The 57671-nt window shown below is 33.9% G+C and carries 56 protein-coding genes (1 of these 56 running past the window's edge); 18 read left to right on the forward strand and 38 right to left on the reverse strand.

Annotated features, from left to right (window positions below; translation table 11 throughout):
- Positions 1 to 509: 509 nt before the first annotated feature.
- The 4 genes from BZARG_RS10660 to BZARG_RS10675 all read left to right on the forward strand — a co-directional run bounded on the left by BZARG_RS10660 (position 510) and on the right by BZARG_RS10675 (position 7500).
- A complete protein-coding gene (locus tag BZARG_RS10660) occupies positions 510 to 1361 on the forward strand; it encodes a coiled-coil domain-containing protein (protein ID WP_008638232.1) in 852 nt (283 codons plus the stop codon).
- 1858 nt (positions 1362 to 3219) lie between these two features.
- Positions 3220 to 4695: an ankyrin repeat domain-containing protein gene (locus BZARG_RS10665; protein ID WP_008638343.1), complete on the forward strand. Its 1476-nt coding sequence runs from the start codon at positions 3220 to 3222 to the stop codon at positions 4693 to 4695.
- 59 nt (positions 4696 to 4754) lie between these two features.
- On the forward strand, positions 4755 to 5237 hold the full coding sequence (locus tag BZARG_RS10670) for a DUF2271 domain-containing protein (RefSeq protein ID WP_040288525.1): 483 nt from the start codon (positions 4755 to 4757) through the stop codon (positions 5235 to 5237).
- 70 nt (positions 5238 to 5307) lie between these two features.
- Positions 5308 to 7500, forward strand: coding sequence for a PepSY domain-containing protein (locus tag BZARG_RS10675; protein WP_008638225.1), 2193 nt, complete (start codon positions 5308 to 5310; stop codon positions 7498 to 7500).
- On the opposite strand, the gene BZARG_RS10680 is transcribed toward BZARG_RS10675, so the two are convergent.
- Positions 7497 to 8066, reverse strand: a complete 570-nt coding sequence (locus BZARG_RS10680; protein WP_008638249.1) for a CvpA family protein — start codon at positions 8064 to 8066, stop codon at positions 7497 to 7499. The genes BZARG_RS10675 and BZARG_RS10680 overlap by 4 nt on opposite strands.
- A 95-nt stretch (positions 8067 to 8161) precedes the next feature.
- On the opposite strand from BZARG_RS10680, the gene BZARG_RS10685 reads away from it, so the two are divergent.
- The 11 genes from BZARG_RS10685 to BZARG_RS10735 all read left to right on the forward strand — a co-directional run bounded on the left by BZARG_RS10685 (position 8162) and on the right by BZARG_RS10735 (position 20275).
- The gene (locus BZARG_RS10685) at positions 8162 to 8518 is read left to right on the forward strand and encodes a hypothetical protein (RefSeq protein ID WP_008638276.1); all 357 of its coding nucleotides are present in this window, start codon (positions 8162 to 8164) and stop codon (positions 8516 to 8518) included.
- Between the two features lie 35 nt (positions 8519 to 8553).
- Positions 8554 to 9570, forward strand: a complete 1017-nt coding sequence (pheS, locus tag BZARG_RS10690; RefSeq protein WP_008638320.1) for a phenylalanine--tRNA ligase subunit alpha — start codon at positions 8554 to 8556, stop codon at positions 9568 to 9570.
- A gap of 124 nt (positions 9571 to 9694) precedes the next feature.
- Positions 9695 to 10192, forward strand: coding sequence for a GbsR/MarR family transcriptional regulator (locus BZARG_RS10695; protein WP_008638246.1), 498 nt, complete (start codon positions 9695 to 9697; stop codon positions 10190 to 10192).
- 13 nt (positions 10193 to 10205) lie between these two features.
- A complete protein-coding gene (locus BZARG_RS10700) occupies positions 10206 to 11327 on the forward strand; it encodes an efflux RND transporter periplasmic adaptor subunit (RefSeq protein ID WP_008638289.1) in 1122 nt (373 codons plus the stop codon).
- Between the two features lie 9 nt (positions 11328 to 11336).
- On the forward strand, positions 11337 to 14486 hold the full coding sequence (locus BZARG_RS10705) for an efflux RND transporter permease subunit (RefSeq protein WP_008638254.1): 3150 nt from the start codon (positions 11337 to 11339) through the stop codon (positions 14484 to 14486).
- A gap of 5 nt (positions 14487 to 14491) precedes the next feature.
- The gene (locus BZARG_RS10710; RefSeq protein WP_008638237.1) at positions 14492 to 15904 is read left to right on the forward strand and encodes an efflux transporter outer membrane subunit; all 1413 of its coding nucleotides are present in this window, start codon (positions 14492 to 14494) and stop codon (positions 15902 to 15904) included.
- Between the two features lie 18 nt (positions 15905 to 15922).
- A complete protein-coding gene (locus BZARG_RS10715; protein WP_008638296.1) occupies positions 15923 to 16516 on the forward strand; it encodes a TetR/AcrR family transcriptional regulator in 594 nt (197 codons plus the stop codon).
- A gap of 82 nt (positions 16517 to 16598) precedes the next feature.
- Entirely contained in the window at positions 16599 to 16994 is a 396-nt protein-coding gene (locus BZARG_RS10720; RefSeq protein ID WP_008638283.1) for a hypothetical protein, read from the forward strand.
- Positions 16995 to 17193: 199 nt separating this feature from the next.
- Entirely contained in the window at positions 17194 to 17760 is a 567-nt protein-coding gene (locus BZARG_RS10725; protein WP_008638323.1) for a PAS domain-containing protein, read from the forward strand.
- Between the two features lie 104 nt (positions 17761 to 17864).
- Complete coding sequence (locus BZARG_RS10730) at positions 17865 to 18320, forward strand: GNAT family N-acetyltransferase (RefSeq protein ID WP_008638247.1); 456 nt, start codon at positions 17865 to 17867, stop codon at positions 18318 to 18320.
- A 473-nt stretch (positions 18321 to 18793) separates the two neighbouring features.
- Positions 18794 to 20275 (forward strand): potassium/proton antiporter, encoded by a 1482-nt coding sequence (locus tag BZARG_RS10735; RefSeq protein ID WP_008638262.1) that lies wholly within the window; start codon positions 18794 to 18796, stop codon positions 20273 to 20275.
- Positions 20276 to 20510: 235 nt separating this feature from the next.
- On the opposite strand, the gene BZARG_RS10740 is transcribed toward BZARG_RS10735, so the two are convergent.
- On the reverse strand, positions 20511 to 21506 hold the full coding sequence (locus BZARG_RS10740; RefSeq protein ID WP_008638226.1) for an NAD(P)H-dependent glycerol-3-phosphate dehydrogenase: 996 nt from the start codon (positions 21504 to 21506) through the stop codon (positions 20511 to 20513).
- 241 nt (positions 21507 to 21747) lie between these two features.
- Between BZARG_RS10740 and BZARG_RS10745 the strand changes: the two genes are divergently transcribed.
- Positions 21748 to 22695 carry a hypothetical protein gene (locus BZARG_RS10745; RefSeq protein WP_008638265.1) on the forward strand — a complete coding sequence of 316 codons (948 nt, stop codon included), beginning with the start codon at positions 21748 to 21750 and terminating at the stop codon, positions 22693 to 22695.
- Positions 22696 to 22854: 159 nt separating this feature from the next.
- Positions 22855 to 23358: a peptidoglycan-binding protein LysM gene (lysM, locus tag BZARG_RS10750; protein ID WP_008638239.1), complete on the forward strand. Its 504-nt coding sequence runs from the start codon at positions 22855 to 22857 to the stop codon at positions 23356 to 23358.
- 61 nt (positions 23359 to 23419) lie between these two features.
- On the opposite strand, the gene BZARG_RS10755 is transcribed toward lysM, so the two are convergent.
- The 35 genes from BZARG_RS10755 to BZARG_RS10925 all read right to left on the reverse strand — a co-directional run bounded on the left by BZARG_RS10755 (position 23420) and on the right by BZARG_RS10925 (position 55731).
- Positions 23420 to 23839, reverse strand: coding sequence for a hypothetical protein (locus BZARG_RS10755; protein WP_040288529.1), 420 nt, complete (start codon positions 23837 to 23839; stop codon positions 23420 to 23422).
- A gap of 16 nt (positions 23840 to 23855) precedes the next feature.
- The gene (locus BZARG_RS10760; protein WP_050807305.1) at positions 23856 to 24263 is read right to left on the reverse strand and encodes a hypothetical protein; all 408 of its coding nucleotides are present in this window, start codon (positions 24261 to 24263) and stop codon (positions 23856 to 23858) included.
- Positions 24264 to 24280: 17 nt separating this feature from the next.
- Positions 24281 to 24688: a hypothetical protein gene (locus BZARG_RS10765; RefSeq protein ID WP_050807306.1), complete on the reverse strand. Its 408-nt coding sequence runs from the start codon at positions 24686 to 24688 to the stop codon at positions 24281 to 24283.
- 22 nt (positions 24689 to 24710) lie between these two features.
- Positions 24711 to 26006 carry a phenylacetate--CoA ligase family protein gene (locus BZARG_RS10770; protein ID WP_008638340.1) on the reverse strand — a complete coding sequence of 432 codons (1296 nt, stop codon included), beginning with the start codon at positions 26004 to 26006 and terminating at the stop codon, positions 24711 to 24713.
- Positions 26007 to 26110: 104 nt separating this feature from the next.
- The gene (locus BZARG_RS10775; RefSeq protein WP_008638305.1) at positions 26111 to 27775 is read right to left on the reverse strand and encodes an acyl-CoA--6-aminopenicillanic acid acyl-transferase; all 1665 of its coding nucleotides are present in this window, start codon (positions 27773 to 27775) and stop codon (positions 26111 to 26113) included.
- Positions 27775 to 29316 (reverse strand): phytoene desaturase family protein, encoded by a 1542-nt coding sequence (locus BZARG_RS10780; RefSeq protein ID WP_008638351.1) that lies wholly within the window; start codon positions 29314 to 29316, stop codon positions 27775 to 27777. The genes BZARG_RS10775 and BZARG_RS10780 overlap by 1 nt, the downstream gene beginning before the upstream one ends.
- Position 29317: 1 nt before the next feature.
- Complete coding sequence (locus tag BZARG_RS10785; RefSeq protein WP_040288546.1) at positions 29318 to 33001, reverse strand: MMPL family transporter; 3684 nt, start codon at positions 32999 to 33001, stop codon at positions 29318 to 29320.
- Complete coding sequence (locus BZARG_RS10790; RefSeq protein WP_040288532.1) at positions 32994 to 34190, reverse strand: DUF2062 domain-containing protein; 1197 nt, start codon at positions 34188 to 34190, stop codon at positions 32994 to 32996. The genes BZARG_RS10785 and BZARG_RS10790 overlap by 8 nt, the downstream gene beginning before the upstream one ends.
- A gap of 18 nt (positions 34191 to 34208) precedes the next feature.
- Positions 34209 to 34706 (reverse strand): hypothetical protein, encoded by a 498-nt coding sequence (locus BZARG_RS10795; protein WP_040288534.1) that lies wholly within the window; start codon positions 34704 to 34706, stop codon positions 34209 to 34211.
- Between the two features lie 5 nt (positions 34707 to 34711).
- A complete protein-coding gene (locus tag BZARG_RS10800; protein WP_008638314.1) occupies positions 34712 to 35077 on the reverse strand; it encodes a hotdog family protein in 366 nt (121 codons plus the stop codon).
- 6 nt (positions 35078 to 35083) lie between these two features.
- A complete protein-coding gene (locus tag BZARG_RS10805) occupies positions 35084 to 35689 on the reverse strand; it encodes an outer membrane beta-barrel protein (protein ID WP_008638303.1) in 606 nt (201 codons plus the stop codon).
- A 6-nt stretch (positions 35690 to 35695) separates the two neighbouring features.
- Positions 35696 to 36301, reverse strand: a complete 606-nt coding sequence (locus BZARG_RS10810) for a hypothetical protein (RefSeq protein ID WP_008638326.1) — start codon at positions 36299 to 36301, stop codon at positions 35696 to 35698.
- Complete coding sequence (locus BZARG_RS10815; RefSeq protein ID WP_040288547.1) at positions 36282 to 36899, reverse strand: outer membrane lipoprotein carrier protein LolA; 618 nt, start codon at positions 36897 to 36899, stop codon at positions 36282 to 36284. Before BZARG_RS10815 ends, BZARG_RS10810 begins: the two co-directional genes overlap by 20 nt.
- Positions 36892 to 37668 carry a polysaccharide deacetylase family protein gene (locus BZARG_RS10820; RefSeq protein WP_008638292.1) on the reverse strand — a complete coding sequence of 259 codons (777 nt, stop codon included), beginning with the start codon at positions 37666 to 37668 and terminating at the stop codon, positions 36892 to 36894. Before BZARG_RS10820 ends, BZARG_RS10815 begins: the two co-directional genes overlap by 8 nt.
- A complete protein-coding gene (locus tag BZARG_RS10825; RefSeq protein ID WP_008638307.1) occupies positions 37662 to 38726 on the reverse strand; it encodes a beta-ketoacyl synthase chain length factor in 1065 nt (354 codons plus the stop codon). The genes BZARG_RS10820 and BZARG_RS10825 overlap by 7 nt, the downstream gene beginning before the upstream one ends.
- On the reverse strand, positions 38726 to 39928 hold the full coding sequence (locus BZARG_RS10830) for a beta-ketoacyl-[acyl-carrier-protein] synthase family protein (RefSeq protein ID WP_008638353.1): 1203 nt from the start codon (positions 39926 to 39928) through the stop codon (positions 38726 to 38728). The genes BZARG_RS10825 and BZARG_RS10830 overlap by 1 nt, the downstream gene beginning before the upstream one ends.
- A 94-nt stretch (positions 39929 to 40022) precedes the next feature.
- A complete protein-coding gene (locus BZARG_RS10835) occupies positions 40023 to 40280 on the reverse strand; it encodes a phosphopantetheine-binding protein (RefSeq protein ID WP_008638274.1) in 258 nt (85 codons plus the stop codon).
- Position 40281: 1 nt separating this feature from the next.
- Positions 40282 to 40899, reverse strand: coding sequence for a hypothetical protein (locus BZARG_RS10840; RefSeq protein ID WP_008638304.1), 618 nt, complete (start codon positions 40897 to 40899; stop codon positions 40282 to 40284).
- 2 nt (positions 40900 to 40901) lie between these two features.
- Positions 40902 to 41963: a methyltransferase gene (locus BZARG_RS10845; RefSeq protein ID WP_008638366.1), complete on the reverse strand. Its 1062-nt coding sequence runs from the start codon at positions 41961 to 41963 to the stop codon at positions 40902 to 40904.
- A 3-nt stretch (positions 41964 to 41966) separates the two neighbouring features.
- Entirely contained in the window at positions 41967 to 43118 is a 1152-nt protein-coding gene (locus BZARG_RS10850; RefSeq protein ID WP_008638244.1) for a beta-ketoacyl-[acyl-carrier-protein] synthase family protein, read from the reverse strand.
- On the reverse strand, positions 43111 to 43563 hold the full coding sequence (locus BZARG_RS10855; protein ID WP_008638372.1) for an acyl-CoA thioesterase: 453 nt from the start codon (positions 43561 to 43563) through the stop codon (positions 43111 to 43113). Before BZARG_RS10855 ends, BZARG_RS10850 begins: the two co-directional genes overlap by 8 nt.
- Complete coding sequence (locus BZARG_RS10860; RefSeq protein ID WP_008638236.1) at positions 43541 to 44809, reverse strand: ABC transporter permease; 1269 nt, start codon at positions 44807 to 44809, stop codon at positions 43541 to 43543. Before BZARG_RS10860 ends, BZARG_RS10855 begins: the two co-directional genes overlap by 23 nt.
- Positions 44802 to 45545, reverse strand: a complete 744-nt coding sequence (locus BZARG_RS10865) for an ABC transporter ATP-binding protein (RefSeq protein WP_008638361.1) — start codon at positions 45543 to 45545, stop codon at positions 44802 to 44804. The genes BZARG_RS10860 and BZARG_RS10865 overlap by 8 nt, the downstream gene beginning before the upstream one ends.
- Positions 45546 to 46544 (reverse strand): BtrH N-terminal domain-containing protein, encoded by a 999-nt coding sequence (locus BZARG_RS10870; protein ID WP_008638370.1) that lies wholly within the window; start codon positions 46542 to 46544, stop codon positions 45546 to 45548. It lies immediately after the preceding gene.
- Positions 46534 to 46944, reverse strand: a complete 411-nt coding sequence (locus BZARG_RS10875) for a hypothetical protein (RefSeq protein WP_008638371.1) — start codon at positions 46942 to 46944, stop codon at positions 46534 to 46536. Before BZARG_RS10875 ends, BZARG_RS10870 begins: the two co-directional genes overlap by 11 nt.
- Positions 46945 to 46951: 7 nt before the next feature.
- Positions 46952 to 47404, reverse strand: coding sequence for a fabA-like domain protein (locus BZARG_RS10880; protein ID WP_008638266.1), 453 nt, complete (start codon positions 47402 to 47404; stop codon positions 46952 to 46954).
- Positions 47404 to 47835 (reverse strand): hypothetical protein, encoded by a 432-nt coding sequence (locus BZARG_RS10885; protein WP_040288539.1) that lies wholly within the window; start codon positions 47833 to 47835, stop codon positions 47404 to 47406. The genes BZARG_RS10880 and BZARG_RS10885 overlap by 1 nt, the downstream gene beginning before the upstream one ends.
- Before the next feature lie 4 nt (positions 47836 to 47839).
- The gene (locus BZARG_RS10890) at positions 47840 to 48973 is read right to left on the reverse strand and encodes a beta-ketoacyl-ACP synthase III (protein WP_008638338.1); all 1134 of its coding nucleotides are present in this window, start codon (positions 48971 to 48973) and stop codon (positions 47840 to 47842) included.
- Position 48974: 1 nt separating this feature from the next.
- Positions 48975 to 49910, reverse strand: coding sequence for a hypothetical protein (locus tag BZARG_RS10895; protein ID WP_008638228.1), 936 nt, complete (start codon positions 49908 to 49910; stop codon positions 48975 to 48977).
- 1 nt (position 49911) lies between these two features.
- Entirely contained in the window at positions 49912 to 50796 is an 885-nt protein-coding gene (locus BZARG_RS10900; protein WP_008638356.1) for an LpxL/LpxP family acyltransferase, read from the reverse strand.
- A 15-nt stretch (positions 50797 to 50811) separates the two neighbouring features.
- Positions 50812 to 51054, reverse strand: coding sequence for a phosphopantetheine-binding protein (locus BZARG_RS10905; protein WP_008638312.1), 243 nt, complete (start codon positions 51052 to 51054; stop codon positions 50812 to 50814).
- A gap of 10 nt (positions 51055 to 51064) precedes the next feature.
- On the reverse strand, positions 51065 to 52276 hold the full coding sequence (locus tag BZARG_RS10910; RefSeq protein ID WP_040288541.1) for a beta-ketoacyl-[acyl-carrier-protein] synthase family protein: 1212 nt from the start codon (positions 52274 to 52276) through the stop codon (positions 51065 to 51067).
- Between the two features lie 11 nt (positions 52277 to 52287).
- On the reverse strand, positions 52288 to 53019 hold the full coding sequence (gene fabG / locus BZARG_RS10915; protein ID WP_008638374.1) for a 3-oxoacyl-ACP reductase FabG: 732 nt from the start codon (positions 53017 to 53019) through the stop codon (positions 52288 to 52290).
- 41 nt (positions 53020 to 53060) lie between these two features.
- A complete protein-coding gene (locus BZARG_RS10920; RefSeq protein ID WP_008638261.1) occupies positions 53061 to 54188 on the reverse strand; it encodes a WG repeat-containing protein in 1128 nt (375 codons plus the stop codon).
- 16 nt (positions 54189 to 54204) lie between these two features.
- A complete protein-coding gene (locus BZARG_RS10925) occupies positions 54205 to 55731 on the reverse strand; it encodes an HAL/PAL/TAL family ammonia-lyase (protein WP_008638280.1) in 1527 nt (508 codons plus the stop codon).
- A gap of 85 nt (positions 55732 to 55816) precedes the next feature.
- Between BZARG_RS10925 and BZARG_RS10930 the strand changes: the two genes are divergently transcribed.
- Positions 55817 to 57082 (forward strand): NAD(P)/FAD-dependent oxidoreductase, encoded by a 1266-nt coding sequence (locus BZARG_RS10930; protein WP_237702593.1) that lies wholly within the window; start codon positions 55817 to 55819, stop codon positions 57080 to 57082.
- 67 nt (positions 57083 to 57149) lie between these two features.
- Here BZARG_RS10930 and BZARG_RS10935 read toward each other — a convergent pair whose 3' ends face one another.
- On the reverse strand, positions 57150 to 57671 hold the 3' portion of the coding sequence (locus BZARG_RS10935; protein ID WP_008638318.1) for a hypothetical protein. Its footprint extends 81 nt past the window's final position; the window shows 522 of its 603 coding nt (coding positions 82–603); its start codon lies off the right edge, out of view — the gene reads right to left on this strand; it ends in the stop codon at positions 57150 to 57152.

Genomic DNA, 57671 nt, shown 5'->3' on the forward strand with positions numbered 1-57671 from the left:
TCCTTACCTTTACCAACAGAACAACTAAAGTAACGAAAACCGCTTCTAGTTAACTAGAGCGGTTTTTCTATTTTATAATTCTTTCCTCTCCTATTAATAGTTATGGAGCACTTAATTTACTCCAACCAAAAAGGATGATGATTCTACTCTAATCCTTTCCGATTATCTATAAGATTATCAAATTCTACAGATGGACGATTAATATCATCATCCAAGTCGCCCCGCGGACAAATCATCTTACCAATCCGCTTCTATAGAAATTAATAAATTACTAAAAAGCAATGTCACTTTCGAGGTGATATCTGATTAATATATACAAGGGTCTTTTAAAAAAACTATGGAATAAAGTGATTAAGCCAGTAGGACGGTCAGATTTATTTCGCCTAAATTTTTTTAGGACAGAATTGATTAAAAACCACCCTTTATGTATAGATAGCTAACTTAAAAAATAAAAGTTTTTTTTGAACTGTAAAAACACTACATTTGCAAACTCAAAATAAAAGAGTAAAATGACATCTAAACTTTTAATTACGGCCCTTTTTCTTGTAACCTTTCTTAATCTCCAAGAGGTTGTTGCACAAAACGATATTGCAGATTTACAAGAGGAAATAATCAATTTTGAAAATAAAATTAGTGCCAACGAAGAAATTTTATTGGGAGGGGTTTCTGCACTAAAACGAGAAAAAGAAGCCTTAAAGCAATTTAAAAATAGTAAATATGCCAATAGTGCACAAGTTAATAGAAAAGAAAAATTAGCTTCAAGCATGCAACAGAGGCTTACTAAACTAAACAGCCAAATTGATTATTACAAAGAGGAATTAGGCTTTTTAGAAAAAAAATTAGCTAGGAAAATTAAAAGAAATCCAGAACTAGCACAAGAACTCACTCAAAACGCAGAGTCAGCAGGAACAATATATGATGTAAACTCAAGCAGTGACGAAAACAAACTTCTTTTACAAAAACAAGTGCTGGAAGCTGCTCGTGAAAAACTAGACGACGCACGTAAACAAAGAGAAATCGCTTATTTAAAAGAACAAGAAGCACTGCGTTTAGAAGAAGAAAAGCTAAATCTTTTAGGTCTTAAAATTAAAAACAAAGAACAAAACATTAATAAGGAGAAGAACACGTTAATAAGTGACCTAGAAGATGATATTCTAATTAACGAAGAGATTTTAATTAGTGGTCAAGTTGGTTTAAGGAAAATGAAGAGCAAATTGGAAGAAGCAAAGCTAGAAACCAATGTGTCTAAAAAAAGTATAGAAAGAAAGGAAGCCATTATTTTTAATATTGAAGAACGTCTAAATAAAATTCAAGCAGAAATTGATGAAAAGCTACAAAAATTAAAAGAACTTAATACATAAATGAAAAGGCCATTAAGTAACGAAATAAGTGCCATTCCAAGAGCGTACTAAACGTTTAAAAAAAAGAGGATAAAACCAAGTATTGAGCCTGCAAACAAAAAGTACAGTATTAGTTAAGCAGCATATTTATAATTAATTTTCAGGTTATTATATTCTTCAATTGCCATGTAATTGAGTGTTGAGTACCTTCTCTTTGTATTGTATCAATGTTTAATATATTTAAAGATTTTTCTTCCCATTTCCTTTTTGGTTATTAGTGTTTCCATAAATGAGTTCAGAATTTAAGGACTTTTAGAAGTTTTCCGCCACTGCGTTATCCCAAACCCAACAGTTCCGTTTTAGTCATGATTCGTGAAACGTTATAAGCAGTAAGCTTATTATTTGCATATTGAACGCCGCGATCAGAATGAAAGATTAGTTCTTTGCTATTTCTATGGTTTTTAATAGCCATACGCCATGCAGGTAAAGTTATCTGAATTGATGTTTTATAACGTTTTCCATAAGCAGTTAGTTATGTTTAGAATCGGTGGCAGCTCTAAATTTTTTATTCAACTTTTTGCGTAACCCTATTTTTCATTTATTTAACGACTGAAATCCGCGATACTTTATAGTTTCTTTTACAGCTCCATGGCAACTCTGAGACTATCGTAAAGCTGTTTATATTCAAAATAGACCTGGTTAATGAACTTTTTATTTTGTTCTTTCCATAAGCTTGCTACTCGCAGAAGGTCGTTTACTTTTATAATAACAACAAAAATTTTTCTCTAGAACTTTACATATTTTATCAATCGGAAAAATAGTTTACTTGTTGTTTATGAAAACATATTTAATCGATTCGTCTTTGAAAAAATGCTTATTGCTTTTTCTAATATACAATGATCTAGCTTAAAATTATTTAGTTACTTATATAAAAGCGATACCTAGTTTTCTTGTTAGTTCTGACAGGTTTTCCTGACTTTGCTTAATTCTACAAATTGTAGTTTAAAAGTTGCATAATGTTTCTGTCGCTATTGTTCATAAATTAAATGAAAATATTTATGCCGAACCTGTACTCTCCGCTAAATTAGCGAGTCCAGTTTGATACCATATGTAAAACTTATGTGTTTTAAATGGGAATAACTTAAAATGGTGGACCAGTTTTTCCAATTGGCAGATAAGAAAATTACGCTCTTAACCAATTAGAAAAAGCTATTTGCGATCGTGGTGTAGTTGGTCACGGTTGGGTGTTTGCTATTTATTCTGGAAAATTAATTGGTTTAGAAACAGACTTTGTTAAATACTTGGAAGATATTCATGAAATTTATCATTTAAATTAAATAGTATCTGATCGGGAATATTGCCAAAATAGAATTTTTCTTTCCCATCATAGACTAAATAGAAAAACCGCTTCAAATTAAATTGAAGCGGTTTTTTAATGGGCTAATTTCTAATACTTAATTACTCTGTTATTGCAATAAGCCATAAACAAATTCAGGATGTCCACGTTCTCCGAGATCGGTTGTTAACGCCTAAAATTTCAGTTTTATAATTATAAAACCCTATTTACCACATCACTTTCCTGTTTTTGGCAGATAGTTCTATCTGGTAATATTGGCTTTAATCAATTGTTATATTAAGCAGGTTGCATTTTCACTTTTTAATCTAAAAGGAATGAACATAAATTATGTATAAAATAAAACGCATAAATATTTTTATTTAGACTCATTCTGTATAGATTTGCTGAAAATCCATATAATTATTTTAATTCAGTCTAAATAAGGATAATTATCTTAATGAATTTTTAAAGTTAACAATGAAACACTGAGCCGCAACCACACTTTAATGCTAGCATGCATTTGTAAAATAAAAATGAACAACTATGAATATTAAAGCAGTACTAATCACTTTAACACTTGTTTTAAGCTTACAGAGCTTTGCGCAAGATAATGTGTTTTTAAATCGAGAGTTTTGGAAGGAAAAACCATCTATTAAGGATGTGGATGCTCAAATTAAAGCTGGACATGATATTACCGAGGCAAACGGCGGTAATTTTGATGGGGTCGTTTACGCTATTCTCCAGAATGCCCCGAATGAAACCATTAAATATATTCAATCCATAAAAGGAAATGATGTCAATAAATTAACGCATGATGGCCGAACCTATATTTTCTGGGCCGCTAATATAGGGAACACAGAAATTATGGGGTATCTCTTAAAAAAAGGCGCCAAAACTGACATAACAGATGATAAAGGTAGTAGCATTTTAAATTTCGCAGCCGGTTCTGGACAAGCCAATACTGAAGTGTATGATATGCTTCTGGAAAATGGTGCTAATTTAATTAAAGATTTAACACCTTACGGAGCAAACGCCTTATTATTGGCAGCACCTTATGATGTGGACTTTAAATTGATTGAATATTTTACATCTAAAGGAATCGATATTCACAGTGTGGATGCTAATGGCAACGGAATTTTTAATTACGCAGCTAAACAAGGTAATACCGAGTTACTAGAATACTTACTTAAAAGAAATGTTAAACCAACGGATCAAGCATTCATGTTTGCGGCACAGGGAACTCGTGGGCATACCAACGAGTTTAAGGTTTATAAATATTTAGAAAATGTAGGATTAAACCCTAATGTTACGGCTAAAGACGGTCAAACGCCACTACATATTTTAGGTGCCAGAAGTAAGAATGTAGAATTGATTAGCTATTTTATTGATAATGGTGTTAATGTTAATCAAGCAGATACTAATGGGAATACCGCTTTAATTAATGCGGCTTACCGAAACAATTTAGATGTTATTTCCTTATTACTTAAACAGGTAGGAAACATTAATGCAATTAATAAAAAAGGCGAATCGGCTTTAGCTTTAGCGGTTAAAAATAACAGTGTTGATGTTGTTGATTTCTTAATTAGTAATAATGCTGATGTTGCAATTGTTGATGCCAACGGAAATAATTTAGTGGCCTATGCTATCGAATCTTTTAAAGTGAAAAATCAAGACGATTTTGAAAAGAAAATCGAATTATTAAAAGTAAACGGATTAGATATTAGTAATCCGCAAGCAAATGGAAATTCATTATTTCATTTAGCGGTTCAAAAACAGGATTTAGCATTAGTGAAATGGGCAAACAACTATAAAGTAGATATTAACCAAGAAAATAATGAAGGGAATACGGCATTGCATTTAGCAGCTTTGAGTGCTGAAAATTCGGAGGTTTTAGAATATTTAGTAGCAATAGGAGCTAAAAAAGAAACGGTAACGGAATTTGACGAAACGGCTTTCGATTTAGCGTCCGAAAATGAGATTTTAAAATCAAATCATATTAATATTAATTTTTTGAAGTAGTTAATTAAATACCTGTGAAATTCTAATCGATTAAACAGGTTTTATCAAAATTAGAAACCATGAAAATAAAACAAATACTGCTTGTTAGCTTTATAACATTAGGACTTTTATCCTTTACAACCATTGCAGAATCTACCAAATATAAATGTATGATTCAAATGACGAATTATACAGGTGAAGCGGCTTATGTGGTTATTTCATTAATTAACCCAGACGGCGAATACGAAAAAACACTTTACGTGCAAGGCGATGATAGCGAATGGTATCATGATGTTACTGACTGGTGGAAATTTTACGGTAAAAAACGCAATAATCTAGACGCTATTACCGGTGCAACCGTTGCTGGCGGATCTAGAACCATTAATGTGATTGATATAGACGACTCTAAAATAGACGCCGGTTACAGCATTCGTTTTGAAACGGCTGTAGAGGATCAGGAATATTACACCAAGGATGTAGAGTTTCCTTTAACATCAGAAAACGTAAAAAGTAAGAAAGAAGGTAGCGGATTTATTCGTTATGTCCGGATGATGCCGAATTAGGGAGCGCGAGAATATAGTAGAAAATATAGAATAGAGATAAAAGAAAGAACTGATTAAAGTTTAAAAAATTATGACCATTTCAATCTGGAGATATAGTCACCTTGCGTTGGCTGTATCTTCTTTTGCTTTTATTCTTTTAGCTTCCATTACGGGGATCATTCTCGCGTTTCAGCCAATTTCTGAACAAATTCAACCTTATAAATCAGCCGATTTTGAAACGGCTACTATTGCTGAAACCCTTTCTACCCTTAAAAAATCATATTCAGAAATTATAGACCTTCAAATTGATGCTAACGATTTTGTTTTAGCATCTGTTATTACCGAAAATGGCGAAAGTAAAACCGGCTATATAAATCCTAAAACAGCTCAATTTCTTGGAAATAAAATAGAGGTTTCACCATTTTTTCAATGGGTGACGAACTTCCATAGATCGCTATTTTTAAAAAGCACGGGTCGCTTTTTGGTTGGTTTGTGTTCGTTTTTATTATTTCTAATTGCTGTTTCGGGTTCCGTACTTATTCTGAAGCGCCAACGCAGTTTTAAAAAGTTCTTTTCAAAAATTGTTAATGAAAATTTTAATCAATATTGGCATATTGTTTTAGGGCGATTATCCTTAATCCCAATTATCATCATCACCATTACCGGTGTTTATTTATCGTTGGAGAAATTCAATTTATTACCAACGTACAATACATCCCATAATATTAACTATGATGCGATTTCCGAATCACCACAATTAGAGCTTCATAATTTTCCTGTTTTTAAAAACACGAAACTATCCGAAGTTAAATTCATAGAATTCCCATTTTCTGATGATGTTGAAGATTATTTCACGATAGCTTTACAAAATCGAGAAATAGTGGTTAATCAATTTACAGGTGAAATTTTAAGCGAATTTAATTATCCACTCGTTACATTTTACTCCGAGTTAAGTCTGAATTTACACACTGGCAAAGGCAGTATTTTATGGTCGCTTATTCTGGCAATTGCCACAGCTAATATTTTGTTTTTTATCTATTCCGGTTTTGCTATGACTTTAAAACGTAGGAAAGCTAAATTGAAAAACAAATTCAAAAAAGACGTTTGTGATTATGTTATTTTAGTAGGTTCGGAAAACGGTAGCACTTTGCCATTTGCGAATGTATTGCATGAACAACTATTGCATGCTGGTAAAAAATCCTATATAACAGAAATGAATAATTATACCACTTTTATCCAAGCGGAACATATAATTATTCTAACAGCAACCTATGGTTTAGGCGATCCACCAACCAATGCCAATAGGTTTTTGGAGCTTTTAAAAACCACCAAGCAATCGGAAACTATAAGTTATTCTGTAGTTGGTTTTGGGTCTTACGCTTATCCGGATTTCTGTAAATTCGCTTTGGATGTAGATAGTGCTATTCAACTTCATTTTAAACAATTTTTACCCGTTTTTACTATTAATGATAAATCGGTTGACGCTTTTAAACAGTGGACAAACGCTTGGACAGAAAAAATGCAGGTGCCCGTTAAAATTGCCGAAGATAAACTAACTAGCAAACCACGATTAACCAACTCATTAACAGTTATACATAAAACCGAAGTTATCAATAATCCAGATAGTACGTTTTTATTGACCTTAAAAGCGAAAAAAGCCAAACGTTTTGTTTCTGGCGATTTACTCGCCATTTATCCAGCTAACGATTATCGCGAGCGTTTGTATTCTATTGGAAAAGTAGATGGTAATATTCAATTAAGTGTCAAGTATTATGACACAGGATTAGGCTCTAATTTTTTAAATGGTTTTGATTTGGGCGACACCTTTAAAGCTCGGATTATCAATAATGCTGCGTTTCATTTTCCAAAAAAAGCTGCGAATGTGGTTATGATAGCTAATGGAACCGGTATTGCGCCATTTTTAGGCATGTTGGATGCGAATATTAAGCGAAAAAATGTGCATTTGTATTTTGGTTTGCGCACCAAACAATCTCTGGAACTATACAATTCACAATTAGAAAGCTATTTACAATCGGGTAAGTTATCACGATTAGAAATGGCATTTTCACGTGAAATAGAAAGCAGCTATGTGCAAGATTTATTATTGAAAGATGAGGTTTTTATAGCAAAAAGACTTAAAAACAAAGGTGTTTTAATGATTTGTGGCTCTTTAACTATGCAAAACGGCGTGCTAACAATTTTAGAAACTATTTGTAAAAAGTATCAATTAGAAGCTTTAAGTTTATATCAGAAAAACGGTCAAATTCAAACGGATTGTTATTAAATTCCAGGAATTGTAAATGAGTTGTTTGTTTCGGCTTCGGTATCTTTATTCGTATTTTCTTTATCGTCCTCACTTTCATCTTCAGTGGATTTAATCACAAAAGGAAAAATCATAGGTGCCAAGGATTTTACGGGTTCGTAAAGCGTAGCATCTTTAGTGTGTTCTTCATCTACAAATGTTAGCGTGGTGTTCATAGCATCAAAAATATTGAGAAGTACACTTAAAATTAATGCCATTTTCATAGCGCCAAAAAGTGCGCCTAATAACTTGTTTAAAATGCCTAACGCTGCAAAATCGGCTAGTTTGGTTAAGGCTTTTCCGGCTAAAGAAATTACTAAAACTATTACAATAAAGGTAATAGCAAAAGCAACGATATTTAGCGTTTTTTCATCCCATTCTACATAGCTAATTAGCATTTCGGCCGTGTAAAAACTAAAGTGAATAGCACCATAAATTCCAGCAACCAAAGCGACCAAAGATGCAATTTCAACAAAAAAACCTTTTAGAAAACCTCGCACGAGTCCGAAACCCAATAGGGCCACTAAAATGATATCAATTACGGTCATATTCCAATATGAATTTCGACAAATATAAAGTAACTTTGCGACAATTATATTTTAAGTTAAACGAAAAATACACCTGCTTTTAGCAGTAACTATATATGGCTAGAGACGAACAATTAAAAGAACGATGGAATCAAGTGGTAGAAAAGCTTTCTGATCAGTTTGCAGATGGTGATAAACTAGATTTGGATGCTATTATATATTTAATAGGTGTTCAAGAGCTTGGTCAGTTAGATAGAAAATTTAAAAAAGATCACAAATTAGACTTAATGCATATTGCTATATGCAGATTATTAGAGCCTTATGGTTACTACGAATTTGATTATTTTGATGATGATAAATGGCCACATTATAAAATAAAAGAGCAATTACCAACCTTAAAAGCGGGCGAACAAAGTGTCTTGATGAAAGAAGCTATTGTAAGTTATTTTATGGAAGCTGAGTATATAAAATAAGAATTATTAAATTTGCAGTCATTTTCAATGATATCATGATAGATAAGATAAAAGAATTAATTGCTGAAGCTGAAGCATTTCAAGCAACATCCAAAGACGAAGTCGAAGCGTTTCGAATTAAATACCTCGGAAAAAAAGGGGTGCTTAATGATTATTTTAAGGAGTTTAAAAATGTCGCTAACGATCAGAAAAAAGAATTTGGTCAGGTTATAAATGCGCTTAAAAATACAGCCGAAGAAAAGGTTTCTACTTTAAAGGAAGAATTGGAGAGTAAAGAGATAGAAGGCGTTTACAATGATTTATCACGCCCTGGTGAACCTATTCAGATTGGTGCCAGACACCCTATTTCAATAGTAAAAAATCAGATAATTGATATTTTTTCGCGTATTGGTTTTAATGTAAGTGAAGGCCCAGAAATTGAAGACGATTGGCATAACTTTACAGCATTAAACTTGCCAGAATACCATCCGGCACGCGATATGCAGGATACATTTTTTATTCAAAAAGATCCAGATATTTTATTACGCACACATACCAGTTCGGTGCAAGTGCGTTATATGGAAAATAATAAACCACCAATTAGAACTATTTCTCCGGGAAGAGTTTTTAGAAACGAGGCTATTTCCTCGCGTTCCCACTGTTTTTTTCATCAAGTAGAAGGTTTATACATTGATAAAGACGTTAGTTTTGCCGATTTAAAACAAACGCTACAATATTTCACAACAGAAATGTTTGGGAAATCTAAAATACGTTTGCGTCCATCCTATTTCCCATTTACCGAGCCTAGCGCAGAAGTGGATGTGTATTGGGGATTAGAAACGGAAACTGATCACCGTATCACCAAAGGAACAGGTTGGTTAGAAATTATGGGTTGTGGAATGGTAGATCCAAATGTATTAGAAAACTGCGGAATTGACTCTAAAGAATATTCTGGTTTCGCCTTCGGAATGGGAATCGATCGTATTGCTATGCTATTACATCAAATTGGCGATATCCGTTTGTTAAGTGAAAATGATGTGCGTTTTTTAGAGCAGTTTAAATCTGCTTTGTAAGCACAATACAGAATTATATAGTTTAAGCCGATTTGATATCGGCTTTTATTTTTAACATTTTTTTAACTTCGTTTAGTTCGGAATTATTCGAACTAGACTTATTTTTGCACTCTTATATTTAGAAATGGAAAAGAAGTTAAAAGAAAAGAAATACCAGCTAGTAGAAAAGCTGGGCGTTCATTTTGAACACTCGGAGCAGTTAGCGCCGGTTGGTGCTCGTATTTTGGCTTTTATTATTTTAACAGGAAAGGCCGGCGTAACTTTTGAAGATTTAGTAACCGATTTATGTGCTAGTAAAAGTACCATATCTACGCATTTAAACCATTTACAAGATATTCACAAAATTCTCTATTTCACTAAAATGGGTGATCGAAAAAAATATTTTGTGGTTAATTCAGATACCTTAAGACAAAGTATCGATGAGATGGTTTCCAAATGGGAAATGGAAAAAGAACTCCATGTTGAAGTGGCCGAATATAAAAAGGAAATTAACGGTTTGGATACTTCAAATCCATCCTTTGAATTTGATTTAACCTATCACGAAAATTATATAAACTATTTAAATCTAGCTATGGCTTCTATGAAGGATCTAAAATCCAGAGTAGCAGCAATGAAATCTTAAAGATAACCGTAAAATGAAAAAAAACACATTCAGTATTCTTATACCTTGTGCACTAGTTTTTGCACTATTTAGTTGTGGAGATAAACAAGAAGCACAACAACAGGCACGTCCAGCAATGCCCTATCCTGTTATTGAAGTTTCAAAGCAAACTGTTACGACACATGATAATTTTCCTGCTAGTATAGAAGGCGAGGTGAATAGTGAGGTAAGACCAAAAATTTCCGGTTATATTAAAGAGGTTTTAGTGCATGAAGGTCAGGCTGTAAAACAAGGCCAATCACTTTTTAGATTAGAAACACAATCTTTAAGTCAGGATGCACAAGCAGCAAAAGCGAGTGTAAATGCGGCACAGGTTGAGGTAAATAAATTAAAGCCATTAGTAGATAAAAACATTATTAGTAGTGTGCAATTAGAAACTGCTAATGCTAAATTGTTGCAAGCTCAAAGCGCTTATAATAGTATTGGTGCTAATATTGATTATGCTAATGTAAAAAGCCCAGTAGATGGTTTTGTTGGTTCTATTAACTTTAGAAAAGGCTCTTTAGTAAGTTCTCAAGATCCAATGCCGTTAACAAGTGTATCTTCTATTGATAACGTTTACGCTTATTTTTCTATGAACGAAAAAGCGTTTATTTCTTTTATAGCAGATGCAAAAGGTGAAACGTCTAAAGAAAAATTAGAGCAATTTCCAGATTTGAAATTAGAATTAGCCAACGGTAAACTATATGAGAAGTCTGGTAAAATTGAAACCATAGCAGGCGATATTAATGCCCAAACCGGAACGATTACGTTTCGTGCCAAATTTGATAACAAAGGTGGTGTGCTTCGTAATGGAAGTAGTGGAACAATTTTAGTGCCAAAAACATATGAAAATGTTTTGGTAATTCCAGCCGAATCTACTTTTGAAAGACAAGGGAAAAGCTTTGTTTATGAGGTTTTAAATGATTCATTAGCGGCTAAACCAGTAACTATTTTAAAATCTTCTAATCGTATTTATATAATTGAAGATGGTCTAAAAGATGGTGAAATTATTTTAGCTAAAGGACTCAATAAAGTGAGCCCTGGAATGAAAATCAAACCGATGAAAAAACCATTAGACAGTATTATTAACTCATTTGAGACTGTATTTAAATAAGAACTAATTATGATTAAGAAATTCATTGAGAGACCCGTTCTATCTACGGTTATTTCCATTATAATTGTTATTCTCGGTATTATAGGACTGCTTCAATTGCCAGTCACACAATACCCAGATATTGCACCACCAACAGTTCAAGTAAGCGCGTCTTACCCTGGAGCGAATGCTGAAACCATTCTAGAAAGTGTTGTTGTTCCTATTGAGGAACAAATTAACGGTGTGGAAGGGATGACCTATATCACCTCTACCGCTAGTAACTCGGGTAGTGCCTCTATTCAAATTTTCTTTGAACAAGGTTATGATGCCGATATTGCTGCAGTAAACGTACAAAATAGGGTAGCGCGAGCAAATGCTTTATTACCTGCCGAAGTTATTCGTGCTGGTGTAATTACGCAAAAACAACAGAACTCGGCTTTATTATTTGCCGCGGTTTTTTCAACAAACCCAGATTTTGATGATACTTATATTCAAAACTATTTGAATATAAATATTAAACCAGAAATTCAGCGTATTAACGGTGTTGGAGCTTTAAACGTTTTTGGCGCCAAGGATTATTCCATGCGTATTTGGTTAGATCCAGATAAAATGGCCGCTTATAAAATTGAGCCACGTGAGGTAACCCAAGCTATTAACGAACAAAGTTTAGAAGCAGCTGCTGGTTCATTTGGACAAAATAGTGGTGAAGCTTTTGAGTATGTTGTAAAATATAAAGGACGTTATAAGGAAGCGAAAGAATACGAAGATATCGTTATTAAAGCTTTAGGTAATGGTCAGTTTTTACGTGTTAAAGATGTAGCTAAAGTAGAATTGGATGCCTTTTCGTATTCATCAATTTCGAAAACTAATGGAAATGCGGCAGTTAACTTTGGGGTTTTTCAAACACCAGGTTCAAACGCTCAAGAAATTATTGAAGATATCTATCTTAAATTAGACGAGCTGAAAGCGGATTTCCCTGAAGGGATGGACTATATTATTAACTATGATACCAACAAGTTCTTAACGGCTTCCGTTGATAAGGTAGTGAATACCTTATTAGAGGCGTTTTTATTAGTGTTCTTGGTGGTGTTTATATTCTTACAAGACTTTAAGTCCACATTAATTCCGGCAATTGCCGTGCCTGTATCCATTATTGGTACGTTCTTTTTCTTGAATATGTTGGGGTATTCTATAAACCTATTAACGCTATTCGCATTAATTCTAGCTATTGGTATTGTGGTGGATGATGCCATTGTGGTCGTAGAAGCCGTTCACGCCAAATTGGAGGATGGTTATACCGATGCAAAAGAAGCATCTATTTCTGCCATGAGTGAAATTACAGGGGCAATTATTTCTATTACCTTGGTAATGATGGCCGTGTTTATACCGATTACGTTTATTAAAGGCCCATCAGGAGTTTTCTACGAACAGTTTGGTGTAACCTTAATGATTGCTATATTTATTTCGGCAGTGAACGCCTTAACTTTAACACCAGCTTTATGTGCTATTTTCTTAAAACCACATAACAAGGATGATGAGAAGAAGAAAAAACGAACATGGTTACAACGTTTTTACGATGCTTTTAACGCAGGATTTAATGCTACAACAGCAAAATATGCGTTATCTGTAGGCTTTTTAATTAGACATAAATGGATCACCTTTATTATATTAGGTGTTAGTGTTTTTGGAATTATTGCAGCCGATAAAGTAATTCCAACAGGATTTGTTCCTTCGGAAGATAGAGGTATTGTCTTTATGAACGCGGAATTACCACCGGGATCATCTTTAGACCGTACGTTTGAAGTGAATAGACAATTAGAAGAAGCCATTAAAGATATTGATGGTATAAAAGGTGTTTCATTAATTAGTGGACAAAACTTTTTCTCTGGTGCCGGTAGCTCAAATGCCATGGGCTTTATTATTCTTGATGGATGGGATGAACGTGATACAGATGCAACCGCAGTAAATGCTATTATTGGACAGTTGTTTCAAAAAGCAGCTATGATTCCGGATGCTAATATTATCTTTTTTACGCCGCCTAGTGTACCTGGTTTTGGTAGTGCAGATGGTTTTGAGATGCGATTAATGGATAGAAACGCGAGACCGTTAACGGAGCTTGATAATACTGCAAACGATTTTGTGCAGTTATTGAATCAAAAGCCTGAAATTGGTTTTGCTTCAAATTCATTTAGTACTAATTTCCCACAATTACAATTAGATATTAATGCTGAACGCGCTAAAGAAGCTGGTATTTCTACTAGTACTATTTTATCAGCGCTTCAAGGTTATATCGGTGGTAATTATGTGGCCGACTTTAGTAGGTATGGTAAACAATTCCGTGTATTTATTCAAGCTTTACCAGAGGATAGAGTGGATGAGTCTAGTTTAAATAGTATGATGGTTAAAACACCTAGTGGTAAAATGACGCCAATCTCACAATATGTATCGTTTAAACGTGTATATGGTCCGCAAACGGTGAATCGTTTTAACTTGTTTAATGCTGTTACTGTCAATGGTTCCGCAAAACCAGGATATAGTTCTGGTGATGCTATTAGAGCTATTAACGAAGTGGCAGAAGCTAATTTGCCAGAAGGATATTCAATTGCTTATTCAGGTATTACACGTGAAGAGATTGCATCTGCAGGACAATCTACGGTGATATTTATGATTAGTATTTTGTTTGTGTTCTTCTTATTAGCGGCACAATATGAAAGTTACCTGTTGCCTTTGGTGGTTATTTTATCATTGCCAATTGGTGTAGCTGGTGCATATTTGACAACCTATTTAACAGGATTGGAAAATAACATTTACTTCCAGATTGCCTTAATTATGCTACTTGGATTACTAGCCAAAAACGCCATTTTAATTGTGGAGTTTGCTATCCAACGTCGTCAACAAGGATTATCTATTGTCGATTCGGCTATTGATGGAGCCAAAGTTCGTTTACGACCAATTTTAATGACATCGTTTGCCTTTATTTTAGGTATTACACCATTAATGTTAGCAAAAGGCGTAGGTGCTGTGGGTAATAACTCTATTGGTACTGGTGCTGTTGGAGGTTTATTAGTAGGAACTGTAGTTGGGGTATTTGTTATTCCGGTACTGTTTGTTATGTTCCAATGGTTACAAGAAAAAGTGTCAGGCGCTCCCGTAGTCGAAAATAAAGAAATTAAAGAATAATAAGAATGAAAGCAATTTTAAATAAAAAATGGATTTCTAGGGTTATGGTTTTTGCATTGCTAGCCATAACCATGCAAAGCTGTTTGGTTTCAAAAGATTACGAACGTCCCGCTTTAGAAGATGAAACGGAAAATTTATACAGAACGGATGAATTGGCTACAGACTCAATGTCTATGGCCGATGTGTCCTGGAAAAACGTCTTTACAGATCCGTATTTAACGCAATATATTGAAGAAGGTTTACAGAATAACATTGATATTCGTATCGCCATTCAACAAATTATTGCTGGTGAGGCGTATTTAAAACAAGGTAAAGCAGGCTATTTACCAACTTTGAGTGCTGGTGCTTCTGTAGCGCATCAAGAACCGTCTAAAAACAGTCAGTTTGGTGGTAGCGGAAGTTTGGATCAGTATGAAGCGGTAGCAAGTTTAACCTGGGAAGCTGATATCTGGGGGAAAATTCGCAGTAATAAACGAGCTTTTCAAGCTGGGTACTTAAAAAGTATTGCGGCGCATCAAGCGGTGAAAACCCGATTGATTGAAAATATTGCAACAACCTATTATACATTGGTTGCTTTGGACGCGCAGTTAGAAATAACGCTAGAAACCATTGAATCTCGTAATAGTAGTGTGGAAACTATCCAAGCATTAAAAGATGCCGGTCAAGTAACACAGGTTGCCGTAGATCAGAATGTGGCACAGTATAATAATGCGCGTGCACTCCAAATTGATATTGAACGTCAGATTTTTAAAACAGAAAATGCCTTAAGTATTTTATTGGCAAAACAGCCACAATCTTTCGAGCGCAGCAAGTTAGACGAACAGGAAATTACCACTGAAATGAAAATCGGTATCCCTTACGTTTTATTGCGTAACCGACCAGATGTAATGGCTGCTGAAAACGATTTCATCCAAGCTTTTGAGCTGACTAACGTTGCGAATGCTAATTTTTACCCATCATTAACATTGAGTGCTTCAGGCGGATTTCAAAGTTTAGAGTTTAATAATTGGTTTGATACCAATTCACTTTTCTCAAACATCATTGGCGGTTTAACACAGCCTATTTTTAATCAGCGAAAAGTTAGAACGCAATACGAAGTATCTAAAGCGCAACAAGAACAAGCGCTTTTAAACTTTAAATACACCCTATTAGTTGCAGGTAAAGAAGTGTCGGATGCGTTATACGATTACCAAGCAGAAGCTGATAAGTTCGAGTTTAGAGAAAACGAAGTAGAAGCGTTGCGTAGTGCCGAAACTAATTCTGAAACCTTATTAGATAATGGGTATGCCAATTATTTAGATTTATTAACGGCCAGACAAAGCGCATTAACTGCTGAATTAAATAGTATTAACAACAAATTAGATCAATTATTATCTGTTGTTAATTTCTATAAAGCCCTAGGTGGTGGTTGGAAATAATAGGTTTCTGTTAATGTTATGACCCGCAAGCAAGACATTCTAGAGAGTTCCATTGCTAACTTTACCAAGTTTGGCAGCAAACGGTTTACTTTAGATGATTTAGCGGCACAATTAGGTATATCAAAAAAAACGATTTACCAGTATTTTGATGGTAAAGAAACATTAGTAGCAGAAAGTTTAAGCTATTTGTTAGATAAGTATCTTGTAGAGATTCAAGGAATTCAAGAAGATTTGGATTTAGATGCTATCGAAAAAGTCATTACAATTTATAAACGTGGGTTTGAATATTTAAAATATTTCAAGCCCGCGTTTTTATTTGGTATTAAAAAATATTACCCCAAAGCCGATAAGGTTTTCACTAGTTTTTCTGAAAAGTTGGTAAATAATGTTATCTATAATCTCCTTTTAGAAGCAGAAAACGAAGGTTGTATAAAAACCGATGTTGATATTGCTTTAACTTCCAAACTCTATATGTCGCGTGTGGACAATGTGGCATTTAAAGACGATAGTTTATTTGAAGCATACGATTTATCCACTGTTTTAAACCACCTTATTATTTATAATCTTCGCGGTATTACAGTTTCTAGTTATTCTAACACTTTCTTTGAATAGTTTTATATTTTTGCATTTGTAGAATGTCGGATGTAATAATTCGGCTTAAAATTTAAATGCGCCACAATGCAATTTACAGCACATGAAAAAAGATATTATAATCCCAAAAGTAGAAGGTGTTTATTTAGCCATTGTAAATGAGTACAATGATCTCTACAAAACGCAAGATTGGAACGTCTACATCATTAATGATAAGAACGTGGATTTAGACCTGGTAATTATTGTTACCAATGGTTATTCTGAAGATAAAATGACCTCCATATTTCGTAAAAAAATAGACAAGCTACCAGCTAAGAGTTACGTTAAAATTGAATGGATACAAGAAGATCTATTCGCTCTAAACAACCAGTTTAAAGTCAGTTTTTTCGAAGGCAATGCCATGTTTGATAAAACATATCTGTTTAGAAAAAATACGATTAATTTGAAAGCTTTGCGGGATATTCCTTTAATGGATGTAAAAGGGGTTTTGGTTAAGTAGCTGTTGCCCGTATTCCTGCCTGCCAGCCGTTAGGAATACGTAAGCAGGAATCTTATAGTACAATTGAAAAATATCGGATTTGGTTTCGTTACTATTTTTGCTTTAATTAAACTCTTTAATGCAACAAGAAAATAAAAGACGAATTTATAACTTTTATAGCTAACATTAGTTAGCTAAAATATTGAAAAAAGCGTTTCCCATGAAGTATAACCTTTCTAATATGATGTGTTTAGACATTTATTTATCGTCTTTGTCGGACAAAGAATATAAAATAATAAAGCCCGAAATTAAACCGTCGAAAGCTAAACCCATGCCATTGTTGAGTTGGGATATTTTCAGTCAGCACTATTTTAACACACTAAAGAATTTGAAAATAGAAGGTGATATTGAAATGGTTAAAGCATTTGGTGAAAAAGCGAAATGGAAAAACGAGATCGATTCTATTTTTAAGGATCAATATTTTGAAGCCTTAATTATCACAGATGTAGAGCAGAATATACTATGGGTTAATGAAGGCTTCACGGAAATGACAGGGTACTCTAAAACATTTGCATTAAATAAAAAACCTCATTTTTTACAAGGCATCAATACTTCAACAACGACAAAACAAAAAATTAGGGAGAATTTAAGTGATTTAAAGCCATTTACTGGAATTATAACAAATTACCGAAAAGATAATTCGCCTTACGAGTGCGAGGTTAAAATCATTCCAATGTATAGCGAAAATGTAACGCACTTTTTAGCACTAGAAAGAAAGGTAGGATAAGTATATAGAGGGTTTTCAAATTCAGCTACTGATTAACCAATTCCTATTCAGTCAAGCTGAAGTCGTACATAACATTTGATCATAACCAGCAAACCGCATTAATAATGACCTTCAGAAAAGCAACAGAAAAAGACCTTCCATCAATTATTGAAATGATGGCTGACGATATACTCGGAAAGAAAAGAGAAAACTTCCAAAATCCTTTGCCTACTGAATATGTAAAAGCCTTTAAAATAATAGATTCTGACGAGAATCAAGAGCTAATTGTTGTAGAAAATGAAAGTTTTGAAGTCATTGGAACTTTACAATTAACTTTCATTCAATATCTGAATTATAGCGGAGGCATTAGAGCACAAATAGAATCTGTAATAATTAGAAAAGATAAAAGAGGACTCGGAATTGGAAAAAACATGTTTGAATGGGCTATAAATAGAGCTAAAGAAAAGAATGCCCATTTGTTGCAATTAACGTCTGATAAACAAAGACCCAGAGCCATTAAATTTTACGAAGATTTAGGGTTTACAGCAACTCATGAAGGAATGAAAATGCACTTTTATTAAAAATCCCTCTTGCAATTGCATAAGTATATTGCCGTTTCTAATAATTTCAGTAGCTTTTTTAGTTTTTGTTTTAATTAAAATGATATAATCGGTGAGCTACAAAGCCGTTATTTATACTCATTCATTCTTACGCCTAAATTAGTTTCCAAAAAATCCCCAAATTTGTTATTTATCACAATTCAGAAGTAATCAATTTCATAATAATTGCTTATTTTGTTACGCAATTAAAAAAGTGAGTGTTTGGTGCTTACCATCTGGTTAGGCCAGATCGCAATTTTCGCATTCTGCAAAAAAACCGCTAGAATTAACTCGTGGTTTTTAGGATAAAAGCAGCTGTAAAAAATACGGACCCCTCGAATATATAATAGTTAATCGGATACATTCAAATCAAACCAAAAAAAACAACAGAACTATTCTATATAATTGCGACTTAAAAAGCAGTTATGTATGGACAGATTTAAAAGAAAATGCGCATGAACTTAACTATTGAAAATATTTTATTAATTGGCTCTTTATTACTTTTCGTGAGCATTGTTGTAGGAAAAACATCTTATAAATTTGGTGTTCCGACCTTATTACTGTTTTTGGGAATTGGCATGTTAGTAGGTTCTGATGGTATTGGAGATATTTATTTTAACGACCCCGAACGCGCGCAATTTATAGGTATTGTTTCCCTTAATTTTATTTTGTTTTCTGGTGGTCTAGATACGAGTTGGAAAGCTGTAAAACCCATTCTCTGGGAAGGGCTTGTTTTATCAACTGTGGGTGTTTTGCTTACGGCCGTTACGCTTGGTGTTTTTGTTTGGTATGTAACAGACTTCACTATTTACGAAAGTATGTTATTAGGCTCTATTGTGTCATCAACAGATGCAGCAGCAGTGTTTTCTATTCTGCGTTCAAAGAGTCTTGCCTTAAAAAAGAATTTAAGGCCCACATTGGAGCTGGAAAGCGGTAGTAATGATCCTATGGCTTACGTACTTACCATTGCGTTTTTAACCTTGGTAATTAATCAAGATTTAAGCTTATGGTCCATTATTCCCTTTTTTCTTCAACAAATGGTTATTGGCGCCATTGCTGGTTTAGTCTTAGGACGATTTAGTAAATTTATTATTAACAAAATCAAATTGGGTTTTGAAGGGCTTTATCCAGTTCTGGTAATCGCTTTAATGTTCATAACGTTTTCTGCAACCGACTTTGTAGGCGGAAATGGATTCCTTGCTATTTACATTTGTGCGGTTTATTTGGGTAATCAAGATCTGATACACAAAAGAGCTATCCTCCAGTTTTTCGATGGAATGGCTTGGCTCATGCAAATTGTTCTGTTTCTTACTTTAGGGTTACTAGTATATCCTTCCGAAATCGTCCCATATCTAGGTATTGGACTCCTTATTTCTTTATTTCTAATTTTAGTTGCTAGGCCTGTTAGTGTTCTAATAAGCTTGATGTTTTTTAAAATGAAATTAAGGAGGCGTTTTTATATTTCATGGGTTGGCTTAAGAGGTGCCGTTCCAATAGTATTTGCTACCTATCCACTTTTGGCTGGCATTGATAAAGCAGATATGATTTTCAATATCGTATTTTTTATTTCGGTTACTTCTATCCTGATTCAAGGAACTACCTTGTCGATTGTGGCTAAATGGTTGAAGGTTGGCGTACCTGAAAAATCTAAAAAAGTCAATGAAATTGATCTTCTCCTTTCTAATCTCCCTAAAGCTTCCATGCAGGAATTCGAAATTACATCGGATTATTGGGCGGTAAATAAGCGAATAGTAGATTTAGATTTTCCGGCCTCGGCATTTATAATAATGATTAAGCGTAATGGAACCTATTTACGACCAGGCGGTTCAACAGTAATAGAAGTCAATGATATTTTAATGGTTATTGCAGACAGTCAAGAAGATTTTATTGCAGTAAATGGTTCTCTTAATAAAAAGGCTGTTAAACAAAAAGGGTGATTTCTAAATAGAAAAAAGATGCTACACACTGTTTTTTACTAGAATATCTCATGATTTAGTACTCTTGTTTTAAGCTGTTCAGTTTATTTGTTTGTGTTCATATTTTTTAAACTATAAGCCGAAAACTACCCTCCTTTGAAATAGTTAAATGGGGGCTTTTTCTTATGAGATTAGCTACGCTGAATCTTCGCTTTCTTGTTTTCGCTTTCCTATTGTTTGGTAGACAGGAGTTAGGTTAATCCAACTTATCCGTCAACTTCTTAAATACCTTTTTAGCATCCTTGCCTTCATATAAAACGGCATATACAGCATCGATAATCGGTGTTTTTGCTTGGTGCTCTTCATTAAGAAGGTGCGCACTTTTGGCAGCATAATAGCCTTCGGCGACCATATTCATTTCCATCTGTGCGGATTTTACGGTGTAGCCTTTCCCAATCATATTCCCAAACATGCGATTTCTAGAAAACACGGAATAACCCGTTACTAGTAAATCTCCTAGATACGCGGAGTCATTAATGTTACGTTTCATTTTATGCATTTTCTTAATAAAACGCTTCATCTCCCGAATGGCATTACTCATCAAAACACTTTGGAAATTATCACCATAACCCAAACCATGAGCTATTCCGGCCGCAATGGCATAAATATTTTTAAGCATTACAGCATATTCAGTACCAATAATGTCATCACTAATTTTAGTTTTTATATAATCGCTGGATAATTTATCGGCAATTTCTGATGCTTTTTCGGCATCAGCACAAGAAATGGTTAGATAGGATAAACGCTCCAAAGCAACCTCTTCCGCATGACAAGGTCCCGCAATAACCGCAATATTTTCAAACGGAATATTGTAAATATCATGAAAATGCTCGCCAACCAGCAAACCGGATTCAGGAATAATACCTTTTACAGCCGAAACAATAATTTTTTGAGAAACATCAACTGTTAATTTTTCCAACTCAGTAAACATAAAAGCAGAAGGCACAGCAAAAATGAGCACATCGGCATATTCTGCTATCTCGTTAATATCATTACTTAATTTCAGTTGTTCTATTTTAAACTCTACCGAACTTAAATAACTTGGATTATGATTTTCCTTAAGTAAATGCTCTTTGGTGTACACACTGCGCATATACCAACCCACTTCTTCTAAATTTTCGGAAAGCATTTTTACAATAGCGGTTGCCCAACTTCCAGATCCGAAAACAGCATACTTTAAAGGTTTATTCATAACTTTTATAGACTTTAGAAAATCAAAAATACATAAAATTTTGTGCTTTTGCGAAATTCGTTTGCTTCGCTTTTATCATTTTGGCACGTCTTTTGAATTCCAAGTATTAATAACTTTAAAATGATTGACTTATAAAATGAGCATGTAAAAGCTTTTATTTGTCAAAAAAATGATTATTAGCGAACGGCACCTGCCTACTTTGAGGCAGATGTGACAATTTAAAAATAATAAAAACGAACACATGAAAACTATAAAACTACTTGTCGCATTTGTAATTACTGCTACACTATTTACGGCATGTTATACCGATGAAATTATTGTAGATAATTATAACCCAACACCTGGGCCTTCAATTTCTGTTAATCAGTTATTGAATCGTTATGAACTTTGGTATGTGGATATCAATGAAACCGTTGGGTATAACCAAACTGCATTTTTACAAATAGCATTTACTGTATCTTTTAGAAATGGTAAATTATTTGCTAATAATAATTTGGTAGGATTTGGCGATCAAGGTAATGGTTTCGGTATTCAAACCGGAACTTATGATGCTTATAGCAATGTTCTGGACGTGTATCACCTTGTGGATGGATACCAGAGCTTTGATGTGTTCCAAATAAACAAGAACACTATTGAGTTATACAACCCTAATAACGATACCTCGTACTTCTTAAAAGGCTACCAACGTAGTAATTTTGATTACGATTATGTTTTTAATGACAATATTCATTATTTCTTACAAGAATATGAAGCTTGGGAAAAAACATATACCAGTCCAACAGGAATTCCAAATGCCTTTGATGATGAAAACTATTTACAATTTTTATCAGGTGGTAATGATTCTGAATTTAGAAGCTCACAAGATGTTTCTATTTATAACCTTAATAATATTCTTTGGGATTATACTGGGCTTTACGGCGTAGGAAATATAAATGGAGATCATACTTTAAAAACATTGACTTTGGATTATGATTATTTTAGTAACGAGTATTTTGAATTGCGCGTAATAAACGATGCTAGAATAGAATTATATCAAACATCGTCTAGAACCGTTTATGAATTTACAGGAAGAGGTTATATTCAGTTTATGAAAAATGCCCAAGGCAAACAAAGTAATCAGGTTAAAAGTCGAAAATTTAAAGGAGAAAAACAAGACAACCCACGAGAATCGACTCGTGAAACCATATAGTTGAATTAGTTAGTTTAGTGTTCAAGAAACTGTTTGATGAGAAATTGTCAAGCAGTTCTTTTTTGTTAAAAAACTCAAAATTTGAGTAAATAGCATGGAGAAATTTTGTAATTTAAGGCTTCGAAAAATCAATTATTAACACTAAAAAAATAAACAATTATGGGATTATTTTCATTTATTAAAAACGCAGGTGCTAAAGTTTTTGGAATCGGAAAAACAGATGCAGAAGAAGCAGCCGAAGCTAAGGCAGATGCTTCAGCAGCCAAGTTGAGTCGTGAAAAAGCAGCAGCAAGCCGATTAGAAGAAACAGTTTCCGATTTAAAGTTAAAGGCTGAAAATCTAAAAGTAACTATTGATGGTGAAAAAGCGACTATTAGTGGTATGGCTCATGATCAAGCAACACGTGAAAAAATTATATTAGTTGTTGGAAATTCAAACGGTATCTCATCGGTTGATGATCAAATGACGGTAGAGCATAAGGAGCCAGAAGCACAATTTCACACCGTAGTGAGTGGAGATACTTTAGGTAAAATAGCCAAGAAATTCTACGGAAATGCCACAAAATACCCTGTAATTTTTGAAGCTAATAAGCCAATGTTAAGTCATCCAGATAAAATTTATCCAGGTCAGGTATTGCGTATTCCAGCAGAGGATAAAGCTTAAAAGCACACAATAAATATAAAGGAAGCCAACTATAAGAGTTGGCTTTTTTTATGGCTTAAACTTATAATTTTAATTTGTAGTATTTTTCTTCTGAAGGATTTACAGCATCTAAAAACGATTCCAATTCAACCAAGGAATTTTCATCAATTAAATGCGCTTTAATAACGAGCGTTTTCCCGGTGGTTTTTAGAGTATAACCATTACCAGTTTTTTCAACATGAGTGATATCTTTAAGCAAAATCTTTTTAATCAATAAACCGTTTTTTCTAATAAATTTATCTGTAATGGTTACATACTGATATGAAATATCCCAAATAAACTGCGTTAAATATAAAGTGGCTGCTAATAAAAAACCAAAATTATACCAGTTAATGGAGTAGTTTTCCCATAAGGCTAAAACGGCCAATGCAATCCAAAAAAGAGCCATGAACAAGTTAATGTACAATCTTTTTTTCTTGTATTTGATGGTTAAATCTGCCATATAAAAATTAATAAGTTTAAATCGAATTTTCTTCTGGAATATCTATATTGCTAAAATAAGACTCTAATGAAGCCAAGGAATCTTTATGAACTAAGGCTGTTTTGATAACCAAGTTTTTATCGATAGTTTTAAAGGTATATTCATCCGCGAATTTTTTAAAATGTGTTATATCCTTCAAAAGTAATTTCTTTCCGAATAGGAAGTTTTCTTTAATGGAATCTTCGGTAAGCGTTAGATAATGATACTTATAATTCCAAAAGGCTATTCCTATATATAATAGACCAATTAATATATAGCCTATTCTCATTAAACGAACATGATCATCTTCCCAAATACTAAAAGTAGCTAACCCTGCCAATCCTGCTCCAAGAAACAGGTAGAGGTATAATCTTTTTTTATTGAATTTTATGATCAAGTCTTCCATGTTTTAAAAGTGTAAATTTAAATCGTTTTCACTTCTTGAGTTTCCAAAGTACCCATAAAAAATAGTAGTTCAATTAACGAATCTTCAGCAATGAGATTTGTTTTAATAACAAGTTCTTTGTCAGCAGTGTTTATGGCATAATTGCCTTTAATCTTTTTTACATGGATAATATCTTGCATCAAAATTTTTTTGCCAAATAGGAAATTCTCTTTAATAAAATTCTCTGTCATGGTTAGATATTGATATTTTAAATTCCAAATAACCATGCCAACCTGAATAGTTCCGACGGCTATAATTATAATCCGAGACCAGCGTATTCCATCTGAACTCCATAAGCCATATGCACCCAATGCTATCCACAAACACCCAATGAACAAATTGATATACTGTCTCTTTTTTTGGTATTTAATAATTAAGTCTGCCATATTGGAAGTAAATTGTTTATTCTTAATCTGTTGGACGTTTATCAATGACCATAACCGGTTTTCTACTCATAGCTGGAAACTGTAATTTTTGGATGACTTTTTTATCATGAAATTCAATTTTAGGTGCCACGCGTAATTTGGCTCTAAAGTGATCTTTAATATTGTGAAGTAATTTTTCGGTTGGCGTATCTGTGGCTATTTTTATGCAAATTTCATCCGTTCCAATACTGTTGTGTGAAATTTCAATAACATAACTATTAACGTCGTTAAAGTTGTTGAGAATATTATCCATTGCTGGCGGATATAATGTGGTGCCTTTGTATTTAATCATTTGTTTTTTACGGCCAACAACAGGGCCTAATCGCATTGTAGTTCTACCGCAAGTACATGGCCCGTGATGTTCTTGAACCATGTCGCCTGTTTTAAAGCGTAAAAGTGGCATGCCTTCAATACCCAAAGTCGTGATTGTTAATTCGCCAACTTGTCCAGTTTCAACTGGATTTTCGGCTTCATCCAATATTTCAGTAATAATTAATTCCGGATGATGATGACCACCTTGTTGCGCCTCACATTCATTAAAGGCCGTGTTCATTTCGGTTGATGCATAGGTTGAGTAAAGCTGAATATCCCATTCATCAGTAATTTTTTGAGATAATGTATTAGGCGAAAAGTCTTGATTCCGCAAGGGCTCACCAATACAAATAGCGCCTTTTACACCCGATTTATTAATATCAATATCAAGCTGTTTAGCATATTCAATCAACTTTAATAAAAATGACGGCACAACAATTAAATATGTCGGTTTGAATTTTATAATAGAATCCCATTGTAATTCTGGAATACCAGCACCAACGCGAATAATACCAGCTCCTAGTTTGCGTGCGCCTAAAAAGTAGGCTAAACCTGCCATAAAGCGCCTGTCGATCGTTGTCATGAGTTGCATGACATCATTTGCAGTAACGCCGGTACAGGCAAAGGACAAGGCTTCATTATAAGCCAAACGATCTAAATCACTATCCGTTAATGCGAAGGTTACAGGATCGCCTAAAGTTCCAGAAGTCGTAACATAATCAATAATTTGATTTCTTGGAACACATAAAAATTCATTATTATAAGCTTGTAGCTGATCTTTAGATGTGGTTGGTATTCGTGTTAAGTCTTCCAATGTCTTTATGGAAGAAATGTCAATATTTTTCTTTTTAAAAACTTGCTGATAATAGCTTGAGTTATCTTGTAAATAACCTAATAACGTTTGAAGTTTTTCTTCTTGAAATGATTTTATGGCTTCCGGGGATGCTTTTTCAATTTCTGGAATCATAAGTAGATATGCCTTTGTTAGTGCTCAAATGTAACTAAAACAAGGTAGTTAGCCCATAATTATAGTACAAATTAATTAGTAATTATATATTAATTTCCGATAAACTAGTTCAATTTCCGTTGTGTTTTTTTTATGTATTTGGAAAGGGTTTCTTTATCTGGAACAGTTGTAATTTCTTTGCTTTGCGCTTTTTCAAATGCCTGTAAAGCCGCTTCATAGTAGCGATGTTCGTAATTGTATTTGCCTACCAAATAGTAGGCTTGCCAATAGTTGGGGTTACTTTTAATAAGTTGAATAAGAACTTGAGGTTCTACATGATTTTTGTTTGAAATAGCTTTGGAAATCTTCCTACTTAAAACCCGATATTTTTCATAATCTAAATAGGCTTGTGTAAATTGAAACGGATCGGCTTCGATAGTCAAATCTTCATTATGAAACGATTTTGCTGCAATATCTGAAGCTTCTTCCTTGAAAATTTCATTCAAATTATAAGCTACAAAAGCGCCTAATTGATACGGATTAGCGGAAACCCAAACCAATCCTTGCTCGGGCTTAAAAACGACACCATGATGTGCTAATAACTGATTTAAGGCTTTCTCGTTGCCGAATCCAATGGCTTTGTCATCCAAACCGTCTTTGTTTCTTAAAATAGAAACAGCTTTTTTAACGTTCAATTTTGGTGTTTCAGAAAGCAATTCTTCCATACGCTCATATCGGTATTGCGAATGACTTTCTGCTATTTGTTTGAGGTTGTTTTCATCCGCTGCATAGGCATCACTCTGAAAGTGATTGGAGCAAATAAGCTGACTGGAATTTTCAACTTTAAAGACTCCAAAATTGTTAGGCGAGACTTCAATAGTAATAGCGCGCTTGTCATTTGCGCTTCCAATTAAAATAGATTCGGAAACAAATACTTGGCGCTTTTTGGCAATAGCAATCGCTTCATCAATATTAGATGCGTATTGCAATATTTCTCGTGTTAAAATAGAAATTGGGGTTTTGGCAACCATAGGCACATCGGATTTTCCTGCATTTATAGTTACTGTTAATCCTTGATCATTCATTCCGGAAACTACGCCCATCATTCCTGCCCAAGTAACGGACATAAAGTTATAACCCTGCGTTGGTTTTATAAAAGCAATAATTTTATTTTCCGCAAACTCATCACCGGCATAAAAGTCGAAATTTCTTCCAATAATTAAATCACCATCTTCAGTTTTATCACCCCAAGCGGCAAACGACGAACAACCCACAAGTGCCAAATCCTGCAAGGCATGACCAATATCGTGCGCACTGTGAAAATAGAGGAGTCGTAAATAGTCTTCGGCAACATAATCATAAGTGTCGCCTGCGTATTTTGAAACGCCTAATATTTCACTTTTATATTCCTCGGGAACATGTAAATGCATTTTGCGGTTATAAAATGCCAATAGTTTTCTTAAAAGGTATTGCTTGGTTTTCGATGGTACAAATTCCTCCACTTTACTTAATAAAGCATGTTCTTGAACAGCCATTAATTCTTGGCCTAAACTGCCAACTTGTAAGCCTATTTGATAAGGATCGCCAGAAACGTATAATTCCCATTGGCCATATTTGTTTTTGGTTAATAAACCGTTATTGGTGGTAAATGTGGTATCAGAAATTTTAATACGTTCGGGAATACGCTGATTATAAATGGAAATATCAGGAGTATCATGCAACGATTTTTTAACGCCACAAGACGACAGAATCAAAGTGAAAACGAGTGTTTTCCAAAAAGAATTCGACATTAATTTTCTGGTTTTTCAGGTTGATTGGCGGCAATAATTTTTTCTAATAAATAGTCTTGCCCTAATAATTCGGAACAGGTTATAACACCACTAATAGTAACACCTAAAATACCATGCATATTTAAACTCTGACCTGTAAACAACAGGTTGTCTATTTTGGTTTTAGGCGAAATAAAGGATTGCATAGATTTGTCTACATCTTTAGCGTAACCATACATGGATCCACGATTAGTGGCAATATAATCGCGATACGACAATGGTGATGAAGTATAATAACTTTGTATACAATCGCGAATATTAGGAAACTTCTTCTCCAATTGGTCTATAATAATCTCCGCTTTTTCCTTTTTAAAAGCTTCGTAGGTTTGCCCACGTTCATTTTTCTGTGCCACCGTGTTAAATGTACCAGACCAAGGTTCCACCTCATCAAAATGCATATAGGTCATAATGGTAATATTGTCTCCATAAACGGCATGATCCTTCTTAATTCCCATAGAAAGCATGTAGCTTTCTGGCCAGCTTTCTTGAGTGTAATGTTGGGCATTCCAAACGGCATCTCGTGTTTTAAAATGGTAATAATTTTTATTAATATATTTAAAGCTATCTGGTTTTAAAACAATATATAAACTGAAAGCCGAAATGGTACTTTCTATGCCTTGGATTCTATTAGTATAGGATTTTCTGAAGTGTTCTTTTCCTACTAAATCAAGCGTAATTTTAGGCTCAATATTAGAAATAAACGTATCGCCATCAATCCGATTTTCGTTTGTGCAAACTGCGGATTTGATTTTGCCATTTTCACACTCTAAATTTTTAACTTCATGATATTTATAAACTTCACCTCCATGTTTTTTTAACTGTTTAATGAGCAGTTTTGTTATCTGACTCCCGCCATTTATACAACGATAGGCACTTTGTATATAGGAGTTAACGGAAAGTGAATGTACATAAAAAGGTGTTTTGTAGCCATCGCCAGCATAAAGAAAATTAGAGCCAGCCAAAACAGCTTGTAAGCGTTTATTAGTTGTTATCGATTCTAAAAACGACTTAACTTGCAACGTGAACACACCATCAGCATAAGGTCTGCCCGGTTTTAAACGATATAAGGGGAACTTATCACAGGTTTCTTTAATTTTTTCGCAATAGGTAGTAATTGCAGCCGCTTCTTCGGGGAAATCTTTAATTAATTCGGTTTTAAAACGGTCAAAACCTTGCGCGTATGGATAGGTTTTTTCATCATCATCAAAACTAATCACATCAAAACTATCTTCATCCATTTTTTTTAGGACTAAATCATCCATAATTCCTAAATAATTGAAATACTGGTATAGGTTTTCGCCTTTGCTTAAACTTCCGATATAATGCACACCGGTATCAAAGATGGATTTGTCTCGTGCAAAAGTTTGCAGGTTTCCACCAAACTGCTGATTCTTTTCTAAAACACAAACGCTAAAGCCTTCTTTAGCCAGAATTACAGCCGAAACCAGACCGCCTAATCCGCTGCCAACAATAACAATATCATAATGTGCTTTTGGTTTCAAATTAGCTTTTTGTTAAAACGGTTAAATTCGAATCTTGATGGGTTATTTTATAATCCCCATTTTCGAAAAATGACAAATAAGTTTCTATGGATTCGAAAAGTAACACAATACGCGATGCATTTTGAGCTTTTAATGTTTCAATGCTAGGGCTTGTTAACGTATTTGAGTTAATAATGATGGTATTATGCTGTTTTTCAAAAGCATCTTTAAAGGTTTCAGCGACTTCAATTTTATAATGATTATTGGTGATGAAACTATTTTCAACTAATTGTCTGGAGGCTAAATTGATTATAAAACTAGTAATGCTTCTACTTGGACTATCTAGCGCCAGAAGGAAATCCAATTGACCGTAGGTATTTGAAATATGTAAAATCGTTTCAGCAGTATCTAACGTATCTAATAAATATTTATAGGTGTCTTGATGTCTATTCAGATCCGTTTTTATGGTGTGGTATAAGTCCTGGCCTTTGTAACGATAATCCTCCAAAACCATAGGATGGAAATAGGCTGCACCTTCATGGGCTGTTCTGAAATTCTTAAATTCAGATTTAAAATTTTGACTGATAATTTTAGTGCGTTCGCGAGCTGAATCCCCGAAGCTTCTATTACTATAGGCGATTCGATCTAATATTTTAATCGATATTTCACCCCGTTTAATTACAAAGTTTCCTTTCGGTAAAGTTTCAGAATATCCATGAATCATTATAGGAACAATATCTAATTTAAATTGTTCAGCTAAAAAGAAAGCTCCTTTATGAAAGCGCTTCATTTTATGTGTGTAAGAACGTGTTCCTTCGGGGAAAGCCATTAACGAATAACCTTGATCTACTTTTTTCTGTAAATGTGAAACGCCTTTTTCAATGCCGCTAGAAACGGGGTAGAAACCAGCTAATTTGACTGCTCTGCCAAAAATTGGTGAGTTGTAAACCCAGTCGTTTACTAGGAAAATAATCTTCGGACTCAACATACCAATTACCAAAATATCTAGAAACGATGTGTGGTTAGCAATTATAACAGCTTGTTTTTTAAAGGTCTCATTATTAGGGTTAATAATCGTTATTTTTACAAATGGGTAGGAATCTAAAACTGATTTCATAAACTTGGACATCAATCGGTGAAACCAATGCATTTTTTTCTTCATACTAATAGGAACCAATTTTATAACAACCGTTCCAAATAGTGCTAATAATAAACCTCCAAGTCCATAGTAAGTAAAGGAAATGCAAGAAAAAATAAAGTATATAACAGGAGCTGGTCTGTTGGTTTTACTCCCAATAAAGAACTTGAAAAACAACGGTTGAAGCACAAATGAAATGCATAAAGCCGAAAGAATACCAATAATAGACACCAATGAAATACTAAAAAGCGCAGGGTGTTTAGCGAAAATTAAAACGCCAACGCCAAAAATTGTGGTAATGACTGATAAGATAATTGATGTTTTATGAGTCGGCAATACACGTTCGCCTGTTTTTAATTCATGCATTAATCCGTTGGTAATAAAAATGCTATAGTCAATACCTAATCCGAAAATAAAGGTGGAAATAATAATATTGAAAATATTAAATTCAACACCTGTTAAACCCATAATTCCAATGGTTAATAACCAGGTTAAAGCAATTGGTAAAACCGTAACAAGCGTTAAAGAAACACTGCGATAAAAAAGTAATAATAAGACTAAAACAACTAAAAACGAATAACCAACCAACCGATTAAAATCATTTTTTAAGCCACCTAAAAAGGTTTCGTTCATCTGTTTCCTGTCTATAACCAAGGTTTGTGCTTGCTCTTTAAACGTTTCAACTAAAGCCTCCGTTTGGGTGTCTTTTACCTTAACTAAAGAGGTAACGGTTGAAAAACCGTCTGTTTCACTTATATAGTCTTCAATTGAAACCGTGTTTAAAGCTTTAAAGTCCTCAAGATTTAAAGTGTGGAAATCAGTTTCTAAAAGTTTGTAAAACTGCTGAAACGTGCTCTGTTTAAAACCAAATGTGTTTCCACTAGTAATAAGCGCTTGTTTGGTTAATGAAACAGTTTCTGGTTGCCAGAAATTTTGCCAAGCATCTAAATGAGTTTGCTGCTGGTTTTCCGATTGTACCAAAGCTCCAATAGAACTAAAATTAATTATTTTATCTTCAGCTTTCAGCCTTTGTAGGTTGGAGAAAATCTTATCATTTACAAGAATAGCTTCTTGCGTATTGGAACCATAAGCCGCTAAATACACCGATTTAGAACTGATATTTGTCAACGCATCCAAACGTTTTTGAGCATCTAGGAGCTCTTGTGGTTCGTAGTTTAATTGTGAAATATCATTGTTGAAACCCGCCTTATTATAAGTGAATAAACTAACTACAAATAGAATGACCAAACCGCCGATAAGCCATTTGTTTCTATGAAATGGATATTGCGCAGCACTATCTAAAATAGTTTTCTTTTGAAGTGATTTTTCCTTATATCTGTAAACCTGTGGAATAAAAATTAATGAAAACACCGAAGCTCCTAAAACACTAATAGCGGCAAAAATCCCTAAATCCTGAAGGGCTTGCGATTTTAAAAATAGCAAACATAAAAAAGCTAGAGCAGTTGTTAAGCTACTCATTAAAATGGGTTTGGTTATTTCTTGATACAGTTCTTTTATATTGTTATTGCTCCTAATATGAGTCAAAATATGCAAGGCGTAATCTAACGTGATTCCCAATAAAACCGATCCAATTCCTAATGATATCGCTGAAATATTTGTACGAATTACAAATAACATGGCAACCGCTAATAAGGCGCCAAAAGCAGTTGGTGTAAATAAAATTAATGGAATAGAAATGTTCCTGTAAAACGCAATCAATATCAAAAGTAAAACACTCATGGCAATGCTAACGGTGATCTGGATGTCCCGTTTTATTTGCTGGGCATTGGCAACAGCAACTAATGCACCGCCAAAATACTCGCTAGTGACAGCGTCTTTAAACGACGCATTTAAGTCGTCTCTTAACTTGTAAAGTTGTTCGGCAAAAAGAGCATTTTCCGATGTTTCACTGGATTTGTGTGTAGGCGAAATAAACAACAATAGGTGCTGTTTATCTTTGCTTAATAAAAAGCCATTTTCTATAACAAAAGCATCACCAAAACTCAATTGTTGTAATTTCTTGAGGGCTACAAAAGACAAACCTAAAGGATCCCGTAAAATAGTTTCTTTGGCCACAAAACCTGAAGGTGAAATAAGCGTTTTATAATGTGCTTTGGTAATAGCTTGAATGCTATCCGAATTTAGTTTTGATTGAATATTTTGGTAATCGGTAGCATCTAAAAAAAGCGGTAAATTATTATAAACAAAGTCTAATGTATTTAAAACCGTTTCATCTGGAATTTGACCTTGAATTTTGGTGTAATAGGGTTCCGAGTGTTTTTCTAAACTGTCAATATACTGGGTTGCGTATTGGGTTAAATCATCAACTGACGCGCCAGATTCTCGAGTAATATTTACGATAATCTTATCCGCGAAATTAACGGTTTTCATTACTTTTTGCGCATCTTTATTTTCGCTACTCGTAGGGATAAGTTTGGTAATATCTTCTTCAAAATTAATATTTGATGCCAAGAAAACGAGTCCCAATACCAAAACAAGCAAGCCTAGAAATCCGATTAATTTCCTAGAAGCAATCCAAAGATATATATGATAAAAAAAATCAGTCATGTTGTAATACGCCTTTCTTTTTTTTAATAATGCTGAAGAAAAAATAGGCAACCACACCAAATAGTATGGCGCCAAGTATTGCCAAGGCAAAACTTCCCACAATATACGTTTTAAGATGTTTAAAGACCTCGAAATTGTCCATCAAATCGGTTACGGAATAAGAAATGGGCTCTTGAAAAATAATCTGACCTAATTCCAAACTCGCATAAATTATAAACGGAATAAAGGGCGGTAAACTAACATTTGAAAAGGCAAAAGTGATGGTTTTATTTAGTTTTAAAAAGATGGACAAGGCAATGGCTAAAACCGTATGAAGTCCCCAGAGAGGTGAAAACCCAATGAACACACCCAAGGCAACAGATAGCGCTTTCTTCTTTGGCGAATCGCTACTGCCTAAAAAGTCCTCGATAAAAAATCGTTTAAAGCCTTTTTTTTTAATATTTCGGAATAGTTGTCTCGGCTTATAATAGATCAGGGTTAAAAAAACCAACCAAAAATTTAAAATGCTGATACGCGTAAAATCTTGAAATGGTCGGAAGTGCGATACACGTTCGGTTTCATCATAAAGCACTTGAATCGGGATGTTTTTTACGTCCACATCTTTCCATGCAGATTTTACAATCACTTCAATTTCGAATTCGAATTTGGTGGTGTAAAACTTCAGGTTTTTAAGAACATTTAATGGGTATAATCGAAAACCAGATTGCGTATCGGTGAGTTTTATGCCCGTTTCAAACCAAAACCAAAAGTTTGAAAATTTATTCCCAAAACTACTTTTCCCAGGAACACCTTCCTGTTTCATATTTCGAGCGCCAATAATTAATAACTCTTTTGTAGGATGGACCTCTAAATCATTTATAAAACTTGGAATATCATTCGGGAAATGTTGGCCATCAGAATCAATAGTTAAGGCAAATTCATACCCTAATGAAATGGCATGTTCAAAACCTCTGCGTAAGGCAAAACCTTTTCCTTTATTTTCAGGGAAATGTATTTGCTGAATTTCAGGATAATTTTCAAGAATTTGTGCGGTTGTGTCGCTAGATCCGTCATTAATAATAATAATGTTATTGGTAAAGCCCAAAACACCGTCAACCACACGTTTTAACGTATGTTGATTATTATACGTGGGTATAATAACACAAACGTTTAAGTCATTGATTTTTTGTGTGATAGGTTGGTTTAGCAATTATAAGGCCTTTTGGTATTAGCGACCGGAAAATACTGATTTTTCTTCAGAAGTAAAGCTATCAGAATGTAAAATATAATCTTTAATATGGTTTTTAAGCTGGGTCGATTTAATGTACGGAAGTTGCGTTAATATAAAAGCTTTATCGCGATCAATATCAGCTTTATATTTTAAAAGTTTAGGCGTATTTTCTTGAATGCCTAGTCTTATAAAACGTGATTCAATATTATTAGGTTCCGTTTCAATAGCGAATTCAATATAACTAACACCTTCAATAAAACCGGTTTTCTTATCTTTTAATGTTTTGGCGTTTCTGGCTTTTAAAGCTATGGCAGCACCTTTGTAAGCTACTAATTCCATATCTTCAGTTCTAGTTACCGATTGCATAGAATTAAAAAAATCATCAACTTTTTCGGGGTTTTGTGCCGCTTCTTTATAGGCTATACGCACTTGATCCAAATCTAGTGATTGCAGATTAGAAAATAGGATTAAGATACTTATTAGCAGGTATTTCATGGTGTTTAAATTACTTTGTAATTTATAGACAATTTTAATGCCACAATATCCGTAAACTTTGTGATATTTTTAACACGGAATCCTGTTTCTGTTTCTGAAATGTCCAGTGATAACTCTAGATCTGGTGTTTTTTCAGGGTTAATTATGGCCATAAACTTCACGTTACTAGCTGATGCCATAAAGAGTTTTTTTGAAAGTATTTGTTCCGAAAGCTCTTTAATAATCTGCATCATGCAAACACCTGGCGTTACTGGATTTCCTGGAAAATGACCTTTAAAAACGGCATGATCTTTATTGATTTTGATATTGGCAACCGCTTTTCCATCGTCGTGTTCTAAGGTCTTTATGGTGTAAAAGTCTTTAATTAACATGGCTAATTATTTTTTTGTCAAGTTAAATTGATAATTGATACCCAATTGGAAAACAGTATTAAATTGATTTTGGGTTTCATATAATTCAGATTCGAAACTATTAAATGTCCCAGAATATACATCAATAAACCCACGTTTATATCGCGCTTCGAAAGATAGCCCATTTTTTAGCTCTAGCCCAAAACCAAAAGAAAAATTAAGGTCTACAAAAGTAGCATCATTTCCATGGTTATCACCTCTGTTTGCAAAACCAATTAGTGTATCGTCGATATCAAAATCAATTCCAGGTGTTACCGATAAATAGAAGCCAAGATCTGGCGCTACAAAAAACTTATTGCTAACGGCAAGCGTAATATATTCGATATAAATCGTATTATTTCCCCTTGTTTTACCGCCTTGATTGGAATATCCTAATTCTGGCTGTAAGGCGTACAATTCAGAAAAACGAACCTGATAAATAAGACCTAAGTACAAATTGGTTTTAACATCCATATCAGCATTTGTTAAATTTGAAATATTTGCGCCCGCACGTAAACCGATGCCTTTTTTGTTTTGAGAAAAGGTTAAATTCATCACTAGTAAAAACAGTAAAGTGACTAGTAGATTTTTCATGAGAGTTTAATATATTGATTTAAGTGTAATTTCTAACTTAATGTTGCTGTGAATAATACTAATGTTGTGCGCAATATTATTACTAATATCTGAAAATAAAAACTGAACTTTTTCTTTTAGGCTACCAGTTCTAACAATTTTATTTAACTGTTTAGAAACGTAATAATAGTGTTTTTTATTAAGAATACTGGTCTGAAAGACTTGGTTATTCTCAATTGTAAAGCTTTTGTTTACCAATGAATTTTCCTGAACCAAAGCTGTAAAATCTCGTTTCAGGATATTAATGAGTAATTTTTTATCCAGTTGCTCTAAAATATAATTGACCTTAAAATCGGTTTTTGTAATAGAGAAGTCGAATAGCTTTTTGCCCATTTCCGAAGTGAAAACTACACGATGATTTCCTTGGTCAATCTTTTTAACGATTAATAAGCCCCCAAAATGATTATCATAAACATCAATTGCTGCTTTATAAACGTAATCTTGATTTACATCTGAGAAATAAGAATTAGTAATGGTGTTAAGTGTTGTGTTTTGAAGAATTAGTTCTTGTTTTTTGGGGTAAGAAGCACAATTAACAATAAGGAAAAAACAACTAATGATTAAATAACGCATCGGAAACCGGGTTGTTTAAGACTTTATTATTAAAAATAATTTTAGTATAATCGCCAGAGGGCTCAATCATTTTTACAATTTCAACATCACCCTCAGCATTAAAGGTTAAATGAAAAGCCGTAATAAATGCTGCTGACTTTTTATCTTTAGGCTTAAAATAAACCAAGCTGTTTTCACCCGATTTGTAATATTCTATATTGAATTCTTCCGCATCAAACATGTCACCTTTAACACTGTTTATAATAAGACTATTTAGCTGCTTAAAAAGTTTACTTGCACTCATATCAATGTTGCTTTTCTTGCCTTCATCATTAATATAAAGTTGGTCATCTTTAAAGATAACCGAATAAGTAAAAGGTTCTGTATATGACCATTTTATCAAGTCTGGGGCTTTAAAATATAAGTTGCCTTTGGTTATAATATCATTCGATAAAAAATCCATGTGTTTGTATTGCGTGAATTGGCTAGTAATAGTTTTTGTGGTTTTAGCTTGTTGCTTTACCAAATTTTTTAAAGTCAGTGCTTCTGCAGAATTCATGGGCTTTTGTGCCTGAATAGTTGATATAAAGATGAAACAAAATATAAAAATATTACGCATATGCTTTAATTTTAAATAAGGTGTCAATCGCAACGGATTGAAATTTATTATCATGTAAAAATAGCAATAACTGTTCCAAAACCCTAACTGATTTATCACTAGTGTCGTGCAGTAAAATTATATCGCCTGAATTTATATTTTTGGTTACACGTTTCAAGATACTTAAATCAGATAAATTAGTGGTGTCTAACGAACGCTTGTTCCAACCAATAGTGGTTAGATTGAGATTATTAACCGCCTGGCGAATCCTTGGATTAGTAACCCCGAAAGCCGGACGAAATAGTTTAGGTTGTAACCCGCTAAACTGTTTTATAATAGTATTGGTTTTTAATAATTCAGCTTGTACCTTTTCCGTTTTAAAAAATCCAAAAGTGTTGGCGTGGGAGTAGGTGTGGTTACCAATGGTATGTCCTTCAGCCAGAATTTGCTTAAATAATTTGGGATGTGCTTCAATGTGTTTCCCTATACAGAAAAATGTTGCTTTGGCTTTATATTGCTTAAGTAACGCTAAAACTTGTGGCGTAAATTCTGGATTTGGGCCATCATCAAAAGTAATGGCTATATTATTTATGTTTGCGTTTTTATTCGCATTTAAAATTTTAATATGATAATGCCAACTTACTAGCCCAGAGCCGAATGCTGTTAGCGTAAACCAACTGAAAAACAATAGAACAAACCACCAAATGCTAATAGGATTTATTAGAAAAGCGATTAATAAACCTAAAAAGATAACAATTGATATTAGATTTACCGATTTAAAATTTAACATTGGCGAAGTAATGTGAAACTATGATTTTCTCCACGATACTGGTTATATAAAAGTATGGTTTTATACTGAGAAGGTATTATAGCATTCAACTGAAAGGTTTCAGGCACCGTTTTTGTCTTTAAAATATTGGCGGCTAATAACAAGCCAAATGAGGAAGCGGTATAACATTCACCAATCCAAGGTTTATAAACCATTTGTTGGGTATTTTTAAAGTCGCCTGAAGTTAATGTATTATAATATATATCGAATTCCTCATCCCCGTTATTGCCTAAAATGAGTGTATCTATTTCAGATACATTGAGGTTGTGTTCTTTTAAAAATTCACGTGCTTTATCTGTAATTGAATCTACTTCTAAAGTATTATAAATTTCTAATCCGTCTACCACGGCCAAAGTAGAATCTTGTTTTTCATTCGAAACGACGAAAAAATTGGCTCCCTCACCAAAAATCGCACCTTTGGTATTTGTCTCTAATAATTCAGCACTTTCTACCGGTTCTTTTTTAATGTGGTTTATAGTTTTGTTGAGTAATACGGTATGTTTAGCCAATTCATCAACACCTCCAATTAAGATGTTTTTAGCTTCGTTTAATTCCAATTGTAGTTTAGCATCTAATAGTGCAGATTCAAATGAATTACTCCCATGAACATATGTGAAATTATAACCTTTACATTGAATTTCCAACGCAATTTGTCCACCAACCGTGTTGTGTGTGGATTGTATAAATGGTGTTGGTGTTAAATATTGTTCGTCATTATCAATAATGGCACTTAAAAACTTTTCAGAATCATGTAAACAGCCCATTCCTGTTCCTGTTATAATGGCATCTACGTTATTTAAATTAGCTTTTTGTAAGGCTAATTTAGAAGCAACAATTCCCATTTTAACACCTTTTGCCATACGTCGGGCAGCAGCTGGAGGAATAAAATCTTTATAAATTGGATTTATCGCCGGAATGGTTGTGTCATTATAAGAAATGATATCCTTTAGAAAACTTGAATCATATTCTGTGTTTTGAGCAGAAACGGAACCAAAACTATTTATATAAACCTTTTCCATTACTCTTTTTTTGAAAATATAACAGTTGAACAATTTCCGCCAAATCCAAATGAATTAGACATGACCGTTTTAAGGGCTTTTTCTTTTAATTTTAATTGGGGTGTTATTGAAAATTCCTGCATTTGTGTTTTAAAGTTCAAATTCGGGAAAATAACATTATTTTGAAGCGCCAAAATAGCATAAACTGCTTCTATACCACCAGCAGCAGCCAATGTGTGTCCGGTATAAGCTTTGGTGGAGCTAAATTCTGGAGCTTTCTCGCCAAAAACACGAATAATGGCACGGCCTTCCGATAAATCGTTATTGCCGGTTGCGGTTCCGTGAGCATTTATATAATCTATATCCTCTGGTTTATAATTGGCTATTTCAAGCGCTTTTTCCATAGCTAAAGTGGCGCCGTCACCATTTTCAGATGAAGCAGTCTGATGAAACGCATCGTTAGCATTTCCGTAGCCTTTTACATAAGCTAAAACGGTTTTGTTTTCTGCTTTTACAACGTGATCTGATTCTAAAACCAAATAAGCGGCAGCTTCACCTAAATTTAACCCTTTACGATTGTCATCAAAAGGTGCATTGTAGGTATCTGATAAAATCATTAGCGTTTTAAAACCGTTGATGGTAAATTTGGACATACAATCCGTGCCGCCAACAACCACACGATCCAGTTTTCCAGCTTTAATTAAGCGTGCGCCGAGCATAATAGCATTGGCAGCGGATGAACAAGCTGTACTAATTGTTGTTACCAAGCTTTCTTCAATACCCAATTGTTGGGCTATTTTTTGTGTTGAGTCGCCAGCATTATGACCAGCAATATATTTTTGTACGTTTTCGTCTTCTAAATATTGGTAATAATACTTTTCGGTCATATCCATACCACCAACGCTGGTTGCAGAAATTAACCCTGTTTTATAGGCTGAAATATCTGTTATTCCCGCATGTTTAACGGCTTCTTTTGCTGCTATTGCACCAAGAAACGCTGTTCGCGAGTAATTGTTTTCTGGAGTTAAATTTAAAAGTGATTCTAATTCTTGATTGGTATAAGCAATTTCACCAACCATAATATCATTTTCATGAATGGTATCAATTTTAGAAACACGGGAAATCCCTATTCTTTCGTTAATAAGTGCGTGATAATTTTCTGCAACATTGTTTCCAATGGCGGAAATTATTCCCATTCCAGTAATTGCAATACCTTTACTCATACTTACTCTTTGTGCCTGCTAAATGAATGATCGGTAAATTAATAATTTTACGGATACCCTCTAGCTATGAGGTTCCTGCTTACGTAGGAATTTATTATTTAGATCTGTGTTCTGTAATGTATGTAGCCATGGTTTTAACCGACTCAAAAATGTGTTTACCTTCTTTTGGGTCGGTTAATTTAATACCATAGTTTTTATCTAGCATGACAATCAGCTCTAAAGCATCAATAGAATCCAATCCTAAACCATCGCCGAAAAGCATATCATCATCGCCAATATCTGTAATAGTCATATCTTCAAGATTTAATTGTTCAATAATATTTTCTTTTAATTCTTGTTTTAGTGCTTCCATATTATGTGTTATATAATGTTTTTATATGTTTTTTATTGTGTTTTATTTTTCCGTTTTTAGATACTAAATATAGAAATGCTTCGTAATGGTTTTCATCAAAATCAACCCAACCACAAAGTACTTGTTCTGCTTTATTTAAATCCAATAAACTATTGGTGTAAGTAGCTAAAAGGTCAGCATTTAAGCCGTCAAATATAAAAAAACTATTTTCGGAAAACAGCTTATATTTAATACTTATCTCCCCAAGGCAAATGTTTGGTAATGTATATACAAAAACCGCTGGGCTCGGGAAATAATTACTTTTATCTTGAATAGCTTCCTGATGTAAACGGTCAGTATCTAAACTGGACGCTCTGTTAGAAAATACCAAAGCAATATTATTCTCTATTTCGGTATTTAAGGCTTCATTTTTAAGCAGAATATCAGCGGCTAAAAATGCCAGTTTACTCAAGTTATCCATTTTAAAAAATTTGGGATACTTGGTTTGTTCTGCTTTATATACGCTTTTAATAAAGTCCGTAAACCCTTCAGAATCATCATGAAATACAACATTCCCATTTAAAGAAACCGTTTGTTTCTTAATTTGGCAATAGGACGTTATGTAGTAATTGGGCTTCATAATTACTTTTTCTTACAAGCAAAAATAGTATGATATTCGCCAATAGCGCGGTCTTCTATTAATTCTAATCCGGCTTGATCTATCAATTTTATTAAAACGGTTGAAGGATACATTTTACTATTTCCATTGGCCATTACCGTAAAATAAAGGGATGTTGCTTCCAATATAAATTTGGCATTATCAAAACGCTGTCTATCGGTAAACGTTTCCATAATAAGTACTTCGCCATTATCATTGACTGCTGCTGCACAGGCTTTCAAAATAACCAAAATTTCTTCTTCAGAAAAGCAATCTAAAAATTGACTCATCCAAATGGCATCTGCACCAACTGGTAATTGCGGATTTTCCGACAACCAATCTATTTTATGATGAGTTACACGATCTTTAAACCCTGCAAGTTCTATGTTTTTCAATGCGATTTGTAATTGCCCTGGTAAATCAACCATTTTTATAGAAACAGAGTCGCTGTATTTGTTTCCGGCAATGGTGAACTTCCCAGTATTGGCACCCACATCATAAATGGATTTTGGGTTATTTCTGAAAACAAATTCTAAAGCTTCTTGAAATACTTCATCAGAATAATGATGATCAAATTCAAACCACGCTTTTTGTACTTTTGGCTGTAAAACCGAAAGACCTTGATAAATAGTTTCCCAATCTCCAAGCTCTTTTAATCCAGCAGGTTTTCCAGTTTCAATGGCTTCTGTTAAATGAAATAAGCCTTTGTAACAAACCTCTTGAGTGAAATTAATGTTGACATCAACTGTTCTATCAAAAGCTAAAAAATAACCTGTTGTAGTCAGTTCAAAACATTTATTTTTGTCTTTGTCAACGATGTTATAGCTTTCAGCAATTTCTAATAAAACGCCAACGCCATAAGTGCTTATTTCTAATTCTTTTGAAATACCTTCTAATGAAATACCGCCTTTTTTGCGATGTTGAAAAATTAAGTCAAAAATGCCTAATTTTCTTAATGCAACTACCGCTTGAAAAACAAAAGGAGCAAAGGCAATTTTTTCGGCTTCTTGAACAGCATCAATAGCCCTAATAGATTTTTTTGACATAATTTATAGTGTATTTTTTTTAAAGATAACTGCCGTGTTGCAGCCTCCAAAACCAGATGCGGTTTTAAGAAACGTGTGTAACGATTTATTTTTTTGTGTGCTTTTTATAATATTTAAAGGTTGGGAAACACCTAATGTTTCAAAGCCTTTACTAGTATACAATGTGTTATTAAAAAGGCTATGCATGCCTATAATAGTTTCCAACAGACCTGATGCACCAAGCGTATGGCCAAAATAGCCTTTTAAACTATTTAATGGTACGTTTTGCAATTCAGAACGATTGAAAGCAATTGCTTCCATTTCGTCATTAAAGGCTGTGGCGGTTCCGTGCGCTGAAATATAATCGATTTCCGAAGGTTTCAATTTCGCTTGTTTTAGTGCTAATTGAATGCTTCTATATAAACCTTCGCCCGTTCTCGAAGGTCCTGAAATATGGTTGGCGTCGTTACATGAACTCTCGCCTGCTATTTCTACGGATTCTGGAGCTAAATGATTCGTGCTGTTTGTAACTAATGCAGTTGCCGAAACTTCTCCAATATTAATACCGGTTCTGTTTTCATCATAAGGTTTGCAAAGTTCGCCGCTCAACGCTTGAAAAGAGTTGAAACCTGATAAAATAAACGGACTCACAACATCGCCACTAACTACAAAAACATGATCGTAAGTGTCTTGTTGGATAAATCGTTTGGCAACAGCGATTGCTAAAATACCAGAAACACAAGCATTGGATATTATAATAGCATCATTTTTAAAGTCGAAAAAATCACGAATAGTATTTCCTAATGTTGCTAAATAAGCGCGTTCTGGTGGAAATGGATTTTCACTATCCAAAGCATCTACATTGCCTTTTGTAGTTGATATAATAAGTCCGACGCGATCATTGAATTCTATTTTAGAGTCTGAAATAACCGAATGTAATGATGTAATCATCATTTTTTCCAATCTCGTAAAGGCTCCTTTTGGATCTAATTTTTGAAATTCTTCTTCTAGTTTTTCAGAACTTATTAAGGCGGAATAAAATGGATTTGGGAGAATAGACTCATCATGAATTCTCTCTAACCCCGAGATTTCATTCTGAATATTTTCCACAACAAATTCGCTTGTAAAACCTAAAGCAGAAACAATATTATTATAAGAAACATAAACTTTATTCATCTAATAAACCTACTTTTTGTTTCCAAGCTTTAAAAAAAGGTGGGATATTTAAAAATAAGTCACCCTCTCCAATTTTATCGACAAATACTTGTGTGGTTTCTCCGGTGCAAACCAAGTCCTGATTTTGATTGTAAATTTCGTAACGAAACACCATTTTAGCGGCTGGAGTATCCATATAAATAGTTTTTACGGTGGCAATATCGCCATAGCGCAATGGCAGTTTATGATCCGTACTGGATTTTACAATAGGTGTGGCAAAACCGAATGTTTTTTGGTCTAAATAGGAAATTCCATGTTTTCTTCCGAAGGCCTCGCGACCATCTTCAAAATATTGAATATAGTTGCCATGCCAAACAATTCCTAATGGATCTGTTTCTACAAAACGCACACGAACTTCGCTAGTATGAATAATTTCTTTGTATTTAGACGGCATTCTTTTTTTCATTATAAATAATTGCTATTAAAGTTGTTACTATAAAAAACAAGAACAACATACTAATTTCAGGTAATATATCTGTAAATGACCCATTTCGTAAAAACACATCGTAAAACCCATTTAATCCCCAATTCATTGGTGAAATATGTGATAAGGTTTGCATTACTTTTGGCATTACAAAAACAGGAACCCAAACGCCACCTAATGCGGCAAGGATAACGACAAAAGTAGCACCAAATGGAGCCGACTGTTCTTGAGTTTTTGCTATAGTTCCTAATAATAACCCTAATCCAATTGCTGCTAATCCTGCAAAGGTAGCGACTACAAATAGTAAAGGAATTCTCCCTGAAATATCTAATGTTGGTAAACCAATTGCTGGAAATAAGAAAACACCTACGGATAGCATCAGTACAAACTGAATTAAGCAAACGACTAAATAAACTAATGTTTTTCCACCCAAAACGGTGGCATAAGAAACGGGGTTTGTTCGTAGACGTACAAATGTACCTTGACTTTTTTCTTTAACAATATTAATGGATAACGGCACAATAATAAAGAAAATGGCAAAAAGTGTCCAAGCTGGTACATTGTGTTGTACTGAATTTGGAATCATTTCTTTGTCATTGTCTGTCGGTAAAATCTCTTTAAAGGTTATAAAAGTGTCTGTTTCAAAAATAACCTCACTTGGATCGTCTGAAATTTGTTCTTGAAAGGCCTTATAAATAGATTGTGTTTCAATTTTTGAAATCATTTTATCAATCCCATTTTTAACAGAGCTTTTAAAGGTGAGCTGGGTGGCAGGATCAAAATACAGTGTAACCTCTTTACCTTCTATTTCTGGTTTTTCGGTTGATTGGGTAGTGTCTTCTAAACCAAATTGAGCAATAATACCATCGACGTTTTGGCTAACTTTTTGTTCCAAACTAGTCGATAAATTTTTGGGAATAATAATAGCCAATTGATATTTTCCTTTAAAAACTAAATCGCGAGCCGTGGTTTCATCTGTTTGGGTAATAACTTCAAAGGAACCTGATTCCTGGAGACCTTTTAAAATAACTTCAGAAACACTTCCATGATCGTAATCCACAACTAAAATAGGGATTTGACTATCGGTAACCGTTTTAAAAGTGCTGTCCTGAATGAGGGTTATGGTTATAATTAATATCAATGGCATGACAAAAAGTATGGCAATACCACCAAAATCTCGAATGAGTAATAAAAACTCCTTGTATGTAGAAGCCCAAAGTTTATGCATGATCACGTAGGGCTTTTCCGGTTATATCTATAAATACATCTTCGAGGTTGTGTGCTCCAGAATGTTGCGCAATAAGTGTTTCAGGTTTTCCTGTTACCACTAATTTTCCATGATCAATAATAGCAACACGTGTGCAAAATGTTTCGGCTTCATTAAGGTGGTGGGAGGTATAAATAATGGTCGTTCCTTGTTTGTTAAGTTCCTGTAGAAACTCGATAATAACGTTTTTGGATTGTACATCTACGCCAACTGTTGGTTCATCTAGGAAAAGTATTTTGGGATTATGCAGTACGCTTGCAATTAAATTAATCCTACGTTTCATACCTCCAGAAAAAGTATCTATTTTTTTATGAGCAAAGGCTAACAAACCTAAATGTTCTAATGCTGTATTGATTTTATCCTCTAAAATTTTTCCTTTTAAACCGTACATACTACCAAAGTATTTAAGGTTTTCAAAAGCCGTTAACGACGGGTATAAAGCATATTCTTGAGGAACAATCCCGATAATTTGCTTCAGCTGATTTTTATTTTTTTGATAGGTTAAGCCCGCAATGGAAAAGTTGCCAGAGGTTGGTTTTATTAACGAGCATAAAATGGAAATTAAAGTCGTTTTTCCAGCGCCGTTAGGTCCTAATAAACCAAAAATTTCTTTTTCAGCAATGGACAAGTCAAGGTTAGACAACGAAAAATTATCGGCACCTTTATATTTTTTGGATATTTGCTGAATATCAATCACTTATTTTATAGCTTTTTTTAATGATTTAAAGAATACTTTTTCTTTATCTGCAATAACTTCTAATTGGCTGGCTACATTGTTGTAGGCATCTGTTTTAGCACTTCGATTTTTATAAATCCGGGAAGCATCTAAAGCGAAATCTCGCCATAAATCGCCAATAATAGTCATTTCTTTTGATAATTCAGCTAATTTCTGGTTATTCAATACACCGCTTGATTCTTGTAAAAATGCAGCAAAAATATAGCGAAATCCACCACCGCCAGTTCCAATTTCTTCTTGCATACGCACCACTTGCCCTAAATAGTGATTCGCTTTTTTAACACCGTGTTTTTTTGGCCACTTTCGGATTAATTTTGCTACATGACGCATTCCTTTTACGCCTAAAACTGGCATAGGCGCTAACATATCGCGGCACGTGTGTTTAATACCTTTTACAATGGCTTTTTCAATATCCAATGATTCTGGAAAAGCAATTGGGTAATACATATGGCCTTTAGGCGCAAAAGGACCTTTGGCAAAACGAACTCTTTCAAGCGCTTTAGCTGTTAACGTCGTTACCGTTTCCATAACGGGATCACTTATTAAATATGTATTGTCTTCTTTTCCGTAAACGATGAGGTTATGTGCATTAAAATGAAAGCGGTATTCATCAGGGAAATATGATAAATTATAAACGCCTACTTGTAAACCTACTGGATTATCGTTTTCTAAATTTGCATCTAAACGCGCTTTAGCGTCCTCAGGGTTTTTAAACTTTTCACGCTTAATATCAATTCCAACACGTTTTGCAAAACGCTTAAATATAAAACCAGGCATAGCTCGGTAAGTTAGAGCAGGTGCGTGGTTGACTTTTAAAAATGGTATATAACAAAATAGTAAGCCAGAACCAATACCAAAGGCCATGGGTTCGCTGATTTCGAAGCCGTGATGCTTCATTAAATTGGATATCACACCGTTTTCGCAATGAGCTGTTTGATGATGTGTGAAATTAATTTCCATGCTTGGTAATATCTTTTAATTGTTCCAAAGAAATATCAAAAGCATCTGCATACTTTTGAAGTGTTTTTCGTGGAAGGCGTTTGAAAATGGAAGGCTTAAAATTCCGTTTTACTTGACAAGACCACATATTCACATAACTAGCTAATATAGAAGGATCCATTTTATGGTATTCCATATAATATTCAATTGGGCTTGTTTCGTTATTTAAAACACGTTTTCTTGCAGCCTCAATCCGTTCGTTTATCTCTTCAATGGCTTGACTTAAGGCAATCGTTTTCGGTTTCCAACCCGAACTATTAACAGTCGTATAGCTGCCATTTTCATCAACAGCGTAACATAACTCTTTCATTTTTGCTGTTTCCAAATTACTGGTGTCTTGTGGAACTTCGTCTTTTTTCATGCTGAAGTTATTTAAGTTCTTGAATAACTAAATTAAGCTCACAAGATAGTAATTCTACATCTTCCATGGTAATGATACACGTTAAGGTACAAATGCTGTATTCGTCGGTATCAAAACGTGATTGCAAGGTGGCATTTGTTTTTATTTTACTACCAACTTTCGGGCAAAAATGAAGCGTTACTTTTTTTATAGCACTAATAAATCCAATCAATTTTGTGCCTTCACCTTCCAGATCATCTTCGTTAAAAAAACTCTTTCCCACAATAGATGAACAGGTTTGAGCAGCATTTTCTACCAAACCAACTTCATTAAAAAAGCCGTTATCATTAAAAATACAATCTGGTTTTATAGTAAAGGAAGTGGTAACGTGAGAATCGTCAATACTCAATACATCATCTACCATTAAAAAAGGCGGACGATGTGGTAAAAATTTAGCGATATCAAGGTGACTAAAATCCATTAGCTAGCTATAACAGTTTTCATTTCGCCTTTGGCTATTTCTTGTTGTGCTTCATTAAAGACCTGAATCTCGACCATTGTTACACCCATAAATTCATGGAGAATGGTAACATGGGTTGAAATGATTTCATGTAGTTTAGGAAGTTTTTCAATTTTTATCGACTTTATCGACCCAATATAACCGACTGGTGGTGCTTCATTTTTTAAATAAAAATCGTATCCCGTATGTAAAGCAACGGATTGTGCCATGTTTTCTACCAATCCAGCTTCTGTTAAAACCGTATTTTCGACAAAAATATTAGTTTCTAAAATTTTAAACTTTGAAACTAATTGTTCTGCTGAAAATTTTACCAAAGTATCCACCATAACAAACGGTGTTTTTTGAGGAATTAAATGTGTGATATCGGTTATAGGTAGTGTCTGTGTGGTCATTTTTTTAACAAACAGTTAAAAGTGAGTAGGCATATGAGAAACGCGAGCTTTCAGGAACAGATAATAATATTTTATCGCCTTTTTTTAATTTTCCTGATTTTGCAAGTTCTTCAACCATTAAGTAAATAGAGGCTGATCCTACATTTCCTACTTTACTTAAATTCATGAACCATTTTTCCCAAGGAATTTCAACATCGTTTTCTACCATTTCCTGGTAAAGTCTGTCTTTGAAATAGTCGGAAGAAATATGTGGTAAATAATGATCTATATCGCTTGGTTTTAAACCGTGCTTGTTAATAGCTTTCTTTAAACTGTCCACCCCTTTTTTAAGAATGTTGGCACTTAATAATTTTACATCTTGTTTCAATGCAAACAGTGACTTTTCACTCCATTCGTTTGTTTTATATTCACTCCATGGCTTTAAAAAACCATTTTCTAACTTATCACCGCCGGCGTACATACAAACTTCTAATTCGTGTGCATACGAGTAGCCTTCCATCCATTCTATACGTAATGGCATATCGCCTTTTGGTTTGTCTTCTAATAAAAAGGCTCCCGCACCATCTGAAAGCATCCAGCGTAAAAAATCTTTGTTAAAAGCCAAGATTGGATTGTCTTCTAAAGCTTCCAATGATTTTAATTCATCTTCAAAAATATGTCCTTTCATCCAAGTGGATAAACGTTCGGATCCTGTTGTAACCGCATTTTTTGTTTGCCCAGATTTTATAGACATAAAACCATATTTTAGGGCATTCATACCTGAACAACAAGCACCAGAAGGGGAGTTTATTTCTAAATTATCGGCGTCTAAAAATCCATGAACCATAGCAGCATGCGATGGTAATATTTGGTCTGGACTCGTAGTTCCACATGATAATAATTCAATATCTGAAGCTTTAAAGTTTTCGTCTAACAAATTGCCAATAGCTTCTTTAACTAACTGTGCGTTGTTATGTGTTACATTTCCTTCCTCATCTAATGCGTAATAACGTGTTTTAATTTTATTATTTCGCAATACAATACGACGTCCTTTAGACGATTTCCCGTTAATAACGCCTAGTTTTTCTTCCATTTCATCATTGCTAATGGGACGATTTGGTAAAAACTTTGCTATTCTTGTAATATAAACTTCCTTCATTTTAAAGTTCCTTTTCTTTTATTAAAACAGATTGGTAATATACTTTTTCTTTTTTTATTTGGCTATAAAAAGGTAAATATGTCAATAGAAATAAGATGAAAACTATTGGCGAAAGTAGCCAAATTGCCGTTACTAAATAAACATTAAACATTTTAATTAAAGTACGTCTTTTAGCAGTGTTTTTCTCACTTTTTTTGGTGATAAAAGTAGACCATTTTGTGAATAGCATATTGGCTCGCTTGTCTGTGGTTACTAAAAACGATTTCACCTTTACGGCATTTTTTTCTAACAAGTTGTCCTGTAGTTTCTTATAGTCGTTTTCATGTAGGTGTTTAGAAATAATAGTTCCGAACTTGGACGAATCATCTATATCTTCTTGAGAAACCCCAGGTTTCGGGAAAATTCCTAAATAGCGTGTTTTAATACCTGTAAACATCCAATGTACGATGGTTATAACACTTACATGATTAATATTTCTGTCAACCAAAACAATGTTTCCTACTAAATTGGCATTCAGGTTTTTAAGCTTTCGTTTTAGTTTTTCTTGAGCCATAATCCACATGTTTCTACAACCAATAATAGTGATAACGGGTGTGTTTTCTAGAAGTTTTTTAGCTTCAGGAGTAGCCAGAAAAGAGGTGGTTGGCAAAGATGCCGTTAAATACCAAACTGAATAACCAAATAGAATTAAATCGTATTTTTTGTTTAAAATAGATTCAGAAATGGGTTTGATTTTTTGTGGTTCTTCACGAAAAGTTTCTGGAAAAACACCAAAGAAGTCTTTCTTACTTTTCCATGGAAACGGAAAAGGCTCTTCCATTTCAATATTTAAATAGGTAAAAGTTGTTAGATCGTTTTGCATGGTTGAAACGATATTTCTTACAATTTCGGTTAATTGTCCCGATTGTGAATAATGTATAACTAATACCTGTTTCATTTTATTTATTTTTTGAATCCCAAAAGTCGAAATAATTAAACCATTGTAACGGATGTTTTTCTAACATCAAAGAGACACTTTCGGTAAATTCTTTTAAAATACCTTGTGCATCACGATGTTTTGCTTCCGATCGTCTCGCGTATAAATGGTAGTGTTTTTTTGTTTCTTTCATGACATAAACAAACAATACTGGCACATTTAATCGAGATGCTAACATAAACGGGCCTGCTGGAAATTTAGCTGATTCTCCTAATAAAGTTTCTGTAAGAAATTTGGTATCCTTCGTATAACGATCGCCCGTTATACAAACAATTTCATTTCTGGCCAATGCCGCATTGACTTCGAAAATATGTGATAAATCGTCTTTTATAATAATCAGATTGATATTCGATTTTTCTCGAACACTATCCAGATAATTTTTGATGTCTGTATGCTCTACATCGGTTGTTAATAAACTAATGGATGCGTTATCTTCTAATTGGTTGAAGAAATATTCTGATATTTCAAAGTTACCTACGTGTGCACTAATTAATATGCCGCCTTTTTTTTCTTTAAGCGTTTCGGTAATGGTTTCTCCACCATCAAATTCGTAAGTAAATTTGTTGCTTAAATTAGTTGATATTGCAATTTTATCGAGAATGGTTTGTCCAAAAACATAGTAACTGTTGTAAATACTTCTATAACTTTTAAAAGTAGTGTAGTTTAAGCGGTTTTTATAATAATAGAAAATAGCTTTAGTACTATCTTTTGAAAAGAAAAAGAAATATGCAGCTACAAAATAAAGCACAAAATAGGCTGTATTCATTCCTAAATGCTTCATGGAAAAAACAAATATTTTATATCCAAGAACGGTTCCCCTCGATTTTCCTTGCCATTCTGTAGCCATAAGAACTGGTATGCTTTAACTTAACTTGCGCTCAATTAGGTTATAAAAATCTTGAAGTGTTTTAACGTAAACAAAGTCCTCGCCAACTAATTTTACACTAAAATTAGATTCGACAGCAACAACAAGATCTACAAAATCTAAACTATCAAGTTCTAACGTGTTCTTAAGGTTTGCTTCTGGAGAAATATCATCGCTTTCAACTTCAAACTCATCAATAAGAAAGTCGTTTATTTTTTCAATAATAACTTCTTTTGTCATTTCTACGCAATTATTTTTTTATAATTAAAGCTGAATTTGTTCCGCCAAACCCAAACGAATTCGACAAAAATACATCAAATTTTTTGTTTAACGTTTTGTTAACTAAATTTAATTTGCTTGCAGCCTCGTCGGGCGCTTCCAAATTAATATTAGGTGCAATAAAATCATTTTGCATCATTAAAATAGAATACAAAACTTCACTTGCTCCAGCCATCCAACATTCATGACCGGTCATGGATTTAGTAGAACTCACATATGGACCATTTTCACCAAAAACTTCCAATATGGCAAGTGCCTCATTGGCGTCCCCAACAGGTGTTGAGGTAGCATGTGCATTAACATATTCAATGTCTGAAGCCTTAATGTTAGCTTGTTTAATAGCCATTTTCATAGCGCGTGCAGGACCATCAATATTAGGTGTTGAAATATGTTCACCATTTGAGGAAAATCCATACCCAATTAGTTCACCATAAATAGTTGCGCCACGTTTAATTGCAGATTCATAAGTTTCTAGTACCAATGTAGCTGCGCCACCGCTTGGTATTAAACCATCACGACTTTTATCAAATGGTCGCGAAGCTTGTTTTGGATTCTCATTTACAGAAAAAACACCTAAACCATCAAAACTACCCATGGCAATAGCATTTATTTCTTGAGCGCCACCACAAATAATATAGTCTTGAAGGCCACTTTTAATTAGTTGATATGCCATTCCAATAGAATGGGATCCACTAGCACAGGCCGCACTAATGGTGAAATTAATGCCACGCAATTTAAAAATAGTCGATAAATTCATGGTGACCGACGAATTCATGCTTTGAAATATAGCTCCAGAGCCCACTAATGTCGTGTCCTTCTTTTCACGGATTTTATCAACAGCTTCCACTACTGATTTTGCAGTACTATCATTTCCGTATAATATACCAACTTCGTTTTGATCTAAAAAATCTTGATTGATTTTTGCATTTTTAAGAGCTTCTAGCGTGGCTACATAAGCATATTCACCTTCTTCCCCTAAACTGATTCGCTGTCTGCGCGATAATAAACTTTTAAGATTGGGTTTTTTAACCATTCCAGTTAGTGATGAGCGGAAGCCAAAAGCTTTTCGTTCATCATCGGATATAATACCAGAATCACCATTAAATAACGATTGTTTTACTTCTTCTAAATTCTCTCCTATACAGGAATAAATTCCCATTCCTGTAATTACAACTCTCCTCATCTGTAAAACGTTTAAGAGTAAATACCTCCATTAATATTTAAAACTTCGCCGGTAATATATGATGCTTTTTTTGAAGCTAAAAATGATACAGCATAAGCTACTTCCTCTGGTTCACCAAAACGGTTTACTGGAATCATGCTTTTTAGTTCTTTCTCATCCAAGTTTGCCGTCATATCCGACTTTATAAAGCCAGGAGCCACTGCATTTACCGTAATTTTTCGTTTAGCAACTTCTTGTGCTAGAGCCTTGGTTGCGGCAACTAAAGCGCCTTTTGCCGCAGAATAATTGGTTTGTCCGGCCGTTCCCTTAACACCAGAAACCGAGGCAACATTAATAATACGTCCGTACCGATTACGTAACATTTTTTGAATTAAATGATTAGTAACATTGTAAAAGCCATGCAAGGACGTGTTTACAACATCATGCCAGTCTTCCGCAGGCATCCACATAAACAAGCCGTCTTTAGTAATTCCGGCGTTATTAACCAGAACTTCAATAAGTGCCTCTTTGTTTTGTTCTTGCCAGGTGTTCAATGCTGTTTTTACTTGTTCGGCATTGGCAACATTAAACTGAATAATTTCAGCTGTATTTCCTAAAGCTTCAATATCTTTTTTTGTCTCTAAAGCTGCTGTTTCGTTGCTATTATAATTTATTAAAATATGGTAGTCTGAATCTTGAGCTAATTGTTTGCAAATTGCTTTTCCAATTCCTCTAGAACCACCGGTTACTAAAGCACATTTCATGTAAGTGTATTTTTTGGCTGGTTTGGTTAGTTTACTATGAATTAATTAAATAATTCTAAATGTTTAAACCATAAATTATTTAATGGTTCTCCTTTTGGATTGATAAATGTCCATGATTTTTTCTTTTTTACACGAGCAAGGCCATCAATAAACCCTTTTGGATTATTTTTTTGAAAGATAGAAAAACCACCTGCAGTAATGTCATAATTATCATCAATTACTAAATTACCTTGAATATTAATAAAACCCCAGTCTTTTTTGAGTTTTACAGGAGCTAATCCATCACTTCCAAAAATCTCAGCATCTTTGTACTGAAATGGAATGATCACTTTACCTGTGTCATCAATATAACCCCATTCTTTACCATTGTAAACAGGCGCTAATCCGTTGCTAAAGGCACGGGCTTTATCAAAGGTTGGTTCAATTATCCATACACCTTTGGTATTAATAAATCCTAATTTACCCTCTTTTTTAGCATAGGTATACTCTGAATTTCTTGAAAAATCCCAGATTTTTTCTGCACCGGGAACTTCTCTAAATTTTCCGTTAACAATAAGTCCTTGGCGATCGCCGATATTGGCTACAATATTATTGTTGTAAGCATTGCTAACACCATCATATTCTGTTTTAACAACATACTTTCCGCTAGCATCAACTAATCCCCATTTATCATTTTCTTGTACTTTGGCCGATCCATTTTCGAAATTAAAAACTTTGGTAAATTTCGGTTCTACTACAACTTCACCTTTTGTGTTTATAAAACCAACACCCGAATCTTTTCTAATAATGGCATAACCATTTTCAAAATCGTACATCTTATCGGTTACAACATCTTTTAAAACCTGCTCGCCTTTTTTATTAATATAAATCCACTCTTTATCTTTTAAAACAATGGCTATTCCAGAATCAAAAGCTTTGGTTTTATCAAATTGAGGTTCAATAACCCATTCACCATTTCTGTTAATAAAACCCCATTCTTTCTTATTAAGTGTAGCTTCAGCTAGATCATCGGAGAAATTTTTAGCTTCTTTAAATTGTGGTTTTATATGCCAGTCTCCCGTTTTTGAAATATAACCGAAATCGCCATCTTCGTTGGCTAAAGCTAATTCTTGTGCTTGAATGGAAAAACCTAAAAATAGGAGGATAATAAAGTATGCTGCTGTTCTCATGATTAAAAAATTTAGATTATAGTTTATTTTTAATGATAAAGTCCTTAACAAGGTTAACATAAGGATACATAATCACGTCTTCAGTAAAAATAGGAACTATTTCTCGAATTTCATCATACATCTTTTTTGTTTTTGAAGATATATGATCTTGAACTTCAAGATATTCAATGGCTTGTATAATTGTTATAAGCTCGATAGCAACAACCTCAAAGGAATTTTCTACAACTTTTTTAGTAATTAAAGCTGAATTGGTTCCCATGCTAACAATGTCTTGATTATCATTGTTATTGGGGATGCTATGCACATACATTGGGTTGGAAAGCATTTGATTTTCGGCTGTTGTTGAAGTAGCTGTAAATTGAACACCTTGCATTCCGAAGTTTAAACCAAGCTTACCTAGATTTACAAATGGCGGAAGCATTTCGTTTAATCGTGAATTTAATAAATAATTTAATTGTCTTTCTGATAGCATACTCATTTTTGCCACTACAATTTTCAGCTTATCCATTTCCAGGGATACATAATCGCCGTGAAAATTCCCACCATGATAGACATGTTTTTTCTCAACATCTACAATAGGATTGTCGTTTGCGGAATTTACTTCTTCAATTAAAATATTTTCAACAGAATTTAGCGTGTCTAAAACAGGGCCAAGAATCTGCGGTACACAACGTAAGGAATAATATTCCTGCACCTTTTCTTTAAAAACAGACACATCTTCATTTTTACTGTATAAATGATGTTCTCTTTTACGCGTTAATTTACTATCTATTAAGTGTTTACGCATACTTTCTGCAATTAGGCGCTGTCCAATATGGCGTTTAGATTGGTTTAATTCAAACGATAAATGATCGTCATAAGCCTTAACTATTTCGTTAATAGCTGCCGAGCAACCCGTAACCCAATCAAGTAATTGTCGGGTATAAATAGTGTTTACAATACCAATGCCAGTCATGACCGATGTGCCGTTCATTAAAGCTAAACCTTCGCGTAATTCGACGGAAATAGGTTTTAAGTTTTCGATTTTAAAAACATCTTTTGTGTCTTTGCGCTCGCCTTTATAAAATACTTCACCTTCGCCAATTAGTACTAATGCTAAATGAGCAAGTTGTACCAAATCGCCACTAGCGCCAACTCCACCATGTTCATAAATTAATGGTGTAATGTTACGATTTATAAGTTCGGTCATTAAAGTAATTACCGAAACGTGAACGCCAGAATGACCTAATGAAAGTGTATTTAATCGGGCCAACATGGCTGCTTTGACATACATTGGAGCCAACGGTTGTCCGGTGCCAGAGGCATGACTCCTAATTAAATTATATTGCAGTTGAATGCGTTCTGAATCTTCAATTTTATATTGTGCCATCGGACCAAAGCCCGTATTAACGCCATAAATGACTTTGTTTTCTGAAAATTTCTTTAAAAAATTAAAGCTATTTTCAACTGTTTTTAGAACGGTATTCTCTATTTGAATAGGTTCATTTTTAAAGACTACTTTGTAAAAATCTTCTATTCCTAACTGTCCGTTAAATTTGTGCATCTAAATTATAATATTTTTTTCAATAACTTTGTGGTAATAACTAATACTAAAGTAGTTATTTTGGACTGCAAATTTATAATAATTAATGAATAATACTACTATGGGTACTAAGGATGTGAAAGTAGATGTTTTAATTATAGGCGCCGGCCCTTCGGGTTGCGTTGCTTCTGCTTACTTAAATGGACAAGGATTAAAAGTAAAAGTAGTTGAAAAAAGTACATTTCCACGGTTTGTAATAGGCGAGAGCTTGCTGCCGCGTTGTATGGAACATTTTGAAGAAGTGGGTTTATTAGATGCTTTAAAATCAGGTGGTTTTGAAATTAAAAATGGTGCTCGATTTTTACGCGATGACATTGTTTGTAATTTTGATTTCAGCGATAAACATACTAAAGGTTGGGATTGGACCTGGCAAGTGCCTCGTGCTGATTTTGACAATATTTTAGCCAAGGAAATTAAAAAAATGGGAGTGGATCTTTCTTTTGAACATGAAGTTGTAGATGTAAATATTGATGATGAAGGTATATCGACTACAACTATAAATGATGGCGAAGGGAATCCATATAAAGTAGAAGCTAAATTTATCATAGATTCTAGTGGATATGGTCGTGTTTTACCGCGTTTGTTAGGTTTAGATAAGCCCTCCAGCATTCCAGAGCATTCGTCTATTTTCGGGCATGTTAAAGATATTAATAGACCGGAAGGGGAAGAAGGAACCATGATTACTTTTGATGTGCTTGATAAAGATACTTGGTTTTGGGTTATTCCTTTTTCTAATGGCGATACGAGTTTGGGTTTTGTTGGTACAAATGAATTTATCGATTCTTTTGAAGGCGATACTTCAGAGCGTTTAAAAACGATGTTTAAACATTCAGACTATTATTATGAGCGCTTTAAAGATGCGCCTTTGTTATTCGAACCTAAAAGTATTAGAAACTACTCCAAAGCAGTTACCAAATTTTATGGAAAAGGTTTTGCATTAACAGGAAATAGTGCCGAATTTTTAGATCCTGTATTTTCATCAGGTGTAACATTTGCTACGGAATCTGCTTTATTATCATCTAAATTAATTACAAGACAGTTTAAAGGTGAAATGGTTGACTGGGAGGTGGAATATTCCGATTACATAAAAGCTGGAGTAGATGTGTTTGCAACCTATGTGAAAGAGTGGTACACGGGGAATTTACAAACCTTATTTTTCCACAGGCCAGAAAATCCAGAAGTAAAACGTCAAATATGTGCTGTTTTGGCGGGGTATGTTTGGGATGAAACGAATCCGTTTGTTACCAAACACAAGCGTATTATAAAAACACTTGCGCATCTTATCAATATGGAAAAAGAAAAAACGAATTAATTAAAAACGGCCCCAAAAGTTAGTTACTTATTGGGGCCGGTTATTTATAAACAAAAAATACTGAAATTTATTTTGTTTTTTTATACATGTCTTTAACTAACGCTCTAGCAAAAATGATATAAGCATCAGCAATTCGTTGACCCGAATTAAAATCAAAACCACCATTACCTTCGCCTTCAATTCTTGTGTAGTTTACAGAGAAAATTATGTTTTCTGGGCTATCGTTTTTATAAACACTTAAAGTAACTTCAATTTTAGAGTTTTTTCTAACAATACCAACGTTATAACCAGAATACATTAAGGTTGTGTGAACTTTCATTGTGTATTCAGCACTTTCCAGATTTTTGTCAACTTTTACTAAATTATTTTTATATCTGTCATTGAACGTTTCAATAAATCTTGGTTCGTAGAAATTTTCTCTATCTGAAAACCATAATTCTTTAAATTCTTCTCCCTTACCAGCTTCTTTTTCTTCTCTTTTAGACATTTTATCTTCTAAAAAGTCCTCTTCAGAATCGAATTTAGGAATTTCTAAATTAGAATAATCAAAGACCAAGTTGTATTCAGTGATGCCTTTTAAATTTGACCA

The sequence above is a fragment of the Bizionia argentinensis JUB59 genome (assembly GCF_000224335.1).
GTDB lineage: Bacteria > Bacteroidota > Bacteroidia > Flavobacteriales > Flavobacteriaceae > Algorimicrobium > Algorimicrobium argentinense.

What these genes read in the sequence shown, in the direction of transcription:
- BZARG_RS10660 (WP_008638232.1), top strand. Translation starts at nt 510, where the DNA reads ATGACATCTAAACTTTTAATTACGGCCCTTTTTCTTGTAACCTTTCTT.
- BZARG_RS10665 (WP_008638343.1), top strand. Translation starts at nt 3,220, where the DNA reads ATGAATATTAAAGCAGTACTAATCACTTTAACACTTGTTTTAAGCTTA.
- BZARG_RS10670 (WP_040288525.1), top strand. Translation starts at nt 4,755, where the DNA reads ATGAAAATAAAACAAATACTGCTTGTTAGCTTTATAACATTAGGACTT.
- BZARG_RS10675 (WP_008638225.1), top strand. Translation starts at nt 5,308, where the DNA reads ATGACCATTTCAATCTGGAGATATAGTCACCTTGCGTTGGCTGTATCT.
- BZARG_RS10680 (WP_008638249.1), bottom strand. Translation starts at nt 8,066, where the DNA reads ATGACCGTAATTGATATCATTTTAGTGGCCCTATTGGGTTTCGGACTC.
- BZARG_RS10685 (WP_008638276.1), top strand. Translation starts at nt 8,162, where the DNA reads ATGGCTAGAGACGAACAATTAAAAGAACGATGGAATCAAGTGGTAGAA.
- pheS (WP_008638320.1), top strand. Translation starts at nt 8,554, where the DNA reads ATGATAGATAAGATAAAAGAATTAATTGCTGAAGCTGAAGCATTTCAA.
- BZARG_RS10695 (WP_008638246.1), top strand. Translation starts at nt 9,695, where the DNA reads ATGGAAAAGAAGTTAAAAGAAAAGAAATACCAGCTAGTAGAAAAGCTG.
- BZARG_RS10700 (WP_008638289.1), top strand. Translation starts at nt 10,206, where the DNA reads ATGAAAAAAAACACATTCAGTATTCTTATACCTTGTGCACTAGTTTTT.
- BZARG_RS10705 (WP_008638254.1), top strand. Translation starts at nt 11,337, where the DNA reads ATGATTAAGAAATTCATTGAGAGACCCGTTCTATCTACGGTTATTTCC.
- BZARG_RS10710 (WP_008638237.1), top strand. Translation starts at nt 14,492, where the DNA reads ATGAAAGCAATTTTAAATAAAAAATGGATTTCTAGGGTTATGGTTTTT.
- BZARG_RS10715 (WP_008638296.1), top strand. Translation starts at nt 15,923, where the DNA reads ATGACCCGCAAGCAAGACATTCTAGAGAGTTCCATTGCTAACTTTACC.
- BZARG_RS10720 (WP_008638283.1), top strand. Translation starts at nt 16,599, where the DNA reads ATGAAAAAAGATATTATAATCCCAAAAGTAGAAGGTGTTTATTTAGCC.
- BZARG_RS10725 (WP_008638323.1), top strand. Translation starts at nt 17,194, where the DNA reads ATGAAGTATAACCTTTCTAATATGATGTGTTTAGACATTTATTTATCG.
- BZARG_RS10730 (WP_008638247.1), top strand. Translation starts at nt 17,865, where the DNA reads ATGACCTTCAGAAAAGCAACAGAAAAAGACCTTCCATCAATTATTGAA.
- BZARG_RS10735 (WP_008638262.1), top strand. Translation starts at nt 18,794, where the DNA reads ATGAACTTAACTATTGAAAATATTTTATTAATTGGCTCTTTATTACTT.
- BZARG_RS10740 (WP_008638226.1), bottom strand. Translation starts at nt 21,506, where the DNA reads ATGAATAAACCTTTAAAGTATGCTGTTTTCGGATCTGGAAGTTGGGCA.
- BZARG_RS10745 (WP_008638265.1), top strand. Translation starts at nt 21,748, where the DNA reads ATGAAAACTATAAAACTACTTGTCGCATTTGTAATTACTGCTACACTA.
- lysM (WP_008638239.1), top strand. Translation starts at nt 22,855, where the DNA reads ATGGGATTATTTTCATTTATTAAAAACGCAGGTGCTAAAGTTTTTGGA.
- BZARG_RS10755 (WP_040288529.1), bottom strand. Translation starts at nt 23,839, where the DNA reads ATGGCAGATTTAACCATCAAATACAAGAAAAAAAGATTGTACATTAAC.
- BZARG_RS10760 (WP_050807305.1), bottom strand. Translation starts at nt 24,263, where the DNA reads ATGGAAGACTTGATCATAAAATTCAATAAAAAAAGATTATACCTCTAC.
- BZARG_RS10765 (WP_050807306.1), bottom strand. Translation starts at nt 24,688, where the DNA reads ATGGCAGACTTAATTATTAAATACCAAAAAAAGAGACAGTATATCAAT.
- BZARG_RS10770 (WP_008638340.1), bottom strand. Translation starts at nt 26,006, where the DNA reads ATGATTCCAGAAATTGAAAAAGCATCCCCGGAAGCCATAAAATCATTT.
- BZARG_RS10775 (WP_008638305.1), bottom strand. Translation starts at nt 27,775, where the DNA reads ATGTCGAATTCTTTTTGGAAAACACTCGTTTTCACTTTGATTCTGTCG.
- BZARG_RS10785 (WP_040288546.1), bottom strand. Translation starts at nt 33,001, where the DNA reads ATGACTGATTTTTTTTATCATATATATCTTTGGATTGCTTCTAGGAAA.
- BZARG_RS10795 (WP_040288534.1), bottom strand. Translation starts at nt 34,706, where the DNA reads ATGAAATACCTGCTAATAAGTATCTTAATCCTATTTTCTAATCTGCAA.
- BZARG_RS10800 (WP_008638314.1), bottom strand. Translation starts at nt 35,077, where the DNA reads ATGTTAATTAAAGACTTTTACACCATAAAGACCTTAGAACACGACGAT.
- BZARG_RS10805 (WP_008638303.1), bottom strand. Translation starts at nt 35,689, where the DNA reads ATGAAAAATCTACTAGTCACTTTACTGTTTTTACTAGTGATGAATTTA.
- BZARG_RS10810 (WP_008638326.1), bottom strand. Translation starts at nt 36,301, where the DNA reads ATGCGTTATTTAATCATTAGTTGTTTTTTCCTTATTGTTAATTGTGCT.
- BZARG_RS10815 (WP_040288547.1), bottom strand. Translation starts at nt 36,899, where the DNA reads ATGCGTAATATTTTTATATTTTGTTTCATCTTTATATCAACTATTCAG.
- BZARG_RS10820 (WP_008638292.1), bottom strand. Translation starts at nt 37,668, where the DNA reads ATGTTAAATTTTAAATCGGTAAATCTAATATCAATTGTTATCTTTTTA.
- BZARG_RS10825 (WP_008638307.1), bottom strand. Translation starts at nt 38,726, where the DNA reads ATGGAAAAGGTTTATATAAATAGTTTTGGTTCCGTTTCTGCTCAAAAC.
- BZARG_RS10830 (WP_008638353.1), bottom strand. Translation starts at nt 39,928, where the DNA reads ATGAGTAAAGGTATTGCAATTACTGGAATGGGAATAATTTCCGCCATT.
- BZARG_RS10835 (WP_008638274.1), bottom strand. Translation starts at nt 40,280, where the DNA reads ATGGAAGCACTAAAACAAGAATTAAAAGAAAATATTATTGAACAATTA.
- BZARG_RS10840 (WP_008638304.1), bottom strand. Translation starts at nt 40,899, where the DNA reads ATGAAGCCCAATTACTACATAACGTCCTATTGCCAAATTAAGAAACAA.
- BZARG_RS10845 (WP_008638366.1), bottom strand. Translation starts at nt 41,963, where the DNA reads ATGTCAAAAAAATCTATTAGGGCTATTGATGCTGTTCAAGAAGCCGAA.
- BZARG_RS10850 (WP_008638244.1), bottom strand. Translation starts at nt 43,118, where the DNA reads ATGAATAAAGTTTATGTTTCTTATAATAATATTGTTTCTGCTTTAGGT.
- BZARG_RS10855 (WP_008638372.1), bottom strand. Translation starts at nt 43,563, where the DNA reads ATGAAAAAAAGAATGCCGTCTAAATACAAAGAAATTATTCATACTAGC.
- BZARG_RS10860 (WP_008638236.1), bottom strand. Translation starts at nt 44,809, where the DNA reads ATGCATAAACTTTGGGCTTCTACATACAAGGAGTTTTTATTACTCATT.
- BZARG_RS10870 (WP_008638370.1), bottom strand. Translation starts at nt 46,544, where the DNA reads ATGGAAATTAATTTCACACATCATCAAACAGCTCATTGCGAAAACGGT.
- BZARG_RS10875 (WP_008638371.1), bottom strand. Translation starts at nt 46,944, where the DNA reads ATGAAAAAAGACGAAGTTCCACAAGACACCAGTAATTTGGAAACAGCA.
- BZARG_RS10880 (WP_008638266.1), bottom strand. Translation starts at nt 47,404, where the DNA reads ATGGATTTTAGTCACCTTGATATCGCTAAATTTTTACCACATCGTCCG.
- BZARG_RS10885 (WP_040288539.1), bottom strand. Translation starts at nt 47,835, where the DNA reads ATGACCACACAGACACTACCTATAACCGATATCACACATTTAATTCCT.
- BZARG_RS10890 (WP_008638338.1), bottom strand. Translation starts at nt 48,973, where the DNA reads ATGAAGGAAGTTTATATTACAAGAATAGCAAAGTTTTTACCAAATCGT.
- BZARG_RS10895 (WP_008638228.1), bottom strand. Translation starts at nt 49,910, where the DNA reads ATGAAACAGGTATTAGTTATACATTATTCACAATCGGGACAATTAACC.
- BZARG_RS10900 (WP_008638356.1), bottom strand. Translation starts at nt 50,796, where the DNA reads ATGGCTACAGAATGGCAAGGAAAATCGAGGGGAACCGTTCTTGGATAT.
- BZARG_RS10905 (WP_008638312.1), bottom strand. Translation starts at nt 51,054, where the DNA reads ATGACAAAAGAAGTTATTATTGAAAAAATAAACGACTTTCTTATTGAT.
- BZARG_RS10910 (WP_040288541.1), bottom strand. Translation starts at nt 52,276, where the DNA reads ATGAGGAGAGTTGTAATTACAGGAATGGGAATTTATTCCTGTATAGGA.
- fabG (WP_008638374.1), bottom strand. Translation starts at nt 53,019, where the DNA reads ATGAAATGTGCTTTAGTAACCGGTGGTTCTAGAGGAATTGGAAAAGCA.
- BZARG_RS10920 (WP_008638261.1), bottom strand. Translation starts at nt 54,188, where the DNA reads ATGAGAACAGCAGCATACTTTATTATCCTCCTATTTTTAGGTTTTTCC.
- BZARG_RS10925 (WP_008638280.1), bottom strand. Translation starts at nt 55,731, where the DNA reads ATGCACAAATTTAACGGACAGTTAGGAATAGAAGATTTTTACAAAGTA.
- BZARG_RS10930 (WP_237702593.1), top strand. Translation starts at nt 55,817, where the DNA reads ATGAATAATACTACTATGGGTACTAAGGATGTGAAAGTAGATGTTTTA.